Genomic DNA, 40,548 nt, shown 5'->3' on the forward strand with positions numbered 1-40,548 from the left:
AGACATTGTACACACGAGTAGTTTGTGTACCAATTGTTGTCTACATTGTTTTCATATTCATTAGGGCCCGTAACACCAAGAATAACATACTTTTTCTTTTTCTGTGAGAAAGATACACGTTGTTCCCAAAAGCGGCAGATAGCAATCATTACTTCCAGCCCATAATCTGCCAAATATCGTTTGTCGCCTGTCATAACAGTATATTGCGCAATGACATAGCAGATGATTGCATTTCGATGAATCTCTTCAAAGGTGATTTCCCATTCATTATGACACTCATCTCCATTGATTGTGACCATAGGATATAGTGCCGCACCATTATTGAATCCTAATTTTCTGGCATTCTCTATTGCTTTGGGTAGTTGATTGTATCTGTACAACAGCAGGTTACGGGCTATTTCTTTGGGATGTGTGAATAGAAAATAAGGAATGCAGCAAAGTTCTGTGTTCCAGTGGGTGTTGCCACCATATTTTTCTCCGGTGAATCCTTTTGCACCGATATTCAGGCGTGGATCATCTCCCCGGTAAGTTTGATGTAGTTGGAATATATTGAACCGTATACCTTGTTGAGCTTCAGGGTCGCCTTCTATGATAACGTCCGATTCGTCCCAGATACCTTTCCATACCTGACGGTGCTCCTCAAGTATGGTGTCCCAACCTTTTTGCTTTGCTTCTTTGCTCTGGGTTACAGATTCGTCTACTAAAGACTGGCGGTCGTAATACAGAGTGGTAGCTATTGTTGTATATTTAATCAGAGTAACTCTTTCTCCGCATTTAATATCCGAACCGGCACTAAAACCTACCTGTTTTTCTTTTTCAATGCGAATAGGATTGGTTGTAATTTCCTTGCTGTTTCTGAAAAGTTGGTATGTCATGGCAAAACACGCCTGCGAATCCTCATGTTTGGTTTGCGTCCAAAGGTAGGCATATTCGTTTTTAGTTTCCAGCCGTAGAACATTCCACATCTTTTCATTGAAGTTGGAACTCTCGTGTTTTATGTTGGCATCAAGATAAGGGATTAACGAAATTTTTCCTTCATAGTTGACTGATGTCACACTGTATTTGATGGCGCATAAATTCGGGTTTGCCATGCTGTTGATATGTTCTACATGGATTCTCAGCGTATTACCTTTAGGGGAGGTTACTTCAAAGTCGCGGTAAGAAACTCCTTCTCTCATATCCAATCGGCGGCTAAAACTACTTATGTCCCAAATGGCCAGATCAACCTCTTCATCAATCAGGCGAACGTGTATACCACTCCAATTCGGAGAATTCGGGATGCGGGAAAAGTATTTAGGGTAACCGTTCTTCCACCAGCCTACGCGGGTGCGGTCCAGAAAAGAGATTCCTGCAAGGTATGATCCTTGCAGGCTATCGCTGCTATATGATTCTTCAAAGTTCCCACGTTGTCCGAACCGGCCATTCCCTAAACTGAAAATACTTTCTGATCCTCGTTGGTAATCGGCATGAAATCCTTCTTCTATAATACTCCACTCGTCTGTTTTCAGAATCTTTTTCATGGTAATCAAGGAAAAAAATGTTGATGAACGGCAAGATACAAAAAAAAGTAATTCAACGGGGGCTCTTAACTACTTTTGTTGAAAAGATACTAATGGGATCCCTACGAGATACCACTGAGATGGCACCGACATCCTAGTGGTATCTCGGTGCCATTCCAGTGGTATCTCGTAGACCTTTTTTTACCCCTGTCTTATGCCTCCTGAGGAGAAGAGGTTTCTTTATGAGTAACGACTGTTTCTTTTATAAAGTAAACACAAACAGCTCCAATAATCAGAAGAATACCGGCAAGAACAAGCATATTTACTTGCCGTCCGCCAACCATATAGAGTAATCCGCCACCAACCAGTGCTGCTACAATTTGCGGAATACAGATTGTACCATTAAAAAGACCTAAATAGGCGCCCATACTTCTACCCGAGATAGAATTAGTCAGGATAGTGAATGGCAATGCCAGCATTGCTGCCCATGCGCAACCAATCAGGAAGTAAGAAATGAATAATAAATATTGATTGGTGAAGAATAGGGTAGAGATAAAGCCGACTCCTCCCAATATAAGACTAAGTGAATAAGCCATTTTGCGAGATTTAAAGAATGGGAGAACCACAGCCCATAAAACAGAACCAATGGCTTGTACAGCAAATAATACCCCTACCCAGTTTCCTGCTTCCTGATAGCCAGAACTCTGGGCATCGGTCGTTCCCCAAACGGTGTCGGCAATAGCTCCATTGGTGTACGTCCACATATACATAAATGCTGCCCAGCAGAAGAACTGTACTAATCCTACCGTCCAGAAAACTTTAGGTGCGTGTTTCAATAAGGAAATGAAGTCTGTCTTTTCTTTCTTTTCAGTAGATGTAATGCCATGAAACTCTTCGAACTCTCTGGGAGGCATCTCTTTTACTTTAGCTACTGTATATACCACGCATAGGATAAGTATAATAGCTCCGATATAAAATGAATAGATTACTGAATCGGGAACTGTACCTTTTTCGGCTATATTACTGATACCCATCCAGGTAAAAATGATGGGGAACAGGTATCCTACCAAACTTCCGGCATTGCATAAAAAACTTTGGATAGAGTAGGCGAGACCCTTTTGTTTTTCGTTTACCATATCGCCAACCAACATCTTGAATGGTTGCATAGCCATATTAATTGCCGTATCAAGAAACATGAGCGATACAAGACCAAATATCATAGCTGTGCCTACTGTCATCCCGAAACTTCCGGCGTTGGGCAGTAAACACATTACGATGACTGCTACCACCGAACCTATAAATAAATAAGGTATACGGCGCCCGAACCGTGTCCATGTTTTATCACTGGCTGAGCCTACAATGGGTTGGATAATAATTCCAGCCAGTGGAGGGAGAATCCAGAAATAACTCAAGTTGTGAGGGTCTGCACCCAAGGTTGCGAATATACGACTGATATTGGCGCTTTGTAATGCATAGGCAATTTGTACGCCGAAAAAACCGAAGCTGATATTCCATAGCTTCCAAAAACTTAAATCAGGTTTTACTTTCATATATTTTGAGTTATGAGTTTTGAGTTATGAGTGGTGAGTTATGGGTTTGGGGTTGTGGGTTTTGAGGGGAGGATATTATGATTAAGTTCCATACAAGCCCACTCATTACTCACAACTCAAAACTCACTTCGTTGTTCCTCGTACAACCAGATTGGTCCTTACGATTTTATTTGAACTCTTTTCCATATTGCCTTCTATCTTATCAATGAGAAGGCTGATGGCACTTTCGCCAATTTCTTCACCATGTTGTTCTACTGTTGTTAGTTTGGGGTCGGTGTTCTGTGCAATAGCCCCATCGGTGAACCCGCAAATGGAAACTTCTTCCGGTATCTTTAATTTGGCTTGTTTACATGCATATAGTATTCCTGAAGCCGTTTCGTCATTAATCGCAAAGAACCCGTCCGGTCTGTTTTCTTCTTCCAGTATATCGGGGGTAATGGCGATTGCTTGTTCGCGGGTATCGCAGAATTTTATCATGCTATCATCTACCCGCATTTTATATTTTTTCATAGCATCAAGGTAACCATTTCTCCTATTTTTGGAGATTTCCATGTGTGGAGGGCTGCTATAAAAGTAAATCCGTTTGCATCCGGTTTGGATCATATACTCCACTGCTGCGAATGATCCGGCATAATCGTCGACTACTACGCGTTCTGTATTGATTCCTGTACAGATGCGGTCGTAAAATACGATGGGTATGTTGTTGTTCAGCAATTCCTGATAATGATCATATTGTACGGTGTCTTTTGCCAAAGAAGTGATTACTCCACAAACTCTGGCTGCCAGAAAGGAATGCACGATTTTCACTTCCCGTTCATATTCTTCATTGCTTTGCGCCACCAGAATATTATATCCGGCTTTTGCTGCTGTAGCTTCAATTCCACTCAGTACACAAGAGAAGAAGTGATGTACTAATTGTGGAATAATAACCCCAATTGTGTTCGACCGGCTTGTGCGCAAGTTAAGTGCAAGGGCATTAGGCTTGTAATTATGCTCTTGCGCATATTTATGTATGGCATCCCTCGTCTCCTGGCTAATATCAGGATTATCTTTCAGGGCTCTCGACACAGTAGAGGGGGAAACACCCAATGCTTTAGCAATGTCTTTGATCGTTATCTGCGGTTTACTCATGGTATGTTTTGTTTCAAGACTAAGGTAAAGTTAGGTAGAAAACAACGAATCACAAAACAAAAGGTGGCTTCTGCCGTTTTCTTTAATACAAATGTACTGTAATTAAATATAATTGTTCATTCGGGTGTTGAGTTTACCGCAACAATGCTTTGCAAACGATTGCATAACTGTAAATGCAGATTTGGTGGATTTGTTGTTAACTTCATTAAAGGTAAACTCTATTTTTGTTGCATGGTTAGAAGGAACCGGACGGGCGTGTTCGTGTTTCAATTTGAGAAATATTATAAGAGACTATATTGTTAACTTTAATTTTTAGATGCATGAAGCAAGTTAATCTTAGAATCTATCGAATGATTCTACCCCTACTAATGGGGATGTTCTTGTCGTTAGGCGCATATGCCCAGCAGGTAACTGTAAAAGGGCATGTAAAGGACTCTACCGGAGAACCTGTAATTGGCGCCAATGTTTTAGTGAAAGGTACTACCATGGGTACAATTACCAATTTTGATGGTAATTTTACACTTGATGCTCCTCAAAACTCTACAATCGAGATTTCATTTATCGGTTATAAAACAGCAGAAGTAAAAGTTGCACCAATAGTAAATGTGCTTTTGCAAGATGATTCTATTCTGCTGGATGAAGCCGTGATTATCGGTTATGGGGTGGTGAAGAAAGGCGATGCAACTGGTTCTGTTACCGCTATAAAAGCGGATGAACAGAATAAAGGGGTTGTAGTAAGTCCGCAAGATTTATTGGCGGGTAAGGTTGCAGGTGTTGCTATCACTTCTTCTGGTGGGCAACCAGGTGCCAGTGCGAATATTCGTATTCGCGGCGGTTCGTCTTTGTCTGCAAGTAATGATCCATTAATTGTTATTGATGGAGTAACAATGGGTGGTGGAACGACCGATGGATTAAGCAATCCATTGAGTACGATTAATCCTGCGGATATCGAAACATTTACTGTACTGAAAGATGCTTCGGCTACAGCTATTTACGGTTCACGTGCTTCGAATGGTGTTATTATGATCACTACAAAAAAAGGAGCTTCCGGTAAGGTTAAGTTCAACTATGCCGGTAATGTGTCTGTAAGTACGAAACGGAATACATTGGACGTTATGAGTGGTGATGAATATCGTGAATTTATAATTAACCATCCGCAGACTACCGATTTGATGTTGGATGCATTGAATCTTTATCCTAATGTAAGTACAGACTGGCAAGATGAAGTTCTTCGCACAGCGGTTTCGACTGATCACAACTTGAGCGCATACGGTTCTATCGGTGCCTTTTTGCCTTATCGTGTATCTTTGGGTTATACCAACCAAGATGGTATCCTTAAAACATCGAATTTTGAAAGATATACAGGGAGCCTTTCTTTAACTCCTTCGTTTTTTGACGATTACCTCAAAGTAAATGTGAATGCTAAAGGTGTATATATCAAAAATCAATTTGCAGATACAGGGGCTATTGGGGGAGCGGTTTCGTTCGACCCTACAAAGCCTGTATATAATGGTAATTCAAAGTATGGTGGTTTCTTCACATGGACGGGCGATTATTCACCTGAAGGAACAAAAGCCAGTTCTGCTGGTATAAATCCGGTGTCTCTTTTGAAAATGAGAGACGACAATTCTACTGTAAAATCGTTTGTCGGTAATGTGCAATTCGATTATAAAGTGCATTTCTTGCCTGAGCTACGTTTGAATATGAACCTGGCATTGGATTTTACCAGAACGAATGGTCAAACATATATTGATCCGAATGCACCATCTAACTATAGTCCGGACGATAACCAAACAGGTAGTAATTACACCTATGGTGCAATCAAGAGTAATCAATTATTCGATTTCTATGCGCAGTATGCTAAAGATTTTGGTTCATATGGGAATCTGGATGCAATGGCTGGTTATTCTTATCAAAGCTATCGTTCGAAATCTGATAATATTGGATATTATCTGTCAAGAGAAGTTGATCGTTACGGACAGAATACAACAGTAAGCAGTGAATATAAGAAGTATGATACAGAGTATATTCTTTTATCTTTCTTCGGGCGTTTAAATTATACGTTGCAGAACAAGTATTTGTTGACTGTAACACTGCGTGATGACGCTTCTTCACGCTTCTCTAAAGATAACCGTTGGGGGCTTTTCCCATCTGTTGCTTTAGGTTGGAAGCTAAACGAAGAATCATTTATGAATGGTCTTGACTTCATGAATGAATTGAAACTGCGTTTAGGCTGGGGGGTTACCGGCCAACAAGAAATTAATCAAGGAGATTATCCTTACCTTTCTTTCTATAGAGATGGTAAAGGTGGTGCTATGTATCCATTCTACAATGCCGATGGGAGTGTTCAGTGGGTGAATGTAATCTCACCTACAGCTGCAAACCCTGATTTGAAATGGGAAGAAACAACTACATACAACATTGGTCTTGATTATGGTTTCTTGAATAACCGTATTAATGGTGCGGTAGATTTCTATTATAGAAAAACAAAAGACCTGATTAATGCGGAGGTAAACGTACCTGCTGGTACTGACTTTGCAGAATATGTGGTGTCAAACATCGGTTCGTTGGAGAATAGAGGGGTTGAGTTTTCTATTAATGCAAAACCAATTGTTGGTAGAGACTGGAATTGGGATGTTGGTTTCAATATTGCCTATAATAAAACAAAGATTACCGAATTGACATACAATGACAATTCTGACTCACCGGGTAGACGTTTTGAATCGAGCGGTGGCGATGGTGGTATCCGTGTAAAAATTCATAGTGTAGGATATGCTCCAGGTTCATATTATGTGTATCAACAAGTGTATGATGACGCAGGCAAACCTATTGAAGGTGAATATGTCGACAGAAACGGAGACGGAGTAATTTCTGATAAAGACTTATATCGTTACAAAAAGTCGGATGCAGATGTATTGATGGGTTTTAATTCAAAACTGTCTTATAAGAAATGGGATTTTGGATTTAATGGACGTGTAAGCCTGGGCAATTATAACTATAATGGAACGGCAGCTAATTCGGCCCTTGCTATAAATGAGATATTTGGCAACAACGCTTTGTCTAATAAACCACTTGCTGCCGTTAAGACCGGTTTTATGGAAAGACAGCGTCAGTCTGATTATTTTGTTCAGAATGCTTCGTTTTTGAAAATTGATAATATAACTCTTGGTTATACTTTTGATAAGTTCTTTACGACACGTTCTAACGCTCGTATTTACGCCAGTGTACAGAATCCGATCATTATTACCAATTATGACGGGCTGGATCCGGAAGTAGATGGCGGTATGGATAGAAATGTTTATCCACGCCCTCTGACATTCTTATTTGGTGTGAATATTAACTTCTAATAAACTGTGATATTATGAAACTGAATCTAAAAAAATACATATTATTAAGCCTTATAGGAGTAGGTTTAATGGTAACATCGTGTCTTGATGATTTGGATCAAGAACCCAAATTGGACAAGTCAAATCAAACGGTTATTAATGAGGACGATTGCCGCTCGTTTTTAGCGAAGATATATAGTGGCTTCGGATTATCGGGAAATCAAGGACCATCGGGCGTTGAACCCGACTTGCAGGGTGATGACCAAGGTTCATTGGTATTCCTCCGTGGCTTGCTTTCAATGCAACTTTACCCAACCGATGAAGCTATTTGGAACTGGGCCGATGAAGGCATTAAAGAACTTTGTGAAATAAATTGGGATTATACCCTGTTTTATTCCTATACATTCTATCAGCGTGCCATGCTGAATATACGTTATTGTAAAGAGTTTCTTGATCTTTACACTGTAGAAACAGGTATACCTGATATTGAAAAATATAGAGATGAAATCCGTGGTATTCGTGCTATGAACTACTACTATTTAATTGATTTATATAGAAATCCGGGTGTGGTTTGGGATGATAGCCCAACGGGTGACAAGTCTTGGAAGCCTTCTCAAATAGGGGCTACTCCGCTTTTTAATAAAATAGTTGAGGAACTGCTTGATCTTTCTGAAAATGGAAATCTTGACGAAACTCCTTCGATGGCAAATTACGGGCGCATAACCAAACCGGTTATTTACACTTTACTTTCGAAGATGTATTTAAATGCAGAAGTGTATACAGGACAAGCAATGTATGATAAAGCGGCACAATATGCAACAAAGGTTATTGGTGCTGGCTTCGGATTGGAAGATGATTATAAAAACTTGTTTTGTGGTGAAAACCATTTAACGGCAATGAAGAAGAAAGAAATCATTTACGCTATTCCATTTGATGATGTAAATGCGAAAAGTTATGGCAGTACAATTATGGTGACCGCTGCTGCGTACGGTGGTGTATTGGACCCAACATGGTTTGGTATGACTTCTTCATGGACATGTTTGAAACCAACCCAGCAACTCGTTGCTTTGTTCAATGGTCCTGATCCAAGCAATGGGGGTAATTATGATGAGCATGGAAGTACTATCAAAAAAGACCAACGTTATCGTTTCTTTGATGTGAAGTCATATAATGAAGATGGTACAGTAAAAGATAGAAGAGATGTAAATACAAAAATGGGCGATTGGAATACAGGTTACTTGAGCTACAAATTTACTAATCTGGGATGGGATGGAGCATCGGTAACTCCGACTGCCGATCCTTATACAGACTTCCCACTATTCCGTTTGGCAGATATCTATCTGATTTATGCAGAATGTGCTGCCCGTAATGCATCGGGCACTGATTTAGCAACGGCTGTAGGTTATGTAAATGCTTTACGTGAAAGAGCTAACGGCGATGCAACCCAAAATATTCGGGCTACTGATTTAACGCTGGATTTTATTTTGGATGAACGTGCCCGTGAATTATATTGGGAAGGTCAACGTCGTTCAGACTTGGTGCGCTTTGGGAAATTTACGAAAGATAAGGTTTGGGCATATAAAGGTGGTGTAGTAGAGGGTACGGCAAATGTTAATAGTAAGTTTAATATTTATCCGATCAGCGATAGAGACCTGACTGCAAACCCGAATCTTGTACAAAATCCTGGTTATGAATCTTTAAAATAGTATCCGTTATGAGAAAATTATATATAATTCCTATACTCTTTCTGGCCCTGTTAGGGTTCACAGCTTGTGACGATGATAGAGATGAAAATCCAACATATGAAGATCCGACGACGTTTGTGCTGAATACACCGGCATATGCTTCGACAGTCTATGATCTGAAGTACTCAACGTCATTGGAGTTAACTTGTACACAGCCCAATTATGCATATACTACAGCTGTAACATATACCGTGCAAGTATCTTTGACGAATGATTTTACTACCGAAGGAGCATATGAAACGCTTGAAACGACATATACTTCGGCTCGTATGAATGTGGATGCCGTACAATTGTCGAAAGCTATCGTAACATTATGGGAAGCTGGTTCGGAAGAAGAACTTCCTGCCGACACTCCACTTGTGGTATATGCGCGTTTAAAAGCAGCACTGACAAGTACAGGTGCTGGGGTGATTTACTCAAATGTTATAAAACTCGATCAAGTACTGGCAAATCCGGAAGCTCCTGTAACGGTAGACAATTTGTATGTTATTGGTAGTTTCAACGGTTGGGATTGGATAAACAGCATAGCTCTGCCTCCGGTGCACAGTAATCCGGGTATGTTTTGGGGCATTATGTATTTTGATGCAGGCGATGAATTTAAATTCAATGTAAGTGCTCTTGATGATGAAAATGTTGGCGGGTATAGTGATGCTTTATTCTCTGACGAATCTATTGCATTGGCCGATCTGTCAGATAATGGTGGTAATATTAAAGTGGGTAAAGCCGGATGGTATTTAATTATTGTTGATGGTACACTAACCGGACGTGCAATGACTTACAATTCAGTTCGGTTCCTGGAACCTATCGTTTACCTGACAGGTGATCCTTCGGGTGGTTGGGATGCATTTGATGATGCTCGTAAGTTTACTGTACCTACAGATCGGGACGGAGAGTTTGTTTCGCCAGCATTTATAGCCGATGGTGAGTTGAGGATGTGTGTTAAGTTGGAAGATCTTGATTGGTGGAAAACAGAATTTGTTATTCTGAACGGAAAGATTGCATATCGCGGTGCAGGAGGTGACCAGGAACGTGTAAATGTGACTATCGGTAAGAAGGCATATCTGAACTTTATGGACGGTACAGGCTCTGTAAAATAAGGAAGTATAACTATATCAAAAGAAATAATATGAAAAAAATATCACTATACATCGCGGCTCTTCTGATTGTGGTTGCATTCACTGCTTGTGATGATAACTATGATGATTGGGCAGCTCCGCAAACAAATGAGCAAGAGAGCGCAAAAGACATTTCTTTTCAAGCAAGTGTTGTGGCTGGCTCTATTGACCTGAACACAGTTACTACCGATTCTATTGAAATTATAAAAATAGATAATATTACAATTGAGGAAGGTGGGACTGCACAATATGAAGTATATTTAGGTTTAGACGATGAGTTTGCAGAACAGATAGGTTTGCCTTTTGCAGAAAAGAACAACCAAATAAAGGTGAGCACAAATGATTTTGAGGATGCATTGTGGGCATTTTATGGAAAAGAAGGAAAATCTAATAGTGTTAAATTGCGCATTTATGCTATTGTGATTACTGCAAACGGGCAGGCTACAAGAGTAAAAACTGCTGATATGTCATTGGTTGCCATCACCAAATCGCTTGTTATTGAAGAAAACTATTATATGGTTGGTACGGTAAATGATTGGAAGCAAACTGGCTTACCGCAGTTTACAAGCTTGGGAGAAGGGTTGTTTGAACTAATAATTGATTTGACGGAAGATAAAACATACTTTAAAATTATTCCCCAATCGGGTTTGGATGATTTAGATAAGTTCTGGGGGACGGCGTTGGGTTCTGCAAAGAATGATGATGATTCAAAAGCAGGTACGCTTGTATATCAAAGAGAAGGAGAGCCGGAACCAGGGGCTATGTTGATTTATGGTGCGGGTGAGATGAAAATCCAGTTGGATATGAATAATTATACATACAAAATTGGTCCTAAGTTTGAAATACCCGAAACCATGTATATCACAGGTTCTCCTTGGGGATGGGATATCCCGGGTAGTTATGGGCTTACTCCAATGAATAGTGCAGATGGTTTCTGGAAAGTGGTGTACTTGGAAGCCGGTTCGGAAATTAAGTTCTTCCCGGAAGCAAGTTGGGATAATGGTATCGGATTCATGGAAGCAACCATTCCGGCAGAGTCTATATCATTAGCTGGATTAACCGATAATGGTGGAAACGTGAAAGTAGCTAATGCCGGGTGGTATATTGTGGCGCTTACTGTTACAGCAGATGGCGATTACACTATTCAATTTGCAGAACCACAGATTTGGTTGATAGGCAATACCTCTAACGGAGGATGGTCTGATATCGCAACGAATCCGGCCGATATCTTTACCATACCCGCTGATGCTAGCGGCGAGTTTGTTTCGCCTGCATTCGTTGCAAGTGACGACCTGCGCATGGCTATTGCTTTACCGGGAATTGACTGGTGGAAAACGGAGTTCAATATATTTGATGGTAAGATTGAATATCGTGGAAAAGGTGGCGACCAAGCGGCTGTTCCTGTTATTGCAGGCCAAAAAGCTTACTTGAATTTCGGCAGCGATACAGGTAGAATTCAATAATAAATAATGCAAAAAAGAGTCTGAAAGCTCCTCCTCTATGTTCTTCGAAAGAGTGAGGGGGAGCTTTTGGACTTTTTCACTCTTAATACTTATGATAACAAAAAACAAGTTTCTGAGTTGGCTGTTTATTTCTCTATTTATATTTGCAGCCTGCTCCGACGATAAAGATCCGGTCATTCCTCCGGGTCCCGGTCCCGATCCTGATCCCGACCCGGAACTGGCCGAAGGCATCACCCTCACCCCGGCATCACTAGATGATACGGCAGAGGCTAAGATTACGTTCAAGGCACCTAAGTCGTCGGCCCTTTACGGATATACCGGCGATGTGTATGCACATATCGGCGTGGTAGAGGGAACCGATTGGCTGTATGTTCCGGCCGATTGGGACGAGAATATAAGTAAATGCAAAATGACAAAGGAAGCGGAGAACGCCTGGAGCTTGACCCTGTCTTCGTCTATCCGCTCCTGGTTTGGCGTAACGAATGGAATGCCGGTTCAGAAGATCGGTCTGGTAGTCCGCAGCTCGGATGGAAAGAAGCAGGAATCTGATGCTTTTATTACCGTAACCGATAATACCTTTAAGCCTGCTGCGACTGAAAATGCTTCGATGCCCTCGGGCATGCAGGAAGGCATTAACATAGTCAGTACATCTACCGTAACCCTTGTACTTTATGATAAGGATACGAAGGGCAATCATAAAGACTATGCCTATGTAATCGGCGATTTCAATGACTGGACCATAAATAATGCCTATCAGATGAAGCGGGATGAGGCTGCCGGATGCTGGTGGCTGACGCTTAGCGGGCTGAATGGACAGACGGAATACGCCTTCCAGTATTACATCGGCACGAAGGCCGACGGGAATATCCGCCTGGCCGATGCGTATACCGAAAAGGTGATTGATCCTATGGATGTTTATATCCCCGCTTCAATTTATCCTGGTTTGCGTGGTTATCCTTCGAGCAAAACAGCAGGCATTATTTCGACCTTCAAGACACAACCGGATGCCTATAACTGGCAGTCCGCTGATTTCAAAGTGGAAGATAAAAACAACCTGGTTATTTATGAAATGTTGTTCCGCGACTTTACCAGCGAAGGCAGTGTCAATGCGGCTTTGGCCAAATTGGATCATATCAGGGAGATGGGAGCGAATGCCGTGGAGCTTATGCCTGTTCAGGAGTTCGATGGGAACGAAAGTTGGGGCTACAATCCCTGTTTCTATTTTGCTATGGATAAGGCGTATGGCACCAAGAATGACTATAAGAAGTTTATTGATGCGTGCCACAGTAAGGGTATGGCTGTGATTCTGGATGTTGTTTACAATCATGCCACGGGTTCCAATCCATTTGCTAAGTTGTATTGGGATGCGGCGAAGAATAAAACGGCAAGCAATAACCCCTGGTTCAATGTCGACGCCCCTCATCCTCATAGTGTGTTTCATGATTTTAACCACGAATCTGGTTTGGTACAGACATTTGTGAAGCGCAATCTGCAATTTCTCCTTGAGGAGTACAAGATAGACGGCTTCCGTTTCGACCTCACCAAGGGCTTTACACAGAAGAAATCTTCGGATGATGCCGGAGCATCTGCCTATGACCAAACCCGCATCGACATTCTGAAAGGGTATAACGATGCCATAATGAAGGTAAACCAAGACGCGGTAGTTATTCTGGAACACTTCGCTGTTGAAGCGGAAGAAAAAGTGCTTGCCGAAGCCGGTATGCAACTGTGGCGTAACCGTAACCATGCATACTGCCAGAGTGCGATGGGCTATTCGTCGGAAAGTGCTTTTACGGGACTAACGAATTTTGGCACCACCATGCCTTTCGGCGGATGGGTAGGATACATGGAAAGCCACGACGAGGAACGTGCTGCATATAAGCAAACGGCTTATGCTACGGGTGCGCTGAAAACGGATCTGGCTACGCGCATGCATCAGTTGGAGGTCAACGCGTCGTTGTTCTTCACCGTTCCCGGACCCAAAATGATTTGGCAGTTCGGCGAGCTGGGCTATGACATAACTCTGGATGCGGATGGCGATAAAACCGGTCCGAAACCCGTGTTGTGGAACTATAAAGATGTGGCAGAGCGCAAGGGCTTGTACGATACATACAGTAAGCTGATTGCTTTACGCACATCTCACAAGTCGTTGTTCCAGCAGGCGGCAACCATGAACTGGAGGGTTGGGGTAAGCGATTGGAACGCCGGCCGTTATGTTTCACTGAAGAGTCTTACCGGAGAGGGGCTGGTGGCTGTTGGTAACTTCACCAGCCAGACTATCACTTGCCAGGTGAACTTCCAGCAAACAGGTACCTGGACGGATTATATAAACGGAGGCGATGACTTGACCATTGCCCAGGAAACACAGCCGATTTCCGTTCCCGCGCATAGCTTCTGTGTGTATGTAAAGAAGTAAAAGCTTAGAGAGAAAGTTTCCCGGCTTTTCTGACACCCGGGTGTCAGGGCCATTCACACCCGGGTGTCAGATGTGTTGACACCCGGGTGTAAAGTGTGTTGACACCCGGGTGTCACGAAATGCCTGCCGGTTTCAAACAAAAGCCAAAGAACCGCCAGTTGTAGTAAATGAAGGTGAGCGGCTTAATATATGCCGCCTTGTTTGCCTTAATTTTTGTCTTTTCCAATTTAAAAATTACCTTTGCATCGCCTTCCTGATGCTGATAGGTAATTTTATGGCAAAACTACTTTTTCCAACAAATATCTTCCCGGGATTGGTCTTTAATGATTTTGTCGATAAAGACCCTTCTATGGCGCGTACGTATCTTCCTTATGCCGCGTGGAGTAAGAAAACGGCAAAATCTGATGTGTTGATAATGGACGAGGATCGGTGTGAGGCGATTTGCATAGATAGCTTGAATCCCATCCCGCAATGGCTGCTTTATCACATAGACCGGCAGAGGACCGTGGCAACGCTCAACCGCTTTATATTCTCAACGCTCACTTGTATAATAAAAGATCCGGAATACTGCCTTTTTACGCACCCGGCAGATGTATACGTGCATGTTTGGAAAGATGCCAATAATGTTTACACCTATCTCTTGACCCGCGTTAGCTTGTAATGTCGCTTATCGGTTGCCGCCTGCCCGGGCTATTTTAAGAATATCCCCGTCAAAGCTGTCCTTGTTTCTGGCCCTGCTTTTTACTTTCGTGCGGTAGGTATACACCGTCACGGGGTTGTAGCCCATAAACTCTGCAATCTGCGAACTGTCTTTTATTCCCAGCCGGATAAGCGCATAAATGCGTAACTCCACGTTTAGCAAGTCGCCCTCTTTGAGCGTGAAGCGTTGATCGTCTTTTAGAAGCATATTAAACTCTTCCACAAAGGTGGGGTAGATTTGCAGGAAGGCTTCATCAAACTGCGAGTAGAAATCTTTGCTCTCCTTCAACAAGTATTGGGTCGATGAGTTCATTTTATAAAGGTCATCTATCTGTCCCGATTTAATCTTTCTGTTGACCAACTTCTGATAATCGCCAATCTTCTGGATGTACATAGAGCAGAGCTTCAGGAAATGCCCGATGTACTTTTCCTTCACCCGGTCCGATTCTATCAAACTGGTGGTCAGGTGGTTCAGCTCTTCGTTCTTTAGCTTCACCTCCTTGTTTATCGTATTCAACTCGCCGTTGATCTCCATAAGTTGGGAGCGGGCAACAGATAGTTCCCTTCTTTTCCTGCGGAGGTACAGCGCTATTCCCAGAATGAGGAGCAGGCACAGACTGGTAATCAGGATGCCGGTGCGTAAATAGAACTCCTGCTTATCTCTTTGTAGTTGATACTCCTTCTGAATAATCGGAATGGCTTCGGCAATCTGGGAGTTGCGCAAGCGTGTGTTATAAAAATTGGCATCTTGCAGCGATATGTCCAGGTAGTGATAAGCACGGCCAATGTCTCCCTTATTGTTTCTGATCTCTGCCAGCAAACGCAGCGACCTGTTTTGCTTTACTGCACTCCTGACATCGGCCATAACAGAAAGTATAAGGCTCCTTTCTTCATTCAGCGTATCTCTTTGGGCTTTATAAATAAGCGAAAAGTGGTACAATGCCCGTGCCGCATCGTTCGACGTGGAGTCTATAAGATGATAATATGCCGTGATGTCCTTTTCGGCCTCCGGCAGGTTATTATCGGCAAAGTGTTGCTTAAAGCTGTAATAATAAAAATCCCTGGATTGCGGATGGGTTAGTTCGCAGATCTTCCGCGCGTATGCCAGTTCCTGCTGCCTGTAAGTACTTTCGAGATGAGACTTCTGTGCATACTCCCGCAAGTTCATGTACAGTCTTTCGTACTGCTTGTTGTATTCAATCTTTTGTGAGGTACTCATCTCCTCGTACAAAGGCTCCAACTGCATTAATGCCGTGTGCGCTTCGTTGAGAAACCCCGATTGTGCACACAGGAAGATGTATTGAAACCGGTTTTCCAATCGTTTATCTTTGTTTTGTAATTGTTTTATGAGTAGCCTGTTCTTCTCAATATAACAGAAAGCGGAGTCACTCTGGAAGTTACTGTATTCTTCTATTAGTTGCGCAGTGATATCGCACCTTTTCTCCGGTGCATTCTCGGATAAAGCCAATCGTTTAAGATAGTCAATCTTTCCTTCCTTCTGCTGCACATAGGTTGTGCGCTCTTTTAGTAACAGGTCTAGTTCCTTGAGCAGTGGCTCATTGTTGGATGCCGCGGCAGGCATTCCGGCTATCGCCGAGATAAGAAGTAGCAGGCAAAGGAAGCATTTCAACATGGCATTAACTTCATAAAGGTTCACTACAAAGATAATATTTTTTTGCAGTAAATCACCAACCGCGGCTTGCCGCCCCTGGGTGCAGCGCCTCGCTGCCTAGAATCTTAGTTGGAGGCGGAGGTTGAGGGAGTTGTAGTTGTTTCCCGACTGACCTTCCGGAATGGAAACCTCGCCGTTGGCATTGGCAAACCGGTCGTGAGTGATATAATAATAGTTGAGTTGAACTTTCAGGTTCTCGTTTACATAGTAATTCACTCCCGCGGTATATTGGTTGGAAGCCCCACCCATGATTTCTTTTCCGTTCATGTCCAGTCGGTCAAAGCGTAAAGCCAGTTCCACATCCCCCTTCTTGCCCACTAAAGGCTGGTTAAAGGCACCCCGGGAATTATTATAATCCTGTTTGCCACCAAGCAACAGACACGACGATTGAACATAAAACCCCGAGAAAGACTCATTGGCAAAACCACTGTTCCGGTTCACCCCCTGACGGATATATTCAGCCTGAAGCTTCCAGGGACCGTAATATCCCGCCAGCTCAGCCCCCGTCAACCACGTGTGCTCCACATCCGTTATATACCCACTGTCCAGGAATTTAATCTTGTTGATGGTCGATTCCGACTGGCTGAAACGCACCGTCTTCGGATCAGTATCCTTTCCCACATCCGTCTTCGGTGTGGCATACGAGGCAGCAACGCCGATATGCAGTCCCTTCTCCTTATGTTCATCCTGCGGCATCCATACCGCCCTTCCGGTTAGCGAATACCCTTCATTCTGTCCCTTCTTCAGGTTACTGTCCGAGTTCTCTTTGTTTCCCAAAACCATCGACTTCTGGAAGTGTACTCCACCCGTAAGCAACCACTGCTTGTCTTCGTAAACCCCTTGCAGACCCAAATGATGTCCCGGAGCAAACGCATTGACCACCTGCGCGCGGTTCATCAGCGATAGATCCTTAAAAGAATTCAGTAAATCCATAGAAAAAGCTTCCTGAATGTTACCGGCGCGCAACCCCAACCGCTTAGTAAAGTTATACGTAATAAAGTTATCCAGTAACAACAAGTTACCATTCGAGAAATCAATCTCAAACTTACCCGACAACCGCTCCCCGAAGAAGAATGTCCCGCCAAAGGCAAGTTGCGAAAGGGTTGTTCCATTGCCAACCTTCTGATTCTCTTCTCCCCAGAACATGCCGCCATCGGCAGAGATTCGTCCGAAGAACTTCACATGATACTTGTTATCATAACTCAAGTGCCACTTAGACGGTTTCTTTGTATTTTCCTCTTCCACTCCATTACCGGCACACAAAGGGAGTGCGGCACATAAACATACAACTAGAAATAAACTATACTTTTTCATAATATATCAGATAAATAGATTAAGAATTAAAACTCCGCTTAAACCGACCACGGAAACAAGAATCTGCATCACCGACCACGACTTGAACGTATCCTTCATACTTAGGTTGAAGTACTCCTTATACAACCAGAACCCGGAGTCGTTGACATGAGAGAACATCAGACTCCCTGCCCCGATGGCCAACACCATTAAGTTCGGATTTACATTCGATACGGCAATCAGAGGCATCATTACACTGGCAGCTGTGAGCGCTGCTACCGTGGCAGACCCTACCATAGCGCGTATGATACTTGCCATGAGCCAGCCCAGAATCAACGGATGTACCGGAAGCGTTTCCATCGCATTGGCCAGTAACAGGCTTACGCCGCTTTCTTCCATCACCACTTTAAATATGCCCGAACCGGCCACAATCAGGATAATCATAGCAATGTCTTTGCATGCCTGCACATAAATATCCATGATTTGTTTTATAGAACGACCTTGTTTGATGCCTAACGTGTAGGTAGCTACAACCACGGCAATCAGCATCACAATCGTGGGCGAGCTAAAGAACGACAGGATATGCTGTGCCGGTTCGCTCAGGTTCGGTACGAACTGAGTAAGTATAGTGGTGATAATTAAAAGAAATACCGGCAATGTAGCAGTCAGGAAACTATTGAGCTTTCCCGGTACTCTGAACTCCGAACTCACTTCTTTTGCAGTAAACATATCGACATTGCCCGTTTTAATGCTCTTCAATGATTTGCTGAATAACGGACCGGCAATAATAATAGCAGGAATACAAGCAATCAATCCTAAGATCAGCGTCATTCCCATATTCGCCTCGAACATGCTGACCAATGCCACAGGAGAGGGGTGGGGTGGCAGGAAACCGTGGGCAACAGACAAGGCTGCCAACATAGGCATACCAATATATATGGCGGGCATTTTGTACTGGTTTACAATGGAGAAGATAATCGGTACAAGAATCACGAAGCCAATGTCGTAGAACAAAGGAATGCCGACTACGAAGCCCGTAAGCATCATTCCCCATTGAATGTGTTTAGTCCCGAAGGCTCCGATCATAACGTTGGCGATCTTTTTAGCTGCGCCGCTTTCTGCGACCAACTTCCCAAGCATTGCCCCGAAAATGATAATCAGCGCCATGCTGCGGTATATATTTCCTACTCCTTTGTTCAGAATATCGGGTATGTCCTGAACGGGTATTCCCAGGCAAAGGGCTGCTCCAACAGAGACGAGAACGAATGCAAAGAATGCATCAACTTTATAGTAAGCCACCAGGAAGATAAGGATCAGCAAACTAATGATGATAATAATAATAGGTGTCATGGTATAATAAGGTGTTAAAGAGGTTGGTTACTTGATTATTCGGCTTTCATATATCCGCCTTTCATCGGCGATACGCAGTTGCGGGTATAAATCCCCAGGATGCCGTCATTATAGCGGGGCGCAGGTTTTACCCATTGCTTACGGCGTTCGGAAAGGATGGTGTCTATTTCTTGCCATGTTCTCTCTTCTTCTTTTACACCAATGATGTTCAGAGAGCGGGCTGGAATATCCACACGGATCAGATCACCATTCTCTACTAAAGCAATCGGACCTCCCTCGCTGGCTTCGGGGGATACATGCCCGATGGCCGGACCACGGGTTGCCCCGGAGAAACGCCCGTCGGTGATTAGTGCAACAGATTCAATGAGCTCGGCATCCGAAGCAATAGCCTCGGTGGTATAGAACATCTCCGGCATTCCGCTTCCTTTTGGACCTTCGTAACGGATAAAAACGGCTTCGCCCGGGGTGATATTCTTTTTCAAGACGGCTTGCAGCGCATCTTCTTCACAATCAAATACTCTTGCTTTTAGTGTTACCTGCATCAATTTAGGAGATACGGCCGAGTGTTTTACCACCGCGCCTTCCGGAGCCAGATTGCCTTTCAATATGGCAATGGCCCCTTCCGGACGGATTGGAGCTTTCATAGTCTTGATCAGGTCGGGGTTAGTTAGCTTATGTGTGGTTAAATAATGGTTGCAATTAGCATAATAATCTGTTTTGCGTAGGTCTTCCAGGTTCTCACCCAGCGTCTTTCCGGTCACTGTCAGGGCGTCCAGATGCAGGTGCTCTTTAATTTCTTCCATAATGGCGGGTGTGCCGCCGGCATACCAGAAGTATTCTCCGGGCCAGTATCCGCTAGGCCGGATATTAAGTATATAAGGTATCTTCCGGTGGATGCGGTCGAATGTTTCGGGAGTAAGTGTAATCCCGACTTCATGGGCAATAGCCGGCAGATGCAACAGCGTATTGCTGGAACCTGCAATTGCAGCATGCACCATGATGGCATTCTCAAATGCTTTTCCGGTAAGTATCTGCGAGGGAGTGATGGGGTGGTGAGCTAATCGTATGGCACACTCTCCGGCTCTGCTTGTTGCTTTTTCCAGTTCGCCGATATGTGTTGGAATAAGTGCGCTACCGGGTAAAGCCAGCCCCAATGCCTCGGCCATGACTTGCATAGTAGATGCGGTTCCCATAAAAGAACAGGCACCGCAAGCCGGACAAGCATTCCGTTTATATTCCATGAATTCTTCTTCTGTGATCTCTCCACGTTCGAACATAGCGCTGTACTTTCCTATTTGTTCCAGCGTCAGCAAATCGGGACCGGACTTCATAATACCTCCGGGCATAAATACGGCAGGCATGTTTAAACGGGCAATGGCCATTAAATGTGCGGGGATGGATTTGTCGCAACTGGTAATAAATACTCCAGCGTCAAAAGGAGTTGCCTTTACATGAATCTCAATCATTGCCGTCATAATGTCGCGGGAAACGAGTGAGTAATTCATTCCGTCATGCCCTTGTGCTTCACCGTCGCAAATGTCGGTTACATAATAGTTGGCCGGGCGGCCTCCTTCTTTGTAAATCACTCTGTTTACCTCATGCACCAACCGGTTGAGATGTGCACTACCGGGATGGCTATGTCCGTAACTGCTTTCGACAATAATCTGAGGTTTGCTTAAATCTTCTATGTTCCATCCGCTACCCAAACGTAAAGAGTCGAGCTCGGGTGCTTTTTTACGTAACTCCTGACTTTTCATGATACTGATATTTTGAGGTTATTAATGTCCGTTGGTCGTGTTACAAAGGTAAGGAGCTGTGATATGCTTTAGGGTATGCACTTAGATGCTAACCTAGATTATTATTCAATGAAAGTATTTGTAAGTGTTTGGATATCAGTGAAAATTGAGAATTTTGGGTGAAAGCGAAATATAGATGCTTTCTTTGTTTACTATAAGAGTGAAACCAGCAAGGAAGGTTAATTTACAGTGTATGGGCGGTTCGCGAACCGCCCATAGATTTGATCAGTTAGATTAGGGCGCTTCGCGAAGCGCCCCTACGGGCAACCTTGGAGACTTTTATATAAAAAAAGCGCTGCCGCAGAGGCAACGCTTTTCCGAGTTTAGCTTGAAGTGAGAGAAGTAAAGGGTTTAGGTTTAAAATGTAAAGTTTATGTTTAGTTAAGATTAAGTTGGCGATTCAATCTGTTACCCCAGCCAATTTCTTCGTTGGCCCACCGGGTATCATCACTATTTGTTGTTTCTTGTTTAAATTCGGATACCATAGTCATGTATCTGTTCAATGCTTCTATGGCTTGCTCCTGCTGATCTAAACGAAGATATAATAGGATTTCCAGTTTATATAGCCCCAGGTTGGGTACAGGAGAAATGCTTTTTGCTTCTTGTATCAACTCAAGGTTCCTGCGATTATCTTCCGGGCTATTGGTATGATTCATATTTGCTTTTATCAGGATATAGTAATCCTCATCACTGGCCAGTTTATTATCTATATTCTTTCGGGCCAATTTCCCGGCAGCCTCATAGTTTTTGCTATTTAGCTGTATGATGGAGTTTACTGTGGTTACTCCCGCCATTTTCTTTTGGAATTCACGGTTGCTGATCGTCATAGGTGTTCGAAGCCTGTTTATGCGTTGGTCAATGTTTCCATATCCTCCAATCCTTGACAAGGCATAATCGTCTTTTACTTCCTTGTAATATGCCCAGATTTTAGATAAAGCGGAACGTAAAGCGGCAGGATCAGTACCGGTTCGCACCAGGAACCTGATGGCTATGTCATCGGCATCGCAGATTTGCTTATTGCTATATCCCATACCAAGCTGGTCGATGGCCGAAGCTGTCAGAAGTTCACCGGCTACACCGGCTGTTATCAATAGCCCTCCGGGGATATAGTTTTCATTATTCTCTATCAATGCTGCTTCAATACCAGTAGCAATACCTACTAATACAACTCCCCATATTTCTGCCCTGCGCAGACGCGCTCTTTCCTGAACTACAGTCATTACATGGTGGTCAAGTGCGTAATGCGCCACTTCACTGGCAATGATTGCTGTTAATTCTTTTACCGAGTCTAATGTAGATAATAGTCCTGTGCTGATGATGAGTGTCCCGTTGGGTAACATATATGCATCCGGATTGGGCGATTGTAGTATTTCTACAGTTAAACGTTCTGGGCGGTTCGCATCCAGTTTCCGGGGGACGATTCCATTGAATATGGTCTGAATGTAATCCTGAATATAATCATCTTTGTAGAGAAGGCTGTTCAGATTGCTTGTATATTCATCGGCATCGGCCATGAGTCCCTGGCGGATAGATGAACGATACCCTTTCTTCTGGTAATACTTTGGCATTTTGTAGTTTGAGTATTCATCCTGCCAAAAGTCCTCTACATTGAAAGGAGGTATCTCCAGAAGGTAGGTTACTGAGTCGAACGGAATATAGGCTCTTTGTTTGTTGATCTCTACGAGATAAACTGAGCGGCGAGTGTTAACAGTGCTTTGGTTGTCGGTTTCTCCTATAGAATTTATACTATGTATGACAACCGGCGACCCTTTTTCAAATCCTTTATAATCAAGCTTCAGGACCGCATTCATTTTAAATTGCGGTGCTGCAAGAAATCCTTGTGCTTGACTGCAAATACTAAACAGTAGTACAGACAGTAAAAGAAATACCCGTTTCATAACTTTGCCTTTTAAGATTAAAATAATTAACCTGTAGCAAAGTTACGAAAGGGGTTCCCTATTTATATGTTATTTCCCCTAATTGAGCGTAGGGATTTCCCTATAAACTTTATATTCCCAGGGTTGCAGGCTTACAGGAAGTTCTTTCTCCCCAGTAAACAATTCGGTGCATATTGTATTATGCTAACGTTTGCAGGTATAATAAAACGAGGGGCCGCCCTTGATGGACAGCCCCTCGCTTTATACGCTATATATAGATTAGCGAATTATTTCTTGTTACGGTTACCGTAGCGGCTCATGAACTTATCAACACGTCCTGCAGTATCTACCAATTTAGATTTACCAGTGTAGAATGGGTGAGAAGTGTTAGAAATTTCAAGTTTGATTAATGGGTAAGTTTCACCTTCAAACTCGACAGTTTCTTTAGTGTTCACAGTTGACTGAGACAAGAACATATCACCATTTGACATATCTTTGAATACCACCGGACGGTATGACTCAGGATGAAGACCTTTTTTCATTTCTGTATGCGTTTTAATTATTATTTCTTTTTAAACTATTTGGTAAGAATAGTGTAATGGACTCATTTGAGAGCGCAAAGATAGTGCTTTTGTTTTAACTAAGAAAAAAAGTTCATTGAAAAATCTATTATATCGTTTTTTTTTCAGACTTTTGCAACCAAATGGCAGGAGGGATGGAGTGGAGGTGGAGGCTTTTCTTAACATTGCCATTTATAAAAGCCGCAAGGCTTTTAAATAAAGTATCATTATTATGATGAGAAAGAAACTCTTCATGTTTAGCCTGCTACTGCTTATAGCAGTTAGCGGGCTAACACAAGAGTCTAAAAACAGACTCTTTAGTGTAGCATTTTACAATCTGGAAAATTTGTTTGATACCATACATGATTATGGTAAGAATGACCATGAATATTTGCCGACCGGTCCAAAAGCCTGGAATACGGAGAAGTATCTGGCCAAACAGACTAATCTGTCGCAAGTGCTGAGTGAAATCGCTCGTGATAAAACCCCGCAAGGTCCTGCTGTGATCGGTGTGGCAGAGGTTGAGAATCGCCGGGTGCTTGAAGATCTGGTTCGTCAGCCCACCATTGCATCTGTCAATTACGGAATCGTTCATTATGAAGGACCAGACAGGCGAGGGATAGATTGCGCGTTGCTTTATGATCCTCAGCAGTTTACGGTTACTTCCAGTACGCTTTCACCTTATATATATTTGAATAACGATACTACTCATAAAACCCGTGGCTTCCTGGTTGTCCGTGGAGAACTGGCTGGAGAAGATGTGTGTGTGATCGTTAATCACTGGCCATCGCGTGGTGCAGAAGCACCTGCACGTATTCGTGCGGCAGAGCAGGTTACTGTACTGAAAGATTCTTTAATGAAGGAGAATAAGAAATTGAAACTCATCGTTATGGGTGATATGAATGATGACCCAATGGATGAAAGTATGGCAGTAGCTCTACAGGCAAGGAAATATCCGAAAAAGGTGAAGAAGCGTGATTTCTATAATCCTTGGTGGGAGATTCTTGAAGATAAAGGTATAGGTACTTTATTATATAGGGGGAAATGGAATCTCTTTGACCAGATCGTTGTATCCAAGACCCTGCTTAAAAAGAAGAAACTACACTATGATAGTTGTGAAGTATTCATGCGTGAATACCTTTTCCAACAAGAAGGAAAATATAAAGGTTCGCCTTTCCGAACTCATGGAGGGAATCAATGGATCAATGGATATAGTGATCACTTACCAACGGTGATTTATTTACGTAAATGATTATAAAACACATTTGCTACATCGAGATTACAAATAGGCTTCACTTGTTACTTATCACCATCAGTTTAGATTAAATTGTCTGAAATTAGCGGATATTTCTAACAGTCTCACTCCTTATTTAAAACTATTATCATTACTTTTGCGATGAATTTTGATTCACTAACAAATAAATATTTTAAAAACAATGATTAGTTACAAAGAACTAGGCCTTGTGAACACCAAAGAGATGTTTGCAAAAGCAATTAAAGGCGGATATGCTATTCCAGCTTTTAACTTTAACAATATGGAACAACTACAGGCTATTATCATGGCTGCGGTAGAAACAAAATCTCCGGTTATCCTGCAAGTATCAAAAGGTGCTCGTAACTATGCTAACCAGACTTTGTTGCGTTACATGGCCGAAGGCGCTGTTGCTTATGCTAAAGAATTGGGTGCTAAGAACCCTGAAATCGTTCTTCATCTTGACCACGGTGATTCATTCGAAACATGTAAATCATGTATCGACATGGGATTCTCTTCAGTAATGATCGATGGTTCTCACCTTCCTTACGACGAAAACGTTGCATTAACTAAGAAAGTAGTAGAATATGCTCACCAATTCGGTGTAACTGTAGAAGGCGAACTTGGTGTATTGGCAGGCGTTGAAGACGATGTCGTTGCTGAACACCACACTTATACAAAACCAGAAGAAGTTGTTGACTTTGTAACAAAAACCGGATGCGATAGCCTGGCTATTTCTATCGGTACTTCTCACGGTGCAAACAAATTCAAACCAGAACAATGTACTCGTAATGCAGAAGGTATCCTTGTTCCTCCTCCATTGCGTTTCGATGTGTTGGAAGGTGTTGAAAAAGAACTTCCAGGATTCCCTATCGTGCTTCACGGTGCTTCTTCAGTTCCACAAGATCAGGTAGCTATCATCAATAAATACGGTGGTGCATTGAAAGATGCTATCGGTATTCCTGAAGAACAACTTCGTAAGGCTGCTGCTTCTGCGGTTTGCAAAATCAACATCGACTCAGACAGCCGTCTGGCTTTGACTGCTGCTGTACGCGAAGTATTTGCTAATCAACCAGCAGAGTTCGACCCACGTAAATACCTGGGACCAGCTCGCGAAAACATGAAGAAGCTGTATATGCACAAAATCACTGACGTGCTTGGTTCAGCAAACAAGTTGGAAGACTAATTCTGTCTTGATATACCATAAAAGGCATCCCATCTGTGGATGCCTTTTTTTGTACCCGTTAAGAAAATAAATAGATGGAATCTTTTGAAGTTAGCCTTTATTGCGTATTTTTGCCACCCAACATTAAATAACAGCACAACACATGGAAATTGAAAAACATCATTTAGTGAAAAGGCTATCTCTGCCCTTTATTCTAGTCTTTTTGTTTTTAGGAACGGCAAGTGCACATAGTTTTAGACAGTATACTGCAAAGGACGGACTATCTAACACAGTTGTAGCTTCTGTTTATCAAGACAGGAACGGGTTGATGTGGTTTGGTACAAACGACGGATTAAACACGTATGACGGATTAAGAATCCAGAACTTTCAAACGACCGAAGAACAATCTTATCTTACTGGTCATACTATCGGAGATATCTTTGAAACAGAGAATAACATATTCTGGGTATTAACCAACTATGGGTTAAACCGGATTGACCATGCCAGACAAACGGTAAAAACCTTCGAAGGCTTTGATCTGAATGTGAAAATAGCAGTAAGTTCTACTCACGATATCTATATCGCAAAAGAGGATAATAGTATATTTTATTATCATGCTGGTGAAGAAGCATTCCAAAAAATACCGGTGAGCGAGCTGGTGTATGATGCTATAGTCGGCATGTTTATTGATCAGGATCAAGCACTTTGGTTGTTTATGGAGGATGGTAATCACCGGTGTTTCTCCATCCAACGTGAGGGAGATGAGGTAAAACTGATAGCTCAAACTGCATTTAAACATCAGGAAGCTGCCTTGTGGTGCTTCTATGAAGAAGGGGAAATTTATTTTGTTGATGCTACTTTGACACTTTATGAGTATAGTATTGCCGACAAAACGAAATACTACATACAGGATATCAATCATCTGATAACTCAGAACGGCGATATCTCTTCAATCATTAAACATTCGGGTGATTTCTATGTTGGCTTTACCAATGGCGGGCTGATCCGTATAAAGAATATGCCCGAACATAAGAACCAGTTTCAGATTGTTGATCTGGCTTTCCGTCCGGGAGTGTTGAGCTTGTGCAAAGACATGTATCAGGATATCGTGTGGGTCGGAACCAACGGAGAAGGAGTATCTATGCTTTTTAATGAAGCTTCTTCTTTAGCAGCAGTGCTGTCGGCAAACTTAAGTAGTTCTATGCAGACTCCGATTACAGCGTTATATAGAGATGACAAACAAACGTTATGGGTCGGTAGTGCAGGAAATGGCATTGTGAGCATTCATGACTATAATCCTGAGCAGGGCACCGGAAGTCGTTCGGAATTCTTCTTACCTTATAACAGTCTGTTGGGTAGTACATCAATCAGTGCATTTGCTCCTAGTTCAAAGAACTTGTTGTGGATTGGGACGGAGAATGGGCTAAACTATTACTCTTATCAGGAGCGTCGTATCAAAAATCTCAATGTAAATGCCGATGGGAAAGTACTTAAACAGGTTAGTTCCGTTTGTGAAGTGAACGATACAACCCTTTGGGTGGCTACGGCAGGAGAAGGATTGGTAAAGGTTCATTTGGTAGGAACCGCCGATTCGCCGATTGTTGCTTCTGCCAAACGCGTGTATGCCGGCGACGGTAGCGAGGCGGCCAATATGTTTACCGTTGCGTATCGGGAAGATGAAAGAACTGTTTGGTTTGGTACCCAGGGAAATGGAGTTTACAAGGTTGATAGTGGAAGTGAGCGTATGGAGAACTTCCTGTTTGCTAAAGGAGAGAACCAACCGCAGAATGATATATATTCGATATTGAAAAACAGTGCAGGTTATTGGTTTGCCACAGGCGAGGGGTTAGCCGGAATGGTAGGTACAGAGAAAACTGTATTCGATGAAAACAATGGCTTTCCGCATAAAACCGTACACGGTATTCTGGAAGATAATAACGGTAACCTGTGGTTGAGTACAAACCGTGGTGTGGTTAAATTCAATATGGAGAAACAAACGTCTCATCTATGCAAACAAGCAGAAGATAAGATGATTACAGGGTTTAGTGATGGAGCCTGTTTCAAAGATCCATTGACCGGTATGTTACTATTTGGTGGCGAGAACGGCTTGGTGACAATCAATGAAAATGATTTTGTTCAGCAAGATTATACTCCGGAGATCACATTCAATGGGTTGTCTGTTTTTGGTAAACGATGCAATATTTACGATTATCTTGTGACTAATCGCGGGCGACAAACCATTCGTCTGAATTATGATCAGAATGTATTTGGAGTTTCTTTTGTGGCCAATGACTATATTGATGGCAAAGAATATACTTATTTCTATAAGTTGAATGAACAAGGGGAGAACTGGGTGGATAATGGAAATACAAATTCGGCATTATTCACTTATCTGGCTTCAGGGAAGTATACACTTTCTGCCAAATATCGGAATAATGTAACGGGTAAAGAAAGTCCTGTTTATCAGGTAACCATACATATACAACCTCGCTGGTATCAGAGCTGGTGGGCGTATGTTTTGTATGTTCTGGTTGCTGTGGGCGTTCTGTACATTGTTCGTTGGGGCTATGTCTGGCATATGAATCGTCGTAAAGTAGTGCTTCTTGCTGCTATGGAACAGAAATTCCACGAATCGGAGGCCCGTGCAAAGTTAGGATTCTTTGCCGGTATGTCTAATGAATTATATGGTTCTTTGGCATTGATTGAGAATTCATCGGATAAGATTCTGGCTAATTCATCGGTAAGTGAAGAAGTACGTAAGTATATCACTTTGATTCAAAATAATAGCCAGCAATTAAAAGGGTTTGTATGTGATTTGAACGAACTTCGCACCCTGGAGGCCGGAGATAAAAAATACGACATTGCCAGTTTGCCGGTATCGGAACTTGCAGACGCTTTAGCTTCTGCCTTTGTAGAACAGGCAAATGATCGCAAAATCAATTATCAGATTAGGATAAAAAATGGCCTGTATTGGATATCGGATAGTTATTACTTATGCCGTTTAATAGGTAATTTATTGTCGGATGCCTTTATACATGTGCAGGACCGCGGCATGGTATCTGTTGATTTGAGGATAAAGGATGCTCATTTATGTATTGTGGTAGTTTATACAGGGGAGCTTCCGAAACTTGATATGCCTGTTGGAGAAGACTTTGATTATATTCAGGCGATTGATCTTCTGGAAAAGGAAGGAAGTGCAGATTCGTCTACTTTCAATAGCCGTTTATTAGCTATAAATTGCGCCATTGCAAAAGACCTGAAAGGTTCTGTGATGGTCGAAGGTGAGGAAGGCCATGTTGTTTATACTGTAACTCTTCCTGAATATCTTCCTGGTCTATCCGATGATGAAGTTGAAGAAGGTAGTGAACAACTTCCGTCTATTTCCCTGCCTAAGAAGTATGATTTATGCGAACCGGTAAAGACAAAACACAGTGCCAACAAGGGTTCTATTCTACTAGTAGATGACAATGAGAATATACAGTGTTTATTTACCGATTTGCTTCATAATACATATAATGTTGAGGCTGTTGCAGACTCAGAGGGCGTAATTGATAAACTACAAAGTGGTAAGTACGATTTATTGATTGTAAAAGCTACTATGCCCGTAATCAGTGGTATTGAGTTGACACGAATGATTAAAGCAGATACGGCTGTCTCTCATATTCCATGTGTTTTGCTGGCTTCTTCAAACAAAGGGGAAGAAAGAAATGCTGCCATAGAAGCCGGGGCGGATTTATACATGCCAAAACCATTCGATATGGAAGCGCTTCAAAAAGAGATTGCGGGACTACTGCAATACAAGAAAGTGCAACAGTATTTCAACTCTACCGAATATAAAGCGTTTGAACTGGGCGATGAGCATTTTGCAACTCCGGAAGATAAAACATTCTTTGAACAGATGATCGGACTCATTGATGCAAATATCAAAGACACTGAACTGTCAGTTGAAATGATCAGTGAGAAGATGGGCTGTACTACACAAGAGTTCTATAGCCGCCTGATAGGTATAACCCGGAAAACCCCTAATGAAATTATCCGTGCATACCGCCTGAGTGTAGCCGAGAGAATGCTGGTTTCAACGAATCTGCCGGTAGAAGAGATTATCAATCGTATAGGAATTGGAAGTCGTAGCAGTTTCTTCAAATCATTTATGCAAGTTCATGGAATGACCCCGAAAAACTACCGCGAGCAACAAAAGAAAGCACTTCTCAGGACGTTATTCTAAAACGGGCTGGCGGCAAGGGCGGCAAAATGCCACACCCAGGTTTATTAAACCGCAGAGTTACGCGGATTTACGCAGAGATAAATTAAAAAGTCTGTGCATAAATCCGCCTGACTCTGCGGTTCACTTTTAGTTTGAAGTAACCGATTTATAATAATTCAACTGAAATGAATGTTTAATAACAACAATATTGTTATATTTGAACCTCGAAAACCACATGTTTAAAGACCTAACTAATATCCCGTGAAAAACCGAACGAAGTATATATTCCTGATTTGCTTTATTTTCTTCACTCAAGCTATACAAAGTAAACCTGAAATCCGGCATGGATTATCATTTAAGTCTTATGAGGTAAAAAAGGAAGAGCGAACCGGTTTAAATCTAAGTTCCGAAGGCCATCTCTCTTTCCAGGATGGTTTTATATTGGAGTTTGATGCAACTTTTAGAAAGGCACATTACAACTTTGGATATATCTTTAGAATAGTCGGGCAAAACGACAAGCACATTGATTTGCTCCTGAGTAAGAAGAAAGAAATTGCCGATCCGAATATTACGGCAATCTGTCGTTCCAGGGAAATACTATTTGATCAGAGCTTTGAAGAACTGGATGTCGATTTTGACACCTGGATGCATGTCAAGCTAATCATTGATTGTGAGAAAGGTCTGTTGAGGCTTTTCCTGAACGATACCAGTTATGAAAAAACAGACGACTATTTTAAGGAATTTAATGTGGTAGATATTCTTTTTGGAATGAACGACCATGTCCATTTTCTGGTGAGCGACGTTCCGGCAATGTCTGTAAAAGATATCACTATAAAGAACCTGGAAGAGAAGCCTGTCTATTGCTGGAAACTATCACAGCATACACCGAATGGGGTATATGATGAAATAAAAGGTCGATTTGCTTCCTGCGAAAATCCCGATTGGATTCTGGATTATCATAGTTTCTGGCAAAAAGAAACCACTTTCACAACCGGACCCAATCCACAACTGTGTTTTAATCAGCAGGATAATATGCTGGCGGTGATAGATAAACATTCTTTTTATTCGTATAACACAAAGAATGGGGATTTTAAGCAGGATGCTTTTAAAGAGGGGTTTCCTTCAGGAAGTAATGCTAATCAATTATTATACGATCCCTTAATTGACAGATTTTTTACTTACGACTTTAAGGATGAGGTTGCTGTATATGACATTCAGAACAGGGTTTGGAACAATAATACGTTGAGTCCTACCGATCCTTCTTATTGGCATCATAATCGTTTCTTCTCTACACGAGATACTACACTTTATACTTTCGGCGGGTATGGATTTCATTTGTATAAGGATGATATAAACACATATCACTTTCCTACCAAGACATGGAATAAGGTAGAATTGCAAGGTGATGTAAAGATCTCGGCAAGATATCTCAGCGGATCGGGAATGATGGATGATAAGACCGTTTTGATTTTCGGCGGATATGGAAACAGAGAAGGTAATCAGGAGCTGTCTCCTCACAATTATTATGATTTGTATACGTATAACACGGAGACGTCAACCGTAAAGAAAATATGGGAGCTTGACCAGAATAAGCATAATTTTGTTGTTGCAAACTCATTAGTAGTAGATACGTTGGAGGGGTGTTTCTATGCATTATGTTTTCCGCATCAGAAATACAATACCAACATGCAATTGTATCGTTTTTCTTTGAGTGAACCGAAATATGAAATACTTGCAGATAGTATTCCTTTTTCTTTTAATGATAATTTTTCATATGCCGATTTATACCTCAGCAATGATAAAGAACAACTGATTGCCGTAACTTCAAATACAAGCAGTGGCTCGGAAGACGCAACGATTTCTGTGTATACATTGGCCTATCCGCCTTTGAATAAGGTTGATCTTTACCAGCAGGAAACCGTAAGCAGCTCTTTGACTTATATTATCGGAACAGTTTTAGGTGCGATAGCGCTATTTGCTATATTCGTTTTCATGAAGCGTAAGAAACGAGTGTTAGCTACAAAAACGGCTGCACAACCTTCGGATGAAAATACTGTCACCAAAGTTGTTTTATCGGATAAACCTGTGAATGATAAGCCAACCAAACAATGTATTTTATTGTTCGGAGGTTTTCAGGTGATGGATAAAGAATCAAAAGACGTAACCGGAGAGTTTGCGCCGATATTGAAACAGCTTTTCCTCCTTATTTTATTGTATACATTGAAGGATGGAAAGGGAATATCTTCTGTTAAACTCCGGGAAATCTTATGGTTTGATAAGAGCAATGAAAGCGCCAAGAATAATCGTGGCGTTTCAATGAGTAAACTCAGGGTTTTGTTTGAAAAAGTGGGTGAAGTGTCAATTAGCGGACAAAGTTCATATTGGACGGTTCAATTCGGCAATGATATTTATTGCGATTATTACGAAGCTTTGACACTGATGGATCGTATATCAGTAAATCCCGTAATCGCCGATATAAAAAGACTTGCATCTATTGTTTCGGCGGGCGAATTGCTTCCTAATTTGCAAACGGAGTGGGTAGACCCGTTTAAATCTAACTTTTCGAATAAGCTGATTGATCTGTTATTAAATATACTTGCCAACGCAACTGCACTTAAACTTAGTCCATCATTGATGATTGACATTGCCGATGCCGTATTTGTGCATGATTCTTTGAATGAAGATGCCTTAAAGATAAAATGTACTTTACTCCTGGAGATGGGTAAAAACGGATTAGCACAAAAAACATATACTTCTTTCATAAAAGAATACCAATCATTATTTGGTGCAGATTTTAAATACACCTTCGAACAGATCATATCTTAAGTATCACCAGGTAGGCAACATAAAACGATTCCCTTTAAGTGTTATGCAGCCAGCATACTATGGTAGCGTCCGTAGGGTAGTATGGTAAGGCTCGTTGGGTACTACCCTGGCACTCGTTGGGCGGTATGGTAGCACTCGTTGGGTAGTATGGTAGCAACCGTAGGGTAGTATGGTACGGAGAAGAATCAAATAAGCACTATTTTTTTATCCTTTTTATTCCAGTTAACCGTACAGTTAACCCCTCAATTAATGGCTTGCCTTAATTTTGTACAAGCAGATTGGGAAACTATGTTTTCCAATCAGTGATTTGCGAGTACATATATAATCATTTTTAAAATCATGAAGAATATCTTAATTGTTATTTTGAGTTTATTATTGGCCCTTCGTTTGCAGGCACAATCTTCGGGCGAATCCTATTTTTGTAGTTCCTGGAGAGGAGATACCACTACTGTGAAGAGATTACAACCCGGTTTGGACGTATCAGGCATTACTGTCGACAAGTATCGTATGCAATTTGATGTCCACGAAAAAGATATTTCATTGAATCGTGAAGTTTGTCCTTCTTTAAAAGCTGCTGAAACCTTGTGGATTAGCTTTCTTATCCATAAAAAAGAAGGCGATAGCCGCTTTGGGTTATCCTTAAACGAGAGTCGGAAAGAAAAACTATATATCGGTATAAATGACTCCCGGAAGATAGTTTTCGGCGATAAGGTGCTTAATCCGGTACTCGAACGTCCGTCATTAGTTCTTATCCGGATTGATTATTCGAAGGAGGGAGATAAGGCATACGCCTTTATAAACCCCAGTGTAGCTTCGGTTCCCGATATTGAGGGGGCTGAGTGGGTACTTACCGGGAATTTTAAATTCGATCAACTGCATTTGTTGGCTGGTAAGGGAACCAGCGGAGATATGAGTAATATAAAACTGGGAACAGAGTTTCAGCAGGTTGTCGATTTAAGAAAAGTAGTGCAAACCGTCAATGAGGGACAACAACAAACCGTAAAATCCTGGAAAAAAGAAAATGAAACCCTACAGATAGAAACCACCGGCGGCACCTTATATATGCAGCCTTTTGTGTCGGGAAGTTTACATATACAATATGGCGACCTCGGAATGATCCGTCAGACTTCCAGCTATGCTGTGACCGATAAGCCCCAAACTTCCGATTTTACGGTAACCGAAGACAGCCGGTCTATCATACTGCAAGCTCCTAACATGAAAGTCCTGACGAATAAGCAAAGCGGACATATCAGCCTGTATAATGCATCGGGTAAGCTGTTGGTAGAAGAATTGCCGGGAGGCGCCCGTTATAACATGACAGGCGATTCTGTTAACCCCTTTTGTAAGTTCAAGTTAAATACCGACGATGCCCTCTACGGACTGGGGCAGTTCAGAGATAAGAAAATGAATCTGAGAAATTCTCAACGCGAATTGATCCAATTCAATACGCAGGCCGCCGTTCCTGTGCTTTACTCAACCGGGGGGTGGGGCATCTTTTGGGATAATCCTTCCCGTACCCTCTTCAAAGACGACCGAAGTGGAATGAGCTTTGTGTCCGATTATGGAAATATAGTCGATTATTATCTTTTTGTAGGCAACAGATTAGATGAACTTATCGCAGCCTATCGTTCGCTGACAGGCCAATCGCCAATGATTGCCGACTGGACGTTGGGCTTCCACCAGAGCCGGAATAAATATACCACACAAAAAGAAGTGTTGGATATATCCCGCCGGATGAAAGAAGAAGGCATACCTTCCAGCTCTATATTCATAGATTATTATTATTGGGAAAAATATGGCACAGGTTCGCACCGGTTCGATGAAACGTTATTCCCTGATATCCCTCAAATGCTCGATAGCCTTCATAATGTATATGGAGTAAAAGTTGTTCTGACTGTATGGCCAACCTTTAAACCCAGTATTCCTAATTATAGCAAGTTGGCTCAACATGGCTACCTGCTGTATGGCGCCAAAGCCTTGGATGGGTTTATTTACGATGCCTTCAACCCGGCTGCCGGTAAAATGTATTGGGAAATGGTTGCCCCACTTGCCGGACAAAATATTGATGGATGGTTTCTGGATGGACCCGAACCCGATCATCCGGCTTCGTTTCTTCCATCAACAACCTACGCAGGTCCGGCAGCTAAGGTGCGTAACCTTTATCCTTTAGTTCATTCTTCAAATTTCTATAACGGATTGTCTGCATGCCGGCCCAATGTTCGCCCTTATTTCCTGACCCGCTGTGCCTGGGCATCACAACAGAAATACGGAACAGCTGTGTGGTCGGGCGATATACCCGCAACTTTTGATGAACTGGAAACACAAGTCACAGCAGGCTTGAACTTTACAGCTACCGGTATACCTTACTGGACCACCGACATTGGCGGCTATTCGGGCGGTGATCCTGCCGACGAGAATTACCGGGAGTTATTTACCCGTTGGTTCCAGTATGGTACCTTCTGTCCGGTGTTCCGCTCGCATGGACGCCGCTATCCGGGAGATCGGAAAACTTCCAATGAACTGTGGGCTTACGGACCGGAAGTACAGCGTATATGTACGGATTATATAAAACTGCGTTACCGGCTACTGCCTTATATCTATACATTAACAGGTAATGTAACCCATCATAGTTACACGCCCATGCGCTTACTTGCTTTTGACTTTCCGAATGATAAGAAAGTGTTCGATTGTAAAGACCAATTCATGTACGGACCAGCCTTCCTGATTTGTCCTGTAGTAAAACCCGGTGCTACTTCCCGCTCCGTATATCTGCCTGCCGGACATACGTGGACAGACTTTAGAACAGGTAATGTTTACTCCGGCGGCACAGAAATAAAAGCCGAAGCTCCTTTAGATTATATGCCTTTATACGTAAAATCCGGTTCGGTTATTCCTTATTATACATCCTTAGAAAAGTATGTAAACACCCGTACACCTATGGAAATACAAATATTCGGAGGTGAAGACGGATCATTTGATTTGTATGAAGACGATGGAAGTTCGATGGAGTATATGGCAGGAAACTACAGTGTTATTCCATTGAAGTGGGATAATGCAAAGAGAACCTTTACTGTGGGTGCCCGTGCCGGAAATTATGGTGAGAAAACCAGAACATTTATTATCCGGTTAAAAGGAGTAGATGGAAAACAAGATATTACCCGAAAGATAAAATATAACGGAAAAGAACAGCGCATAAAGCTATGATAATCATGAACAAATCTGTATGGATTGCCTTGTATTTTATGTTTTTACCTATTGGCAGTTCTGCACAGGAAACCGCTGTCAGAGGATGGATTATCCTATCTAACCATATGGATAACGCCGTTGAAACGATAAAGTCGGCAGCCGAATATAACATCAACCACTTTCAGTTGTCTCATCATATTGTTCACGACCTACGGGAAGTTAAGAATAAATCCGTCCGCGAGCAAGTCAACACGTTGACCCGTTTGGCTCATGAAGAAGGTATAGCCGATGTGTTTTTGTGGGATCACAGTTTTTATCCATTAGATTATTACCCGAGCCGTTTCCGGACGGCTCCCGGTGGAAAGATAGATCTTGATAATCAGGAGTTTTGGGAATGGTATAAAGAGGATTACCGGAAGATGCTGGGTCTGGTTCCGGATATCGACGGGTTGATACTCACATTCATTGAGACGGGGGCTTATGCCGAAAAGCAACACTCAGTAAAGATGCCTACCGCAGAAGAAAAGCTGGCGGCTGTAGTGAATGCCGTAGCCGATGTTGTAATTCATGAGCGCGGAAAGAAACTGTATATCCGTACTTTTGCATATTCTCAGGAAGAGTATGCCGGTACCGTGGGTTGTATTCGTCATATAAAAAGCGATAAAGTGGGATTGATGGTCAAAGAAGTACCCCATGATTTCTTTATGACCCACCCCAATAATACGTTTATCGGAAAGTTTGACCGGCCTACTATTGTCGAGTTCGATACGGGTAATGAATATAACGGACAGGGTGTTATAGCCAACACCTGGCCCGAATATGTGATGAAGCGTTGGAAAGATTACATCAACCAACCTAATGTTGTAGGATATGCGGCAAGAACAGATCGTTATGGGACAACTAAGATCGTAGGAACTCCCAACGAAATACTGTTATATACCTTAAAGCGGATGACAGAAGAACCTACCGTTTCGGCCGAACAGATATACGATGAATTTATCTGTTTGAAGTACGGTAAACGAGCTTTAGCCCCTGTCAAAAGCGCTTTCCAGAAATCGTATGATATCGTAACATCAGTTCTTTATACACTCGGAACGAACCTGGCCGACCATTCTTCATTGAATTACGATGCTAATAAATGGAGCTATAACCGCCATGTATCCGGCAGGTGGATTGACCCGCCTGTCGTTTTCGTGGAACATGGCATTAATAAAGAACTGCATTACTGGAAAGATATCATAAACCATATCTCCCCTCCGCGATACAAAGCACCGGATTCTCCTTTGGCTACCGAAGCCAAATATGCATTGGATAACCATTGGGTTGATCCTTCTGAGAAAATGGATAGTTTATATTACGCTTATATTCTAACAGAAAAGCAATATGGTGTGCAACTGGCTTCGGAGGCTTTAACCGAAATAAAGAAAGCTCGCAAAAAGCTCAAACCATCCGATTATGAAGAACTATATCAACTCTTTAACCGCACATATCTCACTGCCCAACTACATGAAGCTGTTTGCGCTGCTTATTTCGGCTTTAGAATATACATGCGGGAGAAATCGTATCATCCTCAGGATTTAGAGAGAAATATTCATGCCGCTTTAAACAGGGTAGTCTATATTACAGAAGAGATGAATCTTTACCGGGACGCATACCCCATTGGTCAATACGACTGGCTAAAAGATGCGGATAAAGCTTTGCAGTACAGAGAGAAAATCCTGAACGGATGGCCTGAGTACGGCCATCTTAAACTTTCGGAAACAAACTAACCCCTTTTAAATAATGAAGAATATTATAATCCTCTTTTTCTTACTGAACCCCCTTGCAGTATTCTCGCAAACCACTATATACCCAGGCGCTGATGAAAAGAGTCCATCCCGTTCCCAGTATTTCTCCTGGATTAACAATACCAACGAAGGACCAACCGAAGAGCAGACCCTCATAAACCTGGCCTTCTTCGATTGGTTGAAACAGGAATACGGCATGATATTGGATATTTATGCCTTTGATGCCGGACTCATTGACGGCAAGAACTTTTATGGAACGATGGATTCTGAGCGTTTCAAAAGGAATTTCCCTAACGGACTGGCTCCCATTTATGAAAAGGCGAGGGTAAACAATACCCGCCTCGGACTCTGGGGCGGTCCTGACGGATTTGGCGATACTCTCGAAGAGGCCCAAAAGAGAAAAGATATGTTAGTCTCTTTGTGTCGTGATTATCATTGGGCGCTCTTCAAGTTCGATGCCGTTTGCGGCCCTTTGCGGAGAGATAAGGAAGATGATTTTATTGATCTGATGCAACAATGCCGCAGGTATTCTCCCGATCTTATTTTACTGAATCACCGGTTAGGATTGGATAAGGCAAAACCTTACGCTACTACTTTTCTTTGGGAGGGTAGGGAGGCCTATATAGATGTAAATGCAAAGAATAATACGACCGCCCCGCACAACAGGGCGGGCATAATGGATAGAGGACTTGTTCCGGATTTGCAACGGCTCACCGAAGACCACGGCGTTTGCCTTTCTTCCTGCCTCGATTATTGGGAAGATGACCTTATTCTGCATGCTTTCAACCGCTCCTTGATTCTGGCTCCTCAGATTTATGGAAATCCCTGGCTATTGTCCGATGATGAATTCCCTAAGTTGGCCCGGATTTATAATCTCCACCGGAAGTTCTCGAAGATATTGGTTAATGGTATGGTGCTTCCCGATAGTTACGGCAGAGATGCAGTTTCGCGGGGTGATGATAAAACCAGGCTCGTTACACTGAGAAACCTTAGCTGGGACCCCCGCGAGTTTACCGTAAACCTGAATAAAGAGATTGGTCTGAACAAAGGAAAACAGGTTAGCGTGCGTCTGTTTCATCCGGAAGAGAGAATCCTGGGCACCTTCCGGTATGGCGAGTCGGTAAAGGTAGTCGTTCCACCGTTTCGCTCCTTGTTGCTCTTTGCTTCTACAACCAATCAATATAGCGAACCGGGTGTGGAAGGAGTCGATTTTGAGGTTGTAAAGAATATCCCCAATGAACCGATACAAATTAAACTCCTGGGTCTTCCCGGAACAAAAGCCCGGATAAAAACGGCAAACATTCCTCATATAAAGAAGATTGAAATAGAAGGACAGGATGTAACTCAACAACTCAAGGGACAAAACCCTATGGAGATTGCGTTTGAAGGCGAAGCGCTAAATAACCCTTATCACCGGAAACTGGCAGATATGAAGAGGACTCCTATTCCTCATGATGCGGCATCCTTATACGAAGCAACCGTTTTTGCTGCCGATAATAATGCATTGGAAGTCCGTTCCCTTTACCGTTCGGGCGAGACGCAAAACACTTATGTCAAAGCGGCACGGGATGCTTTCTTTCAGCAACCGACATTTATTAACCGCGGGATATGGGATAAGAATTTATTTGATGGAAATATGAATACAGGCTTTTGGGTGTCCAAAAGGGGAGGGCTTGACCATCGGATAAATAAAGGATGCTTCCGGTTAGATCTTGGCGAAGCGCTATTCGTCGATAGTATAATCGTTAAAGTAAACAACGAACATGAATTACAACCCTTATTGATAGCCGAAGGTAATTTTGCACACGTATCATCTGATCTGAAAGCCTGGAAATCTGTTACATTTCTGGCAGATGTAACCATGAATATACCTGTTAACGGAACTATGCGTTACCTGAAATTGAACCCTTTTCCGGATGCCATTGCCGAGATAGAAGTGTATAGCGATGGAAAGAAATTGCAGACAGATGCATTCAGAGCAAGCAATCTGTTTGCAGATTCTAATGCGATGAGGTGTACAGAGGCGTGGGATACTTCTTTTCAATTAAGTGAAATAGCCCGAAATAGTTATCTTTCCGTAGCAATTAACGGAGAACATGGGGTGGAAGGTGCTTACGCTGCACTGAAAGTCGATGGGAAATATGTAGGGGCGCCTTCGCGTGCTGTTTCTTATCCGGCTAATCCGTGGGAGAATTTCGTGGCAAAATCCGCTTCGGATTATACTTACCTCTTCCCTTTAACGGAAGATATGAAGAACAAGAAGATCGAAGTCTTTGTGTTGGGGTATTATCCTATGCAGGTGAAACCGGAGGTGTGGATATCTTCCTATCCGGTGCCTTATGAAGAGAAAATGATGGTGATCTATTAATATCTTAGTATCATAAGTCATACGCTCGTATGAAACCGAAATTATCTCGTAGAGTTGTGGTTACCATTATGTACATGTCGGTAACCACAACTCTACGAGATATTTTTATAACTCTTAAAGATCATGACGATGCTAAAAGAGCCTCATTACTCACGTAATAAGGCTCTCACCTGAGTTTGGCGCTTTTCTCTCATTCAAATTCGTTTCCACTGACATTCAGTGAGTTATAATTTATTTGTATTCAAATAGGGTGTCCCATCTGTGTGTT

The 40,548-nt window shown here is 42.4% G+C and carries 22 protein-coding genes (1 of these 22 cut by a window edge); 13 read left to right on the plus strand and 9 right to left on the minus strand.

Going from position 1 to position 40,548, the window contains the following annotated elements:
* The 3 genes from D0T87_RS12630 to D0T87_RS12640 form a co-directional block, all read right to left on the minus strand.
* Positions 1-1,520, minus strand: partial view of a family 65 glycosyl hydrolase domain-containing protein gene (locus D0T87_RS12630; RefSeq protein ID WP_163175490.1) — the 5' portion only. Its footprint begins 814 nt before the window's first position; only the first 1,520 of its 2,334 coding nucleotides appear in the window; its start codon is at positions 1,518-1,520; the stop codon falls past the left edge of the window.
* Between the two features lie 191 nt (positions 1,521-1,711).
* The gene (locus tag D0T87_RS12635; protein WP_163175491.1) at positions 1,712-3,049 is read right to left on the minus strand and encodes an SLC45 family MFS transporter; all 1,338 of its coding nucleotides are present in this window, start codon (positions 3,047-3,049) and stop codon (positions 1,712-1,714) included.
* A gap of 123 nt (positions 3,050-3,172) precedes the next feature.
* Entirely contained in the window at positions 3,173-4,180 is a 1,008-nt protein-coding gene (locus D0T87_RS12640) for a LacI family DNA-binding transcriptional regulator (protein ID WP_163175492.1), read from the minus strand.
* Between the two features lie 320 nt (positions 4,181-4,500).
* Here D0T87_RS12640 and D0T87_RS12645 point away from each other — a divergent pair, with 320 nt between their 5' ends.
* The 6 genes from D0T87_RS12645 to D0T87_RS12670 all read left to right on the plus strand — a co-directional run bounded on the left by D0T87_RS12645 (position 4,501) and on the right by D0T87_RS12670 (position 14,906).
* Entirely contained in the window at positions 4,501-7,527 is a 3,027-nt protein-coding gene (locus D0T87_RS12645) for a TonB-dependent receptor (RefSeq protein ID WP_163175493.1), read from the plus strand.
* A gap of 14 nt (positions 7,528-7,541) precedes the next feature.
* Positions 7,542-9,212 (plus strand): RagB/SusD family nutrient uptake outer membrane protein, encoded by a 1,671-nt coding sequence (locus D0T87_RS12650; protein ID WP_203558682.1) that lies wholly within the window; start codon positions 7,542-7,544, stop codon positions 9,210-9,212.
* Between the two features lie 8 nt (positions 9,213-9,220).
* The gene (locus D0T87_RS12655) at positions 9,221-10,348 is read left to right on the plus strand and encodes a SusF/SusE family outer membrane protein (RefSeq protein WP_163175494.1); all 1,128 of its coding nucleotides are present in this window, start codon (positions 9,221-9,223) and stop codon (positions 10,346-10,348) included.
* Positions 10,349-10,377: 29 nt separating this feature from the next.
* Positions 10,378-11,829: a DUF5115 domain-containing protein gene (locus tag D0T87_RS12660; RefSeq protein ID WP_163175495.1), complete on the plus strand. Its 1,452-nt coding sequence runs from the start codon at positions 10,378-10,380 to the stop codon at positions 11,827-11,829.
* Between the two features lie 91 nt (positions 11,830-11,920).
* Positions 11,921-14,245, plus strand: coding sequence for an alpha-amylase family glycosyl hydrolase (locus D0T87_RS12665; RefSeq protein ID WP_239063647.1), 2,325 nt, complete (start codon positions 11,921-11,923; stop codon positions 14,243-14,245).
* 274 nt (positions 14,246-14,519) lie between these two features.
* On the plus strand, positions 14,520-14,906 hold the full coding sequence (locus D0T87_RS12670) for a hypothetical protein (protein ID WP_163175497.1): 387 nt from the start codon (positions 14,520-14,522) through the stop codon (positions 14,904-14,906).
* A 6-nt stretch (positions 14,907-14,912) separates the two neighbouring features.
* Here the strand turns inward: D0T87_RS12670 and D0T87_RS12675 are convergent, their stop codons facing one another.
* The 6 genes from D0T87_RS12675 to D0T87_RS12700 form a co-directional block, all read right to left on the minus strand.
* Complete coding sequence (locus tag D0T87_RS12675; protein WP_163175498.1) at positions 14,913-16,577, minus strand: DUF6377 domain-containing protein; 1,665 nt, start codon at positions 16,575-16,577, stop codon at positions 14,913-14,915.
* A 96-nt stretch (positions 16,578-16,673) separates the two neighbouring features.
* Positions 16,674-17,930 (minus strand): OprO/OprP family phosphate-selective porin, encoded by a 1,257-nt coding sequence (locus D0T87_RS12680; protein ID WP_163175499.1) that lies wholly within the window; start codon positions 17,928-17,930, stop codon positions 16,674-16,676.
* Between the two features lie 6 nt (positions 17,931-17,936).
* Entirely contained in the window at positions 17,937-19,259 is a 1,323-nt protein-coding gene (locus D0T87_RS12685; RefSeq protein WP_163175500.1) for a gluconate:H+ symporter, read from the minus strand.
* 35 nt (positions 19,260-19,294) lie between these two features.
* Positions 19,295-21,016, minus strand: coding sequence for a dihydroxy-acid dehydratase (ilvD, locus tag D0T87_RS12690; RefSeq protein ID WP_163175501.1), 1,722 nt, complete (start codon positions 21,014-21,016; stop codon positions 19,295-19,297).
* Positions 21,017-21,432: 416 nt separating this feature from the next.
* On the minus strand, positions 21,433-22,953 hold the full coding sequence (locus D0T87_RS12695) for a M48 family metalloprotease (RefSeq protein WP_163175502.1): 1,521 nt from the start codon (positions 22,951-22,953) through the stop codon (positions 21,433-21,435).
* A gap of 266 nt (positions 22,954-23,219) precedes the next feature.
* Positions 23,220-23,474 carry a type B 50S ribosomal protein L31 gene (locus D0T87_RS12700; protein WP_163175503.1) on the minus strand — a complete coding sequence of 85 codons (255 nt, stop codon included), beginning with the start codon at positions 23,472-23,474 and terminating at the stop codon, positions 23,220-23,222.
* A gap of 253 nt (positions 23,475-23,727) precedes the next feature.
* On the opposite strand from D0T87_RS12700, the gene D0T87_RS12705 reads away from it, so the two are divergent.
* The 7 genes from D0T87_RS12705 (at position 23,728) to D0T87_RS12735 (ending at position 40,280) form a co-directional block, all read left to right on the plus strand.
* On the plus strand, positions 23,728-24,744 hold the full coding sequence (locus D0T87_RS12705; protein ID WP_163175520.1) for an endonuclease/exonuclease/phosphatase family protein: 1,017 nt from the start codon (positions 23,728-23,730) through the stop codon (positions 24,742-24,744).
* A gap of 184 nt (positions 24,745-24,928) precedes the next feature.
* Positions 24,929-25,930: a class II fructose-bisphosphate aldolase gene (locus tag D0T87_RS12710; RefSeq protein ID WP_163175504.1), complete on the plus strand. Its 1,002-nt coding sequence runs from the start codon at positions 24,929-24,931 to the stop codon at positions 25,928-25,930.
* A 142-nt stretch (positions 25,931-26,072) separates the two neighbouring features.
* Positions 26,073-30,134, plus strand: a complete 4,062-nt coding sequence (locus tag D0T87_RS12715) for a two-component regulator propeller domain-containing protein (RefSeq protein ID WP_163175505.1) — start codon at positions 26,073-26,075, stop codon at positions 30,132-30,134.
* 240 nt (positions 30,135-30,374) lie between these two features.
* Positions 30,375-32,939 (plus strand): hypothetical protein, encoded by a 2,565-nt coding sequence (locus D0T87_RS12720; protein ID WP_163175506.1) that lies wholly within the window; start codon positions 30,375-30,377, stop codon positions 32,937-32,939.
* A 339-nt stretch (positions 32,940-33,278) separates the two neighbouring features.
* On the plus strand, positions 33,279-36,143 hold the full coding sequence (locus tag D0T87_RS12725; protein WP_163175507.1) for a TIM-barrel domain-containing protein: 2,865 nt from the start codon (positions 33,279-33,281) through the stop codon (positions 36,141-36,143).
* Between the two features lie 5 nt (positions 36,144-36,148).
* A complete protein-coding gene (locus D0T87_RS12730) occupies positions 36,149-37,894 on the plus strand; it encodes a hypothetical protein (RefSeq protein ID WP_163175508.1) in 1,746 nt (581 codons plus the stop codon).
* A 13-nt stretch (positions 37,895-37,907) separates the two neighbouring features.
* The gene (locus D0T87_RS12735) at positions 37,908-40,280 is read left to right on the plus strand and encodes a hypothetical protein (RefSeq protein ID WP_163175509.1); all 2,373 of its coding nucleotides are present in this window, start codon (positions 37,908-37,910) and stop codon (positions 40,278-40,280) included.
* Positions 40,281-40,548 lie beyond the last annotated feature (268 nt).

The organism is Bacteroides sp. 51, assembly GCF_010500965.1.
Classification (GTDB): Bacteria; Bacteroidota; Bacteroidia; order Bacteroidales; family Bacteroidaceae; genus Bacteroides.

What these genes read in the sequence shown, in the direction of transcription:
- D0T87_RS12635 (WP_163175491.1), bottom strand. Translation starts at nt 3,049, where the DNA reads ATGAAAGTAAAACCTGATTTAAGTTTTTGGAAGCTATGGAATATCAGC.
- D0T87_RS12640 (WP_163175492.1), bottom strand. Translation starts at nt 4,180, where the DNA reads ATGAGTAAACCGCAGATAACGATCAAAGACATTGCTAAAGCATTGGGT.
- D0T87_RS12645 (WP_163175493.1), top strand. Translation starts at nt 4,501, where the DNA reads ATGAAGCAAGTTAATCTTAGAATCTATCGAATGATTCTACCCCTACTA.
- D0T87_RS12650 (WP_203558682.1), top strand. Translation starts at nt 7,542, where the DNA reads ATGAAACTGAATCTAAAAAAATACATATTATTAAGCCTTATAGGAGTA.
- D0T87_RS12655 (WP_163175494.1), top strand. Translation starts at nt 9,221, where the DNA reads ATGAGAAAATTATATATAATTCCTATACTCTTTCTGGCCCTGTTAGGG.
- D0T87_RS12660 (WP_163175495.1), top strand. Translation starts at nt 10,378, where the DNA reads ATGAAAAAAATATCACTATACATCGCGGCTCTTCTGATTGTGGTTGCA.
- D0T87_RS12665 (WP_239063647.1), top strand. Translation starts at nt 11,921, where the DNA reads ATGATAACAAAAAACAAGTTTCTGAGTTGGCTGTTTATTTCTCTATTT.
- D0T87_RS12670 (WP_163175497.1), top strand. Translation starts at nt 14,520, where the DNA reads ATGGCAAAACTACTTTTTCCAACAAATATCTTCCCGGGATTGGTCTTT.
- D0T87_RS12675 (WP_163175498.1), bottom strand. Translation starts at nt 16,577, where the DNA reads ATGTTGAAATGCTTCCTTTGCCTGCTACTTCTTATCTCGGCGATAGCC.
- D0T87_RS12680 (WP_163175499.1), bottom strand. Translation starts at nt 17,930, where the DNA reads ATGAAAAAGTATAGTTTATTTCTAGTTGTATGTTTATGTGCCGCACTC.
- D0T87_RS12685 (WP_163175500.1), bottom strand. Translation starts at nt 19,259, where the DNA reads ATGACACCTATTATTATTATCATCATTAGTTTGCTGATCCTTATCTTC.
- ilvD (WP_163175501.1), bottom strand. Translation starts at nt 21,016, where the DNA reads ATGAAAAGTCAGGAGTTACGTAAAAAAGCACCCGAGCTCGACTCTTTA.
- D0T87_RS12695 (WP_163175502.1), bottom strand. Translation starts at nt 22,953, where the DNA reads ATGAAACGGGTATTTCTTTTACTGTCTGTACTACTGTTTAGTATTTGC.
- D0T87_RS12700 (WP_163175503.1), bottom strand. Translation starts at nt 23,474, where the DNA reads ATGAAAAAAGGTCTTCATCCTGAGTCATACCGTCCGGTGGTATTCAAA.
- D0T87_RS12705 (WP_163175520.1), top strand. Translation starts at nt 23,728, where the DNA reads ATGAGAAAGAAACTCTTCATGTTTAGCCTGCTACTGCTTATAGCAGTT.
- D0T87_RS12710 (WP_163175504.1), top strand. Translation starts at nt 24,929, where the DNA reads ATGATTAGTTACAAAGAACTAGGCCTTGTGAACACCAAAGAGATGTTT.
- D0T87_RS12715 (WP_163175505.1), top strand. Translation starts at nt 26,073, where the DNA reads ATGGAAATTGAAAAACATCATTTAGTGAAAAGGCTATCTCTGCCCTTT.
- D0T87_RS12725 (WP_163175507.1), top strand. Translation starts at nt 33,279, where the DNA reads ATGAAGAATATCTTAATTGTTATTTTGAGTTTATTATTGGCCCTTCGT.
- D0T87_RS12730 (WP_163175508.1), top strand. Translation starts at nt 36,149, where the DNA reads ATGAACAAATCTGTATGGATTGCCTTGTATTTTATGTTTTTACCTATT.
- D0T87_RS12735 (WP_163175509.1), top strand. Translation starts at nt 37,908, where the DNA reads ATGAAGAATATTATAATCCTCTTTTTCTTACTGAACCCCCTTGCAGTA.